45 protein-coding genes and 1 tRNA gene are annotated in these 57,671 nt (G+C 28.4%); 29 read left to right on the forward strand and 17 right to left on the reverse strand.

What is annotated here, in order from left to right; genetic code table 11:
• From mnmG to glmU, 10 genes are all read left to right on the forward strand, one after another.
• Positions 1-1,899, forward strand: a complete 1,899-nt coding sequence (gene mnmG, locus Bsayi582_RS00005) for a tRNA uridine-5-carboxymethylaminomethyl(34) synthesis enzyme MnmG (protein ID WP_500815777.1) — start codon at positions 1-3, stop codon at positions 1,897-1,899.
• Positions 1,900-2,461: 562 nt separating this feature from the next.
• On the forward strand, positions 2,462-3,283 hold the full coding sequence (gene atpB, locus Bsayi582_RS00010; protein ID WP_500815778.1) for a F0F1 ATP synthase subunit A: 822 nt from the start codon (positions 2,462-2,464) through the stop codon (positions 3,281-3,283).
• A 59-nt stretch (positions 3,284-3,342) separates the two neighbouring features.
• Positions 3,343-3,582 carry a F0F1 ATP synthase subunit C gene (gene atpE, locus Bsayi582_RS00015; RefSeq protein WP_500815779.1) on the forward strand — a complete coding sequence of 80 codons (240 nt, stop codon included), beginning with the start codon at positions 3,343-3,345 and terminating at the stop codon, positions 3,580-3,582.
• A gap of 58 nt (positions 3,583-3,640) precedes the next feature.
• Positions 3,641-4,123 carry a F0F1 ATP synthase subunit B gene (gene atpF / locus Bsayi582_RS00020; protein ID WP_500815780.1) on the forward strand — a complete coding sequence of 161 codons (483 nt, stop codon included), beginning with the start codon at positions 3,641-3,643 and terminating at the stop codon, positions 4,121-4,123.
• The gene (locus Bsayi582_RS00025; protein WP_500815781.1) at positions 4,124-4,672 is read left to right on the forward strand and encodes a F0F1 ATP synthase subunit delta; all 549 of its coding nucleotides are present in this window, start codon (positions 4,124-4,126) and stop codon (positions 4,670-4,672) included.
• A 34-nt stretch (positions 4,673-4,706) separates the two neighbouring features.
• Positions 4,707-6,245 (forward strand): F0F1 ATP synthase subunit alpha, encoded by a 1,539-nt coding sequence (atpA, locus tag Bsayi582_RS00030; protein WP_500815782.1) that lies wholly within the window; start codon positions 4,707-4,709, stop codon positions 6,243-6,245.
• Between the two features lie 46 nt (positions 6,246-6,291).
• On the forward strand, positions 6,292-7,158 hold the full coding sequence (gene atpG / locus Bsayi582_RS00035) for a F0F1 ATP synthase subunit gamma (RefSeq protein ID WP_500815783.1): 867 nt from the start codon (positions 6,292-6,294) through the stop codon (positions 7,156-7,158).
• 43 nt (positions 7,159-7,201) lie between these two features.
• On the forward strand, positions 7,202-8,590 hold the full coding sequence (gene atpD / locus Bsayi582_RS00040) for a F0F1 ATP synthase subunit beta (RefSeq protein ID WP_500816114.1): 1,389 nt from the start codon (positions 7,202-7,204) through the stop codon (positions 8,588-8,590).
• Positions 8,591-8,623: 33 nt separating this feature from the next.
• The gene (locus Bsayi582_RS00045) at positions 8,624-9,058 is read left to right on the forward strand and encodes a F0F1 ATP synthase subunit epsilon (RefSeq protein WP_500815784.1); all 435 of its coding nucleotides are present in this window, start codon (positions 8,624-8,626) and stop codon (positions 9,056-9,058) included.
• A 127-nt stretch (positions 9,059-9,185) separates the two neighbouring features.
• Positions 9,186-10,583 (forward strand): bifunctional UDP-N-acetylglucosamine diphosphorylase/glucosamine-1-phosphate N-acetyltransferase GlmU, encoded by a 1,398-nt coding sequence (gene glmU, locus Bsayi582_RS00050; RefSeq protein ID WP_500815785.1) that lies wholly within the window; start codon positions 9,186-9,188, stop codon positions 10,581-10,583.
• A gap of 196 nt (positions 10,584-10,779) precedes the next feature.
• On the opposite strand, the gene mnmE is transcribed toward glmU, so the two are convergent.
• From mnmE to rpmH, 4 genes are all read right to left on the reverse strand, one after another.
• Positions 10,780-12,189 carry a tRNA uridine-5-carboxymethylaminomethyl(34) synthesis GTPase MnmE gene (gene mnmE / locus Bsayi582_RS00055; protein WP_500815786.1) on the reverse strand — a complete coding sequence of 470 codons (1,410 nt, stop codon included), beginning with the start codon at positions 12,187-12,189 and terminating at the stop codon, positions 10,780-10,782.
• Between the two features lie 94 nt (positions 12,190-12,283).
• Positions 12,284-14,215: a membrane protein insertase YidC gene (yidC, locus tag Bsayi582_RS00060; RefSeq protein ID WP_500815787.1), complete on the reverse strand. Its 1,932-nt coding sequence runs from the start codon at positions 14,213-14,215 to the stop codon at positions 12,284-12,286.
• The gene (gene rnpA / locus Bsayi582_RS00065; RefSeq protein WP_500815788.1) at positions 14,194-14,541 is read right to left on the reverse strand and encodes a ribonuclease P protein component; all 348 of its coding nucleotides are present in this window, start codon (positions 14,539-14,541) and stop codon (positions 14,194-14,196) included. The genes yidC and rnpA overlap by 22 nt, the downstream gene beginning before the upstream one ends.
• A gap of 56 nt (positions 14,542-14,597) precedes the next feature.
• Positions 14,598-14,738 (reverse strand): 50S ribosomal protein L34, encoded by a 141-nt coding sequence (gene rpmH / locus Bsayi582_RS00070; protein ID WP_500815789.1) that lies wholly within the window; start codon positions 14,736-14,738, stop codon positions 14,598-14,600.
• Positions 14,739-15,088: 350 nt separating this feature from the next.
• Here rpmH and dnaN point away from each other — a divergent pair, with 350 nt between their 5' ends.
• The 3 genes from dnaN to Bsayi582_RS00085 all read left to right on the forward strand — a co-directional run bounded on the left by dnaN (position 15,089) and on the right by Bsayi582_RS00085 (position 19,610).
• A complete protein-coding gene (dnaN, locus tag Bsayi582_RS00075; RefSeq protein ID WP_500815790.1) occupies positions 15,089-16,192 on the forward strand; it encodes a DNA polymerase III subunit beta in 1,104 nt (367 codons plus the stop codon).
• A gap of 334 nt (positions 16,193-16,526) precedes the next feature.
• Entirely contained in the window at positions 16,527-18,941 is a 2,415-nt protein-coding gene (gene gyrB, locus Bsayi582_RS00080; RefSeq protein WP_500815791.1) for a DNA topoisomerase (ATP-hydrolyzing) subunit B, read from the forward strand.
• A gap of 258 nt (positions 18,942-19,199) precedes the next feature.
• Positions 19,200-19,610, forward strand: coding sequence for an Hsp20 family protein (locus Bsayi582_RS00085; protein WP_500815792.1), 411 nt, complete (start codon positions 19,200-19,202; stop codon positions 19,608-19,610).
• 143 nt (positions 19,611-19,753) lie between these two features.
• Here Bsayi582_RS00085 and Bsayi582_RS00090 read toward each other — a convergent pair whose 3' ends face one another.
• Entirely contained in the window at positions 19,754-20,761 is a 1,008-nt protein-coding gene (locus tag Bsayi582_RS00090) for an AI-2E family transporter (RefSeq protein WP_500815793.1), read from the reverse strand.
• A gap of 433 nt (positions 20,762-21,194) precedes the next feature.
• Here Bsayi582_RS00090 and glyQ point away from each other — a divergent pair, with 433 nt between their 5' ends.
• Both glyQ and glyS read left to right on the forward strand, forming a co-directional pair.
• Positions 21,195-22,103: a glycine--tRNA ligase subunit alpha gene (gene glyQ, locus Bsayi582_RS00095; protein ID WP_500815794.1), complete on the forward strand. Its 909-nt coding sequence runs from the start codon at positions 21,195-21,197 to the stop codon at positions 22,101-22,103.
• Positions 22,104-22,129: 26 nt separating this feature from the next.
• Entirely contained in the window at positions 22,130-24,229 is a 2,100-nt protein-coding gene (glyS, locus tag Bsayi582_RS00100) for a glycine--tRNA ligase subunit beta (protein ID WP_500815795.1), read from the forward strand.
• A 126-nt stretch (positions 24,230-24,355) separates the two neighbouring features.
• On the opposite strand, the gene Bsayi582_RS00105 is transcribed toward glyS, so the two are convergent.
• Positions 24,356-24,976, reverse strand: coding sequence for a Fe-Mn family superoxide dismutase (locus tag Bsayi582_RS00105; RefSeq protein WP_500816115.1), 621 nt, complete (start codon positions 24,974-24,976; stop codon positions 24,356-24,358).
• 687 nt (positions 24,977-25,663) lie between these two features.
• Here Bsayi582_RS00105 and Bsayi582_RS00110 point away from each other — a divergent pair.
• A complete protein-coding gene (locus tag Bsayi582_RS00110) occupies positions 25,664-27,739 on the forward strand; it encodes a M3 family metallopeptidase (protein WP_500815796.1) in 2,076 nt (691 codons plus the stop codon).
• A 495-nt stretch (positions 27,740-28,234) separates the two neighbouring features.
• Here Bsayi582_RS00110 and Bsayi582_RS00115 read toward each other — a convergent pair whose 3' ends face one another.
• Positions 28,235-29,842 carry an inorganic phosphate transporter gene (locus tag Bsayi582_RS00115; protein ID WP_500815797.1) on the reverse strand — a complete coding sequence of 536 codons (1,608 nt, stop codon included), beginning with the start codon at positions 29,840-29,842 and terminating at the stop codon, positions 28,235-28,237.
• A 395-nt stretch (positions 29,843-30,237) separates the two neighbouring features.
• Here Bsayi582_RS00115 and ubiA point away from each other — a divergent pair, with 395 nt between their 5' ends.
• The gene (ubiA, locus tag Bsayi582_RS00120; protein WP_500815798.1) at positions 30,238-31,056 is read left to right on the forward strand and encodes a 4-hydroxybenzoate octaprenyltransferase; all 819 of its coding nucleotides are present in this window, start codon (positions 30,238-30,240) and stop codon (positions 31,054-31,056) included.
• 313 nt (positions 31,057-31,369) lie between these two features.
• On the opposite strand, the gene zur is transcribed toward ubiA, so the two are convergent.
• Positions 31,370-31,822, reverse strand: coding sequence for a zinc uptake transcriptional repressor Zur (gene zur, locus Bsayi582_RS00125; protein WP_500815799.1), 453 nt, complete (start codon positions 31,820-31,822; stop codon positions 31,370-31,372).
• Positions 31,823-32,407: 585 nt separating this feature from the next.
• Here zur and dnaB point away from each other — a divergent pair.
• From dnaB to gltP, 4 genes are all read left to right on the forward strand, one after another.
• The gene (gene dnaB, locus Bsayi582_RS00130; RefSeq protein WP_500815800.1) at positions 32,408-33,790 is read left to right on the forward strand and encodes a replicative DNA helicase; all 1,383 of its coding nucleotides are present in this window, start codon (positions 32,408-32,410) and stop codon (positions 33,788-33,790) included.
• 561 nt (positions 33,791-34,351) lie between these two features.
• Positions 34,352-34,828, forward strand: coding sequence for a single-stranded DNA-binding protein (gene ssb, locus Bsayi582_RS00135; protein ID WP_500815801.1), 477 nt, complete (start codon positions 34,352-34,354; stop codon positions 34,826-34,828).
• A gap of 536 nt (positions 34,829-35,364) precedes the next feature.
• The gene (locus Bsayi582_RS00140) at positions 35,365-37,008 is read left to right on the forward strand and encodes a Na+/H+ antiporter (protein WP_500815802.1); all 1,644 of its coding nucleotides are present in this window, start codon (positions 35,365-35,367) and stop codon (positions 37,006-37,008) included.
• A gap of 690 nt (positions 37,009-37,698) precedes the next feature.
• Entirely contained in the window at positions 37,699-38,991 is a 1,293-nt protein-coding gene (gene gltP, locus Bsayi582_RS00145; RefSeq protein WP_500815803.1) for a glutamate/aspartate:proton symporter GltP, read from the forward strand.
• A gap of 382 nt (positions 38,992-39,373) precedes the next feature.
• Here gltP and Bsayi582_RS00150 read toward each other — a convergent pair whose 3' ends face one another.
• The 5 genes from Bsayi582_RS00150 to Bsayi582_RS00170 all read right to left on the reverse strand — a co-directional run bounded on the left by Bsayi582_RS00150 (position 39,374) and on the right by Bsayi582_RS00170 (position 46,118).
• On the reverse strand, positions 39,374-39,796 hold the full coding sequence (locus Bsayi582_RS00150) for a Rid family detoxifying hydrolase (RefSeq protein ID WP_500815804.1): 423 nt from the start codon (positions 39,794-39,796) through the stop codon (positions 39,374-39,376).
• 51 nt (positions 39,797-39,847) lie between these two features.
• Positions 39,848-40,876, reverse strand: a complete 1,029-nt coding sequence (argF, locus tag Bsayi582_RS00155) for an ornithine carbamoyltransferase (protein ID WP_500815805.1) — start codon at positions 40,874-40,876, stop codon at positions 39,848-39,850.
• Between the two features lie 269 nt (positions 40,877-41,145).
• Positions 41,146-44,013 (reverse strand): valine--tRNA ligase, encoded by a 2,868-nt coding sequence (locus Bsayi582_RS00160; protein ID WP_500815806.1) that lies wholly within the window; start codon positions 44,011-44,013, stop codon positions 41,146-41,148.
• A gap of 13 nt (positions 44,014-44,026) precedes the next feature.
• Positions 44,027-44,476, reverse strand: coding sequence for a DNA polymerase III subunit chi (locus tag Bsayi582_RS00165; RefSeq protein ID WP_500815807.1), 450 nt, complete (start codon positions 44,474-44,476; stop codon positions 44,027-44,029).
• A 124-nt stretch (positions 44,477-44,600) separates the two neighbouring features.
• The gene (locus tag Bsayi582_RS00170; protein ID WP_500816116.1) at positions 44,601-46,118 is read right to left on the reverse strand and encodes a leucyl aminopeptidase; all 1,518 of its coding nucleotides are present in this window, start codon (positions 46,116-46,118) and stop codon (positions 44,601-44,603) included.
• A gap of 250 nt (positions 46,119-46,368) precedes the next feature.
• Between Bsayi582_RS00170 and Bsayi582_RS00175 the strand changes: the two genes are divergently transcribed.
• Together Bsayi582_RS00175 and lptG are read left to right on the forward strand one after the other, a co-directional pair.
• A complete protein-coding gene (locus Bsayi582_RS00175; RefSeq protein WP_500815808.1) occupies positions 46,369-47,490 on the forward strand; it encodes an LptF/LptG family permease in 1,122 nt (373 codons plus the stop codon).
• A 5-nt stretch (positions 47,491-47,495) separates the two neighbouring features.
• On the forward strand, positions 47,496-48,569 hold the full coding sequence (gene lptG / locus Bsayi582_RS00180; RefSeq protein ID WP_500815809.1) for an LPS export ABC transporter permease LptG: 1,074 nt from the start codon (positions 47,496-47,498) through the stop codon (positions 48,567-48,569).
• A gap of 33 nt (positions 48,570-48,602) precedes the next feature.
• Here the strand turns inward: lptG and Bsayi582_RS00185 are convergent, their stop codons facing one another.
• Positions 48,603-49,502, reverse strand: coding sequence for a LysR family transcriptional regulator (locus Bsayi582_RS00185; RefSeq protein ID WP_500815810.1), 900 nt, complete (start codon positions 49,500-49,502; stop codon positions 48,603-48,605).
• Positions 49,503-49,912: 410 nt separating this feature from the next.
• Here Bsayi582_RS00185 and Bsayi582_RS00190 point away from each other — a divergent pair.
• From Bsayi582_RS00190 to Bsayi582_RS00205, 4 genes are all read left to right on the forward strand, one after another.
• A tRNA-Leu gene (locus Bsayi582_RS00190) sits at positions 49,913-49,995 on the forward strand.
• Between the two features lie 212 nt (positions 49,996-50,207).
• Complete coding sequence (locus tag Bsayi582_RS00195; RefSeq protein ID WP_500815811.1) at positions 50,208-50,345, forward strand: hypothetical protein; 138 nt, start codon at positions 50,208-50,210, stop codon at positions 50,343-50,345.
• A 21-nt stretch (positions 50,346-50,366) separates the two neighbouring features.
• Positions 50,367-51,011: a metal ABC transporter ATP-binding protein gene (locus Bsayi582_RS00200; RefSeq protein ID WP_500815812.1), complete on the forward strand. Its 645-nt coding sequence runs from the start codon at positions 50,367-50,369 to the stop codon at positions 51,009-51,011.
• Between the two features lie 102 nt (positions 51,012-51,113).
• A complete protein-coding gene (locus tag Bsayi582_RS00205; RefSeq protein WP_500815813.1) occupies positions 51,114-51,974 on the forward strand; it encodes a metal ABC transporter permease in 861 nt (286 codons plus the stop codon).
• A gap of 448 nt (positions 51,975-52,422) precedes the next feature.
• Here the strand turns inward: Bsayi582_RS00205 and lptB are convergent, their stop codons facing one another.
• The 3 genes from lptB to lptC are packed head-to-tail and all read right to left on the reverse strand — an operon-like array spanning position 52,423 to position 54,215.
• Positions 52,423-53,145 carry an LPS export ABC transporter ATP-binding protein gene (lptB, locus tag Bsayi582_RS00210; RefSeq protein WP_500815814.1) on the reverse strand — a complete coding sequence of 241 codons (723 nt, stop codon included), beginning with the start codon at positions 53,143-53,145 and terminating at the stop codon, positions 52,423-52,425.
• 43 nt (positions 53,146-53,188) lie between these two features.
• Positions 53,189-53,647, reverse strand: a complete 459-nt coding sequence (gene lptA / locus Bsayi582_RS00215) for a lipopolysaccharide transport periplasmic protein LptA (RefSeq protein WP_500815815.1) — start codon at positions 53,645-53,647, stop codon at positions 53,189-53,191.
• 34 nt (positions 53,648-53,681) lie between these two features.
• The gene (gene lptC / locus Bsayi582_RS00220; protein ID WP_500815816.1) at positions 53,682-54,215 is read right to left on the reverse strand and encodes an LPS export ABC transporter periplasmic protein LptC; all 534 of its coding nucleotides are present in this window, start codon (positions 54,213-54,215) and stop codon (positions 53,682-53,684) included.
• Between the two features lie 1,730 nt (positions 54,216-55,945).
• Here lptC and Bsayi582_RS00225 point away from each other — a divergent pair.
• A complete protein-coding gene (locus Bsayi582_RS00225) occupies positions 55,946-56,200 on the forward strand; it encodes a BolA family protein (RefSeq protein ID WP_500815817.1) in 255 nt (84 codons plus the stop codon).
• A 50-nt stretch (positions 56,201-56,250) separates the two neighbouring features.
• Positions 56,251-57,516 (forward strand): UDP-N-acetylglucosamine 1-carboxyvinyltransferase, encoded by a 1,266-nt coding sequence (gene murA / locus Bsayi582_RS00230; RefSeq protein ID WP_500815818.1) that lies wholly within the window; start codon positions 56,251-56,253, stop codon positions 57,514-57,516.
• Positions 57,517-57,671: the final 155 nt, after the last annotated feature.

Genomic DNA, 57,671 nt, shown 5'->3' on the forward strand with positions numbered 1-57,671 from the left:
ATGTTTTATTCTACTAGTTTTGATGTTATTGTTGTTGGAGGAGGTCATGCTGGAACAGAAGCGGCATTAGCTTCTGCAAGAATGGGGTGTAATACTTTATTGATTACTCATAATATAGATACGCTTGGACAGATGTCTTGTAACCCAGCAATTGGTGGGATAGGGAAGGGACATTTAGTGAAAGAAATTGATGCGATGGGTGGCATGATGGCGCGTGCTATCGATAAATCAGGAATTCAATTTAGAATACTTAATAGCAGTAAAGGAGCAGCTGTTAGGGCGACACGTGCTCAAGCGGATAAAATGTTATATCGTCAAGTAATACGCTATAATCTTGAACATCAGGAGTCTTTATTAGTTATTCAGGCGTCAGTAGAGGATTTAATAATTGAAAACACTAAAATTGTTGGAGTAGTTGTTCCAAAGATAGGAATAAAATTTCGTTCTTTATCTGTCGTACTAACAACAGGAACATTTCTTAATGGCAAAATACACATCGGGTTAAATAATTATAGTGGAGGACGTGCTGGAGATACAGAATCATCATCGTTATTATCAATACGATTGAAAGAATTATCTCTACGAGTTGGTCGTTTAAAAACAGGAACTTCTCCTCGTGTGCATGCTAAGGGAATAAATTTTGATTGTTTACAGGCGCAAATTAGCGATAATCCTGTTCCTGTATTTTCATTTATAGGTTCTATGAAAGAACATCCTAAACAAATTCCTTGTTACATCACACATACTAATAATCAAACTCATGATATAGTTAAATCAAATTTACATCAAAGCCCTATGTATTCAGGATTAATGAAAGGAATTGCGCCTCGTTATTGTCCGTCTATAGAAGATAAAATAATACGTTTTTCAGATCGTAATTCTCATCAGATTTTTTTAGAACCCGAGGGTTTAACAACGCCCGAGATATATCTTAATGGTATTTCTACTAGTTTACCATTTGATATACAAATACAGATGATTAAATCAATTAGAGGATTAGAAAGAGCTTATATAGTTAGGCCAGGTTATGCGATTGAGTATGATTTTTTTGATCCTCGTGATTTAAAATTGACATTGGAAAGTAAGTTCATTTCTGGTTTATTTTTTTCTGGTCAAATCAATGGTACTACTGGTTATGAAGAAGCAGCTGCTCAGGGGTTATTAGCAGGGATTAATGCAGCTAGATTTTCTCAAAATAAAGAAGGGTGGTATCCTAGAAGAGATCAGGCATATTTAGGGGTGCTTGTAGATGATTTATGTACACATGGGACTGAAGAGCCTTATCGTATGTTTACATCGCGTGCTGAATACCGATTATCTTTACGTGAAGATAATGCTGATTTAAGGTTAACTTCTATTGCGCGAAGATTTGGTTTGATAGATGATCCGAGATGGGAATTTTTTTGTCGTAAAAAAGAAGATATTGAAAAAGAACGCCAAAGATTACGTAATACTTATATCTTTCCGAATAGCACAGATATAACTCAGTTAAATGATTTACTTAAAACGCCTTTAACGCATGAGATTAATGGTGAAGAATTATTAAAAAGACCAGAAATTAATTATGAAAAATTATCTCGGTTGAGCGTTTTTGGTTTATCTACGTTGGATAGTCAGGTGTCTGATCAGATTGAAATTCAAATAAAATATGAGGGTTATATTCGTCGTCAACAAGAGGAAATAAATAGATATGTTTATAATGAGAATGTATTATTGCCGACTGATATAGATTTTAATATTATTTCTGGATTATCTAAAGAAGTAATTGAGAAACTTAATGATTGTAAACCTTGCTCTATTGGACAGGCTTCTAGAATTTCTGGTATAACTCCAGTGGCAATTTTTAATTTATTAATTTGGTTGAAAAAACAAGGTTTATTGGATCGTGGTGTGTGTTAGTTTTATTTGAATGAAATTTATATTTGCGTAAATATTATTTAATTATTGAAAATATTAATATTTTTTTAAATTTATTTAAAATTTAAAGTTGTGAATTATGTGTCTTTGCGAATGATTGTATGAATAAAATATGAAAATTGGTGTTTGTATAAAAATGAGTTTATATATAAATATAATTGAGATGAATGTGTAATTTGTATTTAGAATGGTATATTATTACTTCGATGTAATTATATTTAAATATTTAAAAGCAACGAAATTTTTTTATATTTAAGTTTTTGGTGTTGTGTAGTATTTTATTTTTTATGGTTTATCATATGTATTTATTATATTAATAATTTGTTAGTTGGATAAATTGTTTTTAAAAAAAACGAGGTGATAATTTTGTGCGTAATGTGTTTATGTTGTTGTACTAATAGTGGTTAGTATTAAAGTTTAATATGTTTACTATTTGATTATTGGTTTTGTTTTGGTTTTTAGTGTGTTTTATAAAATTTTTATTAAAATTTATATGAGTTGAAATAATAGTGCGTTGTAAGGAATATTTTTTGAAGGATGATTTATGTCAGGCATAACAGCAGGTAGTTCTCAGGAATATATTGGGCATCATTTACATCATTTACAGTTTGATTTGAGTACTTGTTCATGGATAAATTCAGAAAGTATTTCATCTTTTTGGATATTAAATGTAGATTCTATATTTTTTTCAGTATTATTAGCTGTTGTATTTTTGTTGGTTGCGGGTTGTTCAGTGCAAGTAGCAACTTGTGGAGTTCCTACTAAATTACAGGCTTTTATTGAGCTAATAATACTGTTTGTTAACAGTAATGTAAAAGATATGTTTCATGGTAAAAGTAAATTAATTGCGCCATTATCTATGACTGTTTTTGTTTGGATTTTTTTAATGAATGTTATGGATTTGTTTCCTGTGGATTTATTACCTTATATAGCTAAACATATATTAGGATTGCCTGCATTACGTGTCGTTCCGTCTGCTGATATCAATATAACGCTTTCGATGGCATTAAATATATTTGTACTTGTTGTATATTATGATATCCATATAAATGGTGTGCGCGGTTTTATTAAAGGATTAATGTGGCATCCATTTAATCATTTGACATGTGTGCCTGTGAATTTTATTCTTGAAATTATTGGTTTGTTATCCAAACCGGTGTCATTAAGTCTCAGGTTGTTTGGTAACATGTATTCTGGTGAATTGATTTTTATTTTAATATCTGGCTTATTGCCGTGGTGGGGTCAATGGGTGTTAAGTTTACCGTGGGCTATTTTTCATATTTTAATAGTTGTATTGCAAGCTTTTATTTTTATGGTTTTAACGGTTATTTATCTGTCTACAGCTCATGATTCTTATTTAAAATAAGTGCGTATATAAATAAATAGTATAAGTGTAATTTGAAATATTGTAGATAGGGAGTTATTATGGAGAATTTAAATTTTGATATGTTGTATGTATCTGCAGCAATAATGATGGGCTTGGCAGCAATTGGCGCTGCTATTGGAATTGGTATTTTAGGTAGTAAGTTTTTAGAGGGAGCTGCGCGTCAACCAGACCTTATTCCACTTCTTCGTACTCAATTTTTTATTGTTATGGGATTAGTTGATGCGATACCTATGATTACTGTGGGTTTAGGCTTGTATGTAATGTTTGCTGCGGTTTAGTATCATAATTGGTAAGAGCATATTTATGAATAATAATTAATAATTAGGATTTTATACTGTGAATTTAAATGCAACAATTTTAGGCCAGACTATTTCATTTATTTTGTTTGTTTGGTTTTGTATGAAGTATGTATGGTCTCCATTTATGTCGCTTATTGAGAAGCGTCAGAGAGAAGTTTCTGATAATTTAGCTTTTGCTAATCATGCTAAAATAGAATCTGAACGTGTTAATGCTGAAGCTTTAGTTTGTTTAGATAAAGCCAAAATTAGAGCTCAAGAGATTATAAATCACGCAAATAAGTGTAAAATACAAATTATTAATGACGCTAAATATGAAGCAGAGAGAGAGCAGAATAGGATTCTATCTCAGGCTCGAGAGCAAATTATTTATGAAAGAAAACGTGTTACCGATGAGCTAAGAAAACAGATTGGCAAGCTTATAATTGAGGGTGCAGAAAAAATTATAGAGCGTTCTGTTAATGAAATGATTGATATAGACATTGTAAATAATATTGTTAATAAATTATCGTACGAGGAGTAGATGTTGAGTATGTTTGCAATTGCTCATGAGTATGCCAAAGCTATATTTGATATAGCTTTAGTACGAAAAAATATAAGTGAATGGAAATCAGTACTTGGTTTGTTTTCTAAGATTAGTAAAAATAGTTTAATACAATCTTTATTTTTTAGACGTTTAGAATCAAAAATATTATCAGATATATTTATTGCTGTTTGCGAAGATTATCAGAAATGCCAAATTGATGTTTTTGGTAAAAATTTAATTCGTGTTATGTCGGAAAATAATCGATTATTACTATTACCCGTTGTTTTAAAAGAATTTTCTCATCTACAAGCTCAGTATGTACATTCTATAGAAATAAAAATTATTTCTGCTTGGCCTTTACAACGCAAGCAACTAAAAAAAATTATTGATATAATGACTACTCGTTTATCTGCAAAGGTAAATTTACTGTCTAATATAATAGATAAGAATATATTAGGTGGTATAATTATTTGTATTGGAGATACAATTATTGATGGGAGTATACGTGGACGTATTTTACGTTTAAATCGTATGCTGCAATATTAGTTTTTTAATTATTTAGGTATAGATAGATATAATTATGCAATTAAATTCAAATGAAATCAGTGAATTAATTAAGCAGCGTATTGCTCAATTTGATATAACATTCGAGACTCGTAATGAGGGTACTATTACTTCTGTAGGTGATGGGATTATTCAAATACATGGTTTAACAAATGTTATGCAAGGTGAAATGATAGCGTTACCATCAAATCAGTTTGCTGTAGCATTGAATTTAGAGCGTAATTCTGTAGGCGCTGTAGTTATGGGTTCATATTTAAATGTGTATGAAGGGATGGTGGTAAAGTGTACAGGAAATATATTACGAGTTCCCGTGGGATTAGAGTTATTGGGAAGAGTAGTAAATGCATTAGGCATACCTATAGATAATAAAGGATCAATACAATGTTCGCATTATCTTCCGGTAGAAGCTATAGCACCTAGTGTGATTGATCGAAAATCAATAGATGAACCAATTCAAACTGGATATAAGTCTGTTGATTCTATGGTGCCTATTGGTCGTGGACAGCGTGAATTAATTATAGGAGATCGACAAACTGGAAAATCTGCATTGGCGATAGATACTATTATTAATCAACGTGATAGTGGGGTAAAATGTATTTATGTTGCTATTGGTCAGAAAGCAACAACTGTAGCTAATGTGGTAAAAAAATTAGAAGAACATCATGCTTTAGATAATACTATTGTAGTACTTGCATCTGCTTCTGAGTCTGCTGTATTACAGTATTTAGCTCCTTATGCTGGATGTGCTATGGGTGAATATTTTAGAGATCACGGAGAAGATGCGTTGATTGTATATGATGATCTTTCTAAACAGGCAGTAGCTTATCGTCAAATTTCTTTATTGTTGAGACGTCCTCCGGGGCGAGAAGCGTATCCAGGAGATATATTTTATTTGCATTCTCGTTTGTTAGAACGAGCTTCTCGGGTTAGTTCTGATTATGTTGAACAATGTACTCATGGGAAAATAATAGGAAGGACTGGTTCTTTAACTGCAATACCTATCATTGAAACTCAGGCTGGAGATGTTTCTGCATTTATTCCAACTAATGTTATTTCTATTACTGATGGGCAAATTTTTTTAGAATCTCATTTATTTAATTCAGGAATTAGACCTGCGGTAAATCCAGGAATTTCAGTGTCACGTGTTGGAGGGTCTGCTCAAACCAATATTATGAAAGTATTATCCGGTGGAATTCGTACAGCGTTAGCTCAATATCGTGAATTAGCTGCTTTTTCACAGTTTGCTTCAGAATTGGATGAGGTTACACGTAAACAATTACGGCATGGTCAAAAGATAACTGAATTATTAAAACAAAGACAATATTCTCCTATGTCTATTTCACAACAGTCTATTATTTTGTTTGCAGCAATACATGGTTATTTAGAAGATATTGAAGTATCGAAAATAAGTGATTTTGAGTCTAAATTGATATTATATGTGAATTGTGTAGAAAAGGAGCTGATGAGAATAATTGATAGTAGTGGTGTATATGATACTAATATTGAAAATAAATTTAAAATTATTCTTGAAAATTTTAAATTAAATCAATCTTGATAGATGATGGATTTAAATCGGTTCATTGTAGCGTAGGAATATTAACATGTCTAGTTCACAAGAGATACGTTTAAAAATAGACAGTATACGTAATATACAGAAAATTGCTAAAGCTATGGAGATGATTTCTGTTTCTAAGATTCATAAAACACAAAATCGCATGTTAATAAACAAACCGTATTCGGAAACTATTCGTAAGGTAATTAGTCATATTGCTTCAGGAACATTAGAATATAAACATCCTTATTTTATAGATAGAAATATAAAATCTATAGGTTATTGGGTAGTATCAACAGATAGAGGATTAACGGGAGGGTTAAATATTAATTTATTTAGGATGTTGTTGTGCGACATCAGTAGATGGAATGATGCAGGAATATCTGTTAAAGTAGCTGTGATTGGTGCAAAAGCCGCTTCTTTTTTCAATTGTGTAAAACAAGCAAAAATAGTGAGTTGTATTTCTGGAATTGGAGATACTCCTAAAATGTTATCGTTGATCGGTTCAGTGAGAGTAATGTTGGAATTATACGGTAGTAATGAGATAGATAGATTGTATTTAGTATATAATAAATTTGTTAATACTTTGTCTCAGATTCCTCAAATTTTACAGATTTTACCAATTGTTTCTATAGATAAAACTATGTTACAAATTAAATATTGGGATTATTTGTATGAGCCTGATTCTAAAACATTATTAAATAGTTTGTTGAAACGGTACATTGAATCACAAGTTTATCAAGGGGTGTTAGAAAATTTAGTTAGCGAACAATCTGCTCGAATGGTAGCGATGAAAACTGCTTCGGATAATGGAGAGGTTTTAATTAGCGATTTAAAATTGCTTTATAATAAAGTCAGGCAAACTAAAATTACAAAAGAACTTACAGAAATTATTTCGGGAGCTTCTGTAATATAGTAGATAACATAGTAGAGTTGAAAGTATGTATGATATCATGAATATTTGTTCTGGAAAAATAATTCAGGTTATTGGAGCCGTGGTTGATGTTGCGTTTAAACGAGATTCGGTTCCTACTGTATATCATGCGCTTGAAGTATGTATTGATAATTCTAATAAAAAGTTAATATTAGAGGTAGCACAACAATTAGGTGGAGGTGTAGTACGTTGTATAGCTATGGGGAATACGGATGGATTGCGTCGAGGATTAATAGCGGTCAATTTAAAACGTTCTATTGAAGTTCCAGTAGGAAAGGAAACTTTGGGTCGCGTAATGAATGTGTTAGGTGAGCCAATTGATATGAAAGGACCTATTAAAGAGAAAGAAAGATGGTCTATTCATAGATCAGCTCCTCTTTATTCTGAACTATCTACTAGTCAGGAACTTTTAATTACTGGTATTAAAGTAATTGATTTAATGTGTCCGTTTTCTAAGGGAGGTAAAGTTGGTCTGTTTGGGGGAGCTGGTGTTGGTAAGACTGTTAATATGATGGAGCTTATTCGTAATATTGCTGTAGAACATTCTGGTTATTCAGTATTTGTTGGTGTTGGAGAACGTACTCGAGAAGGCAATGATTTTTATCATGAAATGATAAATTCTCATGTCATTGATAAAGTTGCGTTAGTGTATGGTCAAATGAATGAGCCTCCTGGAAATAGATTGCGTGTAGCGTTGACTGGTTTGACTATGGCAGAAAAATTCAGAGATGAAGGGTATGATGTGTTATTATTTATAGATAATATTTATCGTTATACTCTTGCTGGTACTGAGGTATCTGCGTTGTTAGGGCGCATTCCATCTGCGGTAGGATATCAGTCTACATTATCTGAAGAAATGGGTATGTTGCAAGAACGCATTACTTCGACAAGATTGGGGTCAATTACTTCTGTGCAAGCAGTGTATGTGCCTGCAGATGATCTAACAGATCCATCTCCTGCTACTACTTTTTCTCATTTAGATGCAACTATAGTTTTAAGTCGTCAAATTGCTGCTCTTGGTATTTATCCTGCAGTGGATCCATTAGATTCTAATAGTCAACAATTAAATCCACTTATCGTAGGACAGGAACATTACGATGTTGCTCGAGGTGTTAAATCTATTTTGCAACGTTATCAAGAACTTAAGGATATTATTGCTATTTTAGGGATGGAAGAATTATCAGAAGAAGATAAATTGATAGTGTTACGTTCACGAAAGATTCAGCGGTTTTTATCACAACCTTTTTTTGTTGCTGAAGTATTTACTGGTTTTTCTGGCGCATATGTTTCTTTAGCAGATACTATCAAAGGATTTAAAGGAATTATAGAGGGAAATTATGATCATATTCCGGAACAAGCATTTTATATGGTAGGCACCATCGAAGAAGTTATAGAAAAAAATAAAACACTTTAATTTTTTTATTTATAGAGATAAAGGCATCATAGTATGACTATATGTACTTATAACTTGACTGTTGTTTCTGTTGAAAGACAGATATTTTCTGGAATAGTACATAAAATTCAAGTAGTAGGTACCGAAGGTGAAATGGGTATTTTTTCAGGTCATGTTCCATTGCTTGCGTCAATTAAACCAGGTGTGTTACGTATAGTAAAATCGTGTGGTAACGAAGAGTATATGTATATATCTGGGGGTATAATTGAAGTTCAGAGAGATATGGTGACGATATTAGCAGATACAGCCATTCGCGCTGAAGAGTTAGATGAAAAAAAAGCTAAAGAAGCGAAACGTGAAGCTGAAGAACATATTAAGCGAGCACGACATAGCGATAACGTAGATTATATTAAAATTGCTTCAAAAATATCTAAAGCCGTTGCTCAACTTAGATTAATTGAATTAAATAAAAAAAATAAAAATTATTAATTTATACTAATGATAGTAGCGGTGACTATTACTATTAAAATAATTGTGTTTATAGAAATTTTGTTACATTTTCTTATTTTATAAAATATATAGTTTATAGATACAAGTAAGACGAGATATATAGGTTATGTCGGATATTAATATTAGTGTAATTATTCTTGCTGCTGGTAGAGGTAATAGAATGTTGTCTGATATACCAAAAGTATTGTACCAAATTGGTGGAAAACCTATGTTGCAACATATAATTGATTCTGTAACACAGTTAAATGTTAAGTCCGTATATGTAGTATGTGGTTATAAAGGAGAAATGGTAATGCAAACAATTAATACGGACTATAATAATAATGCGCTTCCTATACATTGGATATTACAGCATGATCTTCTTGGCACTGGACATGCTGTGCAGCAAGTGTTATTTTCTATTAATGATAATAATGAAGAAGTTCTTGTTTTGTACGGTGATGTGCCTCTTGTTTCTCATAAAACATTACAGCGCTTGTGTGTTATGAAATCGCAATGTGATATAGGTATGTTAACAGCTATATTACCTGATCCAAATGGATATGGACGTATTATACGAAATCATAAAGGGCATGTGATTGGTGTAATAGAACATGATGATATTAATAATGATGATCATAAAAAAATTAAAGAAATTAATACTGGTGTTTTTATTACTGTTGTCGGATTGTTAAGGTGTTGGTTAGATAGCCTTGTTGCTCATAGATTAAAAAATGAATTTTATTTAACTGATATAATTCGCACAGCTTATCGATCAGGTTGTGTTATACATACTATGTATCCGATTGATACATTTGAAATTATTGGAGTCAATAGTAAATCAGATTTGGTGTATTTGGATAGGCAATATCAACAGAAACAAGCTAAACATTTATTGTCATCAGGAGTAATAATATCCGATCCAAATAGATTTGATTTAAGGGGTACATTGGTATATGGAAAAGATGTGCGTATAGATATAAATGTAATTATTGAAGGACATGTTTCTTTGGGGAATAGGGTACAAATAGGATCAAATTGTGTATTGAAAGATGTAATCATTGAAGATGATGTAATAATTTATCCGTTTTCGATTATTGAAAATTCGAAAATAAGTAGTCAGAGTAGTATTGGACCTTTTGCTCGGTTAAGACCAGGAACTGAATTACAAGAAAAAAGTCATGTGGGGAATTTTGTAGAAATAAAAAATACTTTATTGGGGAAACAATCAAAAGTCAAGCATCTTAGTTATTTAGGTGATGCTAAAATTGGAGCTCAAGTAAATATTGGAGCTGGTGTTATTGTTTGTAATTATGATGGAGTAAAAAAAAATAATACTATTATTGATGATAATGTTTTTATTGGCGCTGATAGTCAGCTAGTCGCTCCGATTATTATTGAAAAAAACGCAATTATTGGAGCCGGAACTACAGTAACTCAAGATGTTTCGGCTGGTGAAACGGTTATCAGCAGGATACGGCAGTTTTCTATTTTAAATTGGAAGCGATCAAAGAAAAATAAATAAATATTTTTTAATCGTGTTATTTATTTAATTATTTTATGTAATTATATTGTATTGCATGAATATATTTGGTACATAAATTATATGAATGTAATATATAACATATGTTTATAACGATTATTTAATTAGAAAATTTTTTGTGAGTTCGCTCATTTATTAATTTCATTAAAAGGTACTACGAATATTGTATTGCAAGTTATTATTTACCAATACAAAATGTTGAGAATATTTTTTCTAACAAATCTTCAGAGGTAAATTTTCCAAATATTTTATTTAATTCGTTATGCGCTAATGTGAGATCTTCTGCAAAAAGTTCATTAATTCCTTTTTCTGAGAAGGATAGTAGTTGTTTTTGAGCAGATGAAAGATATAAGATAGATTTTTTTAGTGCATTTAAATGACGTCTTCGAGCGATAAAATTTCCTTGGTTTTCAGAAGGGTGATGATGAAGGTGATATTTCAGTGTTTCGGATCGTATATGATTACTGAGGTGTTTTTGTAATAAATTTATTCCATCATTAAATAAGGCTGACAAGGTAATAAGTGTACAATTTTTTTTTGTGCTAATGCCAATTGTTTCTTCAGTTAAATCAGATTTATTGCGTATTATTGTAATAGGAACTCTTTTATTCTTTTCAATTAACATTGTTTTTATGTATTGTATTAAAATGTTGTATTCTTTGTTTGTATCGTCGTTGGAGTCAATTACCCATAATATATGATCTGCATTATTTAATTCATCCCATGTACGTTTCATTCCAATTTTTTCTATTTCATTATCGCTGTTTTTTTGTAATCCAGCGGTATCAGTAACATGAAATGCTATGCCGTTCAATTGAATGCACTCATGTAATGTATCTCGCGTAGTACCTGATATTGTACTTACGATAGCTCTGTCAATACCGATTAATGCGTTAAATAAGCTAGATTTTCCAGCGTTTGGCTTTCCAGCAATTACTACTTTTATTCCTTCACGTAGTAAGACTCCGTGGCAAGCTGATTTATATATTTGTTGTATATTTTTTATAATATTTTTTAAAATTTTTTTGGTATCGTTATATGATTTAACACTAATTTCTTCTTCTGAAAAGTCAATAGATGATTCTACGTGTACACGTAAATTTGTAAGTTTTTCTGATACTACATGTATTTGATTAGAAAAAGTTCCTTGTAGAGAATTTGATGCTGATTTTGCCGCTTGATATGAAGTGGCGTCGATAATATCAGATATTGCTTCTGCTTGGATGAGATCTATTTTATCATTTAAGAATGCTCTTTGAGTAAATTCTCCTGGATGCGCTATTCTTATGTTAGAAGATGTTTTTAAAATACGTTTTAATAATAGATCTAGTATCATTTGCCCGCTATGTCCATGGATTTCTAATACGTTTTCTCCCGTGAAAGAATTTGGTTCAGGAAAAAATAGAGCTATTATTTGTTCTAATATAGAACCATCTGTATCTAAAAACGGTAAATATTCTGCTTTTCTTGGCGCAGGTATTTTCCCTAGTAATTTAGGAGCGATTGTAGGGACTGATTTTCCAGATATTCGTATAACACCGATACCTCCACGTCCTGGAGGAGTTGAAATAGCTACTATTGTATCCATTATGTAACTCGTAATTTTATTATTTTTTCAAATATATTAAAGAAAATAAGATGATATATTTTTATTTTGTCAAAAGTTATTTATATGAAATGTATTATTTATAAATTTTTTTATTATGTAGTCCTTTTCTTTCTAATCCTTGATAAATTATTTGTTGTTGAATAATAGTAATTACATTACTTGCTATATAGTATAGCACTAATCCTGATGGAAACCATAAAAAAAATATAGTAAAAATTATCAACATAACAGTCATCATTTTTTTTTGAATTGTATCAGTAACAGTGGTAGGTGACATTTTTTGTATAAAAAACATAGTCATTCCCATTACTATGGGTAGTATATAATAGGGATCTTGAGCAGATAAATCATGAATCCAAAAAGCAAACTTGGCGTGTCTTAATTCTACAGAACTTGATAGCATGTAATATAATGCTAAGAATATAGGCATTTGGATTAATAGAGGTAAACATCCTCCTAATGGATTTACTTTTTCTTCTTTATATAATTCCATAGTTTTTTGATGATATTTATATTTGTCATGTTTATATTCTTTTTGTATTGTAGATAACTTAGGTTGTAGCATGCGTATTTTTGCCATAGCAGTATATTGCGATTTAGTTAGAGGATACATAACAAAACGTATAATTAATGTTATAATAATAATAGAAATACCCCAATTATTTATGTATGCATGAATGAAATTCAATAATTTAAATAATGGTTGAGAAATGAACCATAACCATCCGTAATCAATGATTAAATCTAAATTTGAAGCTGTTGCTTTCATTTTTTCTTGAATTTTAGGACCTATCCATAAAATAGATTTTAATTCGATTTGTTTACCTATTGGTATGTCAACCCAATCAGATTGAAAACCTATGGATACGTTATCATGATTATTGTCGTGAGTAGTATAAAATGTATTGTTCCCTGGAGTAAGCGGTATCCAGGCTGTTGCAAAATATTTTTGAGATATTGCTACCCATCCATTGTAAGTATTAATTTTTAAGTCCATATTTTTTATATCTTTAAAGCTATATTTTTGATATTTTTTTTTGTCAGTAGAATATGCTGCGCCTCGATAAGAGTATAAAGGAAAGCTATTTTCGTTATTATTGTAATCAAGTGATTTGGAGCAATGTGTAGATTGTGTTAGATTACCAAATAATTGAATTTTTAATGGATAAGTGCTCATATTATTTATTGTGTAGTATACATATATAGAATAATCATTTCTATTAAAAATATAATTTTTGGTATATGTAATTCCGTCGGAGGTATGATGTATTAAGGTTAGTTGTAATTTGTTTTCATTTTTTGGTAGAACATATGTATTTTGATTAGTTTTGGTAATATATAATAATTTCTTGTTATTGAGTGGTGTGTTTAGTGTGTTTTTATTTATTAATCCGCTGTTTGTTTGATATATAAATTTTTGTGAATTACTTAATAGATGAAAGGGTTTTTTAGCATTTAAACTTTCTAAATAATTTGTCAAATATGCTTCTTCAATATCTCCTCCATAAGTGTTGATTTTTAGTAAAAATACATCTGTTTGTACTGTAATTATATGATGATTTTTGTTATAAATATATTTCGCTTCGTCATTATTTTCGGAACTAAATAGTGGATGTGTATTTTCGTATGTATGTATTTTTTGAGTATTAATGTTTTGATGGTATTCCGATTGCCATGTTTGCCACAGTATGAATGACATAATTAAAAAAGCTATCACAAAGAAATGACGTTGCGAATCCATGTTGATTATGTCCTGAATGTATAAGTATGAATAAGACTTAAAATTTTCATTATTTTTCAAAGTTAAAGGATGACATTGTAATATACGTACACATATCATCCATATGCCTTTTAGTACTCCAAATTTATGTATTGACTTAATTCCATATTGAGAACATGTGATTTGGAAACGACAATGATGGCCCAATATGGGACTAATGCTGATTTGGTATATATATATTAACCATATTATTATTTTTTTGATTAACACACATGGTGATACCATAATTTTTCAAGATTTTTTATTAATACATGATTTTTAAAGTGAGTGATTTCTTTTGAGTGAATAACGAACACAAAATCTTTAGATAATAAATTATGTTGATTTATGCGAAAGGTTTCACGCATGTGTCTTTTAACTCGATTTCGTTCATGAGCACGTTTTACGTATTTTTTTGAAATAGCCAATCCAATGCGAGGATATCCTAATTGGTTAGCTCTACTTAACAAAGTTATTCCGGCGGTTTTAACACGTTCTGGTTTTTGAAAGACAAAAATAAAATCATTTAGATTTAACAATCGTGCTCGTTTAGGTAAAAATCTTTTATTCATTTAGCTACATTAATAGTCTCTGCTGTTATTATATTTGATTATTGTACTTGATGGATTTAAATAGATCCGCTTAATCGGATACGTCCTTTTGATCTACGTCTCGATAATATTTGACGTCCTTGTTTTGTTGCCATTCTTACTCGAAATCCGTGTGTTCTATTACGTTTTAATATGGAAGGCTGAAAGGTGCGTTTCATATTTAAATTTTCTTTTATATTTGTTTAAATTAATAATAATTTTTAATATTTTGTATTGTAAATTACATTATGCAATATTTGATGCTGATTCTACAGTATAAGGTATTTAAAGTCAAAAATATTTAAGATTTAATTGTTTACTTTTTTATAAATAATGAATTTTATTGTAATAACCTTAACAAAGGATGATTAATTATCTGTATATGTTATATGATTTTAATATATTCAGGTGCATTTACATTTTTTATTTTATATTTTATGCTATCATAATGGATGTTTAAGTTTTAAGCTTTAAAAAATAATGTTTTATATAATTATTTGAAGTATTATTTTTAATAAATTTTGTTATTATGAATTTTGTAATTGATAGAAAATCTTTATATCGACCTCTACAAAAAATTATAAGCGTTATTAGTGGACGGCCAAGAATGCTTGTTTTGGGTCATATATTGTTAGAGGTTAATGATGATTATTTATTTATGACCGCTACGAATTTAGAGATAGAAATAATAATTAGGGTACGTTTAGAGTCAAAATGTTCTGTTGGATCTAGTACAATACCAGGGCGAAAATTTTTTGAGATTTGTCGTAGTTTACCTGAATCATCAAGTATTTCTATAGCTTTAAAAGATGATAGATTGATTGTTTGTTCTGGATCTAGTAGATTTTCTTTATCTACATTTTATTCGTCAGATTTTCCTAAATTAGAGAAGTGGAATAATGAGTTAAAATTAGTAATATCGGAAGCTATTTTAAAGAAAATGATTGAATTGACTCAATTTTCTATGGCTAATCAAGATGTACGTTATTATTTAAATGGGGTGTTTTTTGAAACTAAAGGACATATTGTACGTATTGTAGCGACAGATGGACATCGTCTAGCACGTTGCGAGACATCTATGGGGTCGTCATTACCTAGTCAATCCGTTATTATACCTCGTAAAGGAATCATTGAAATATTACGTTTACTAAATATTGAAGAAAGATTAATTAGTATTCAGTCAAATAATAATTTTATTCGTATAGAGGCGGATGATTATATTTTTACTTCTAAATTGATTGATGCTGTATTTCCAAATTATAGTGATATTATTTTTAAGCAACCAAAAAATGTTTTGGAGGTTTCATGTGATATTTTGAAACATGCTTTAAAGCGTGTAGCTATTCTTTCTAATGAAAGACTTCGTATTGTTAAGCTTACTTTGATCGCCAATCAATTAAAAATCACTGCACATAATTTGGAGCATGAAGCATCAGAAGAGGTTTTAGATGTTTCATATTTAGGTAAGAATATGGAAATATCTTTTAATGTAGATTATTTACTTGATGTTCTTTGTGTTATGGATAAACATGTTCTCCAATTCTTTTTTACAAATGAAGTATCTAGTGTTCAAATAGAATGCATATCTCAATGCTATAGTGCAACATATGTTGTTATGCCAATTCGAATATAACAATGATTTGTAGATTATTATATAATAATAATAATATTGACATGTATTTCATATGAAATTGTATATTAAATTTTGGATGTAGAATTAATAGTAACTCAGAATGTATAATTCATGTGTAGAATAATTATACAATTCTGAGTTGAAAATTTCATAAAAAGTGTATATTTGTTTTTTTAAAAAATAAAATATAAAAAATACTAAAATTGATTGTATTTGTATTAAATAAGTTCTAATTTAATAGAATAGTAATAATTGTATAGTTAGATATTTTTGTTAGATATACTTGTAAAAAATAAAATTTCTAATTGTTTTTATATTGTATAGGAACAAGTTAATGTTAAGCGCTTATGATTCTTCAAGTATCAAGATCTTAAAAGGATTAGATGCGGTACGAAAACGTCCTGGAATGTATATTGGAGATACTGATGATGGAACAGGATTGCATCATATGGTATTTGAAGTAGTAGATAATGCTGTTGATGAAGCTATTTCAGGATATTGTCAAGAAATTATAGTAACTGTTTATCAGGATAATTCAGTTTCTGTTCAGGATGATGGTCGAGGTATCCCTACAGGTATACATGAAGAAGAAGGGATATCTGCGGCTGAAGTTATTATGACTATGTTACATGCTGGAGGTAAATTTGATAGCAGTAATTATAAAAATTCGGGAGGATTGCATGGAGTTGGAATTTCGGTGGTAAACGCTTTATCAGAAAAATTAGAGTTAGTCATAAGAAGAGATTCTAAAATATATAAACAGGTTTATCGTCAAGGAAAACCACTGTCACATTTAAAGATAGTAGGTGAGAGTAAGGAAAGTGGAACTACGATACGTTTTTGGCCTAGTCTTACGATATTCACAAATAAGACTGAATTTAAATATGATGTTTTGGCTAGGCGTTTTAGAGAGTTATCGTTTTTAAATTCTGGAATTTCGATTGTTTTACGTGATCGTCGTAATAATAAAAAAGAAAATTTTCGTTGTTCGGGTGGATTAAAAGCTTTTGTGAAATATGTGAGTATTAATAAAACAGCAATTCATCCTAATATGTTTTATTGTATAGGAAAAAAAGGAGATATTGACATAGAAGTTGCGTTACAATGGAATAATAATTTTCAAGAGAAAATATATTCTTTTACTAATAATATTCCTCAACGAGATGGTGGTACTCATTTGTCGGGGTTAAGAACAGCTATTACACGTACAATGCATTTTTATATAGATAAAGAAGAATATAATAAAAAAACTAAAGTCATTACAACAGGAGATGATGTTAGAGAAGGACTTGTTGCTATATTATCTATTAAAATACCGGACCCAAAGTTTTCTTCGCAAACTAAAGATAAATTGATTTCTTCTGAAGCCAAAACTGCTGTCGAGTCATTAGTGTATGAAAAATTAGTGGAGTTTTTTTTAGAAAATCCAGTAGATTCTAAAAATATAGTAAATAAAATTGTAGGAGCTGCTCGTGCTAGAGAGGCAGCACGAAAAATTAGAGATTTAACACGTCGTAAAGGATTGTCGGATTTCTCGATATTACCAGGTAAGTTAGCTGATTGTCAAGAAAAAAATCCAGTTTATTCTGAATTATATTTAGTGGAAGGAGATTCTGCTGGTGGTTCCGCAAAGCAAGGTAGAAATCGTAAAAATCAAGCAATTTTACCGCTTAAAGGTAAAATATTGAATGTAGAAAAAGCACGTTTCGACAAAATGTTGAATTCCCAGGAAGTAATGACGTTGGTTACTGCTCTTGGTTGCGGGATTGGACCAAACGAGTATAACTTAGATAAATTAAGATATCATAATATCATAGTTATGACAGACGCAGATGTTGACGGAGCGCATATTCGTACTTTATTATTGACTTTTTTTTATCGTCAAATGCCAGAAATTATCGAGAGGGGGCACATATTTATTGCGCAGCCTCCTTTATATAAAGTACAGAAAGGATATCAAGAACAGTATCTTAAAGATGAAGAATCTATGAATAGATATCAAATGTCGATGGTAGTGGATAATGCACGTTTTTATATGAATCCTGATATATCTCCTTTGACAGGTAAAACATTAGAACAATTAATCTTTGAATATTATTTAATACAAAAAATAATAATTCGTATGGAACGTCGGTTTCCAAAGATATTACTTAAGGGATTAATTCATCATTCAGTTTTATCTGAAGAACAATGGTATTGTTATGAGTATGTTGAAGCATGGATGCGATCTTTAGTACAATCATTAGGCACTTTTGAGGAATATGGTGGTAATTATGATTTTGTTATTTTGAAAAATCATAAGTATAAATATTTTGAGCCAATTTTACGTATACGAACATATGGTACTGATGTAGATTATTCATTGAGTATGGATTTTATTAAAAGTTATGAATATAAAAAATTGGTATCTTTTGGAGTGAAAATGGATAGTTTACATCTTTCAAATGCTTACGTAGAATATGGAATATATCGTAAAAAAGTAAATTCTTTTGATCAGGCAATGGAATGGCTTATGCGAGAATCACGGAAAGGATTGATAGTACAGCGTTATAAAGGATTGGGAGAAATGAATCCAGATCAATTATGGGAAACTACTATGAATCCAAAAAATAGATGTATGTTACGTGTTACAATAAAAGATGCAATGGAAGCGGATCGTTTATTTACGACGCTGATGGGTGATTTGGTTGAACCGAGACGTGCTTTTATAGAAGCTAATGCATTAAAAGCAACAAATGTAGATTATTAATATATAAAAATAATTTTTTTTTAATATTATGTTTTATGTAGCAGGTTTTTACTCTTGATAAGATAGGATCGGATAGGTAAATTGTTTATATTTTTGTTTAAATAGAAAGCATCGCGTAATTATATAGTTAATCTTGTATTATGAGTGTAATACATGTTATATATAATTGTTGATTTAAAAAAATAGTAATTTTAAAGTTATTTTTTATTTACATTTGTTTATAAAATTTTAATAATTGTTTTATTAGGAGTATTATATATGCGTAATTTTGATTTTTCGCCGCTGTATGGTTCTGTCATTGGGTTTGATAGATTAGTTAATTTTTTAGAGATTGGACAAAGCAATGGGAGTTATCCTCCTTATAATGTTGAATTGGTTAGTGAGCATAAATATTGTATTTCTATTGTGGTAGCTGGTTTTACAAATAACGAGTTAGATATTACAATGCATGATAATATGTTAGTGGTGAAAGGAATACATGTTGATTCTAATCAAAACGCTAAGAATTATTTGTATCAAGGTATTACGGAGCATGATTTTGAGAGAAAATTTCAATTAGCTGAGCATATTCAAATAACAGGTGCAAATTTGGAATATGGTATTCTTTATATACATTTAGAAAGAATATTACCGGATACATTGAAACCAAGACGTATAGAAATTAAGTAATAGTAAATTATTCTTTAATTGTTATAATGATTACATAAACCAGTTTTAACTAACGTATATATGTTAAAACTGGTTTATGTATATTTTGTTTTAATTATTTAGTTAATATTTGTATTGTTATGTGTTTTTTAATAACTAAAAGGTTAAATTAATTTTTTTAAACGCAACTCTGTTTTTAAATAAGCATAAAAAATTGGTGCTGCTATTAGGCCTTCTAATCCAAATATTGATTCCAGTAAAATCATTGAAACTATTAATTCCCAAGGCTTGGCATTAATTCTATTTCCGATAATTTCGGCGTTAAGAAAATATTCTAATTTATGAATTAATACTAAATATACAAGCATTATCATTCCGATACTTAGTGATATAGATAAAGCAGCGATAGTAATGATGATATTAGAAATAATATTTCCTACAATTGGTAAAAGACCTAAAATAAAAGTAATGATTGTTAAAGTTTTTCTTAATGGTAAGGTTTGTCCAAATAATGGAAACAAAATAAAAATCATAATAGATGTTAATAATGTGTTTATTGAAGATATTTTAATTTGAGCAAAAACGATATTATGAAATGCTTGAGAAAGATTATATATGCGTTCTGATAGTTGATTAGTAAAATATGTGTGGTTAGTATATTGTGTTGTAGATTTAGTACAAGATACTAATATTCCAATTGCTAATCCTATTAATAAAGTAATGAGTCCATGTATAAAAGTATGTCCCATATTACGAATAAGAATTAAATTTGATTCAATCCAGGCAAATATTTGATCTTTTAGTTCTTCAGTAGTATTAGGTAAAAAATACGGTAAAAAGTCAGGAATTTTTTTCTTTAAATCGGAAAAAACATGATTAATTTCAATAGAAATACTAATCTTATTAATATCTTCTGTAAAAAAATTAGCACAACTTATAATTCCTATTGTTATAATAACAGTTACACTTATAATGATTAGCATCATTGCTGTCCAACGAGCGCGATTGATTCCAATAAATCGTTCAAGGTAAGAAGCGAAAGATATTATAATTTCATAAGTTAAAAATCCAGAAAAAAAACAAGGAAACAAACCTAATGGTATTACAATAGCTATACATATTAACATTATTAAGTATGAAGTTATTGTAATTGATGTTTGTTGAGAAATCATTGTTTTGTTTCCTAATGTGTATAAACGTTATTAGTATATAATTATTTTTTAATTTGATTATGTATTAAATAGATACACTAAGACTATTATAATTTAATATATAAAAAATATTATTATAACATATAGTATATATATCAAATTAATTACATGTATTAATTTATTTTAAATAGTATATTTGGGTTATATTAATGAATGCATAGACACGTGTTATAAAAGAAAATAAAAATTATATTTAATATTTATCAAATAATTATAAAAATTAAAAATATTTATATTTTTAATTTGTTTATGTATTTATTATGTATATTGATTTTTAATAAAAAATTTATTTTATGTGACAAGATTATATTTTATATTATTACGAACATAGCCGTAATCATATTAATTATTGATACTATATCATAAATATAGTAATTTAAATAAACAAAATAAAATGCATAACAATAATGTAAAAACTTTTCAAGGATTGATACGAATATTGGAGAATTATTGGGAGAATTGTGGCTGTATGATTGCTCAACCATTAGATATAGAAGTTGGTGCGGCTACTTCACATCCTATGACTTTTCTGAATGCTATTGGCCCAGAACCTGCTGCTATTTCTTATGTTCAAATATCTCGTCGACCAATGGATAGTCGTTATGGTCAAAATCCAAATAGATTGCAGCAGTATTATCAGTTTCAAGTAATTATGAAGCCGTCTCCAGAAAATATGCTGCAATTATATTTAGATTCTTTAAGAATTCTTGGATTAAATTGTATAAAGAATGATGTTCGTTTTGTTGAAGATAACTGGGAAAATCCTACGCTTGGAGCGTGGGGATTAGGTTGGGAAATTTGGTTTAATGGTATGGAAATAACACAATTTACTTATTTTCAGCAAATGGGAGGATTGGAATGTAAACCTATTACTGGAGAGATAACTTATGGTTTAGAGCGTTTGGCTTTATTTTTACAGGGTTTAGATAATGTTTATGACTTGGTATGGAGTAATGGTGTGAGCGGACGTATTACATATGGAGACTTATTTTATCAAAATGAATTAGAGCAATCAATTTATAATTGTGAATATACAGATATTGAATTTTTATTCAAAATATTTAATCAATATGAAAATGAGATCAAACATTTGATTACTATGAGACAACCTTTGCCTATCCCAGCGTATGAACAAATTTTAAAGGCAATACATATTTTTAATTTATTAGATGTTAGAAAAGTGATTTCTGTTACGGAAAGAAAGAATTATATTTTGCGTATTCGCAAGTTAACTAAAATGATTGCGGAAGCTTATTATATATCTCGAAAAAAGTTAGGTTTTCCTATGTGCGTGAAGAAGTAAGAATATTATGTTGGGATAGTTGCATAATGAATAAATATACTTTTTTAGTAGAAATTGGTACTGAATCATTACCGTCTGGAATTTTGAAAAGATTAGGAAGGGATTTTTTTTATCAGATTATGGATGGTTTAAAAAAACATCACATTTTTTATGCCAATCCTAGCTGGTTTGCATCTTCGTGTCGTTTAGCTGTCAAAGCTAAAATAAGTGTAAAAAGTGATTTTAATATTAATATTGTTCATGTGCATGAGACAAATGATAGTGACAATTTGTGTGATTTGCATGTTCAAGATACGTGTATTAATGTTATTTCTGTAGATAATACAAATATAAATGTCAAAAATAATATACAAATTAATAATTTTCAGGAAGTATCAAAATATGATGAAAATACAGTAATACATCAGAATTTAAAAGTTTTGTTATACGACGTGGTTAATTTTGCTTTAGAAAGATTACGCAATTATAAAATGATGCGCTGGGGAGACGTAGATGTGCCTTTTATTCGGCCTGTTCGTAGTGTTACTATATTATTGGATACGTATCTAATTCCAGGTCGTTTTTTTGGTATTGATACAAGTCGAATATTGTATGGTAATAGATTTATGGAACAGAATAAAATCTCTCTTGAACATGCAGATCATTATCCGGATCTTTTAAATAAAAATGGTTGGGTGATAGCTGATTATGATATACGTAAGAATATTATACATGTAGAAGTAGAAAAAGAAGCTAAAAAACTTGGAGGTATTGTAAATATTATTAAGGATGAGAATTTATTATTAGAAGAAGTTACTGCTCAAGTAGAATGGCCTGTGGTACTTTCTGGCAGGTTTGATAAAAGATTTTTAATACTGCCATGCGAAGTAATACTTCATATTATGAGATATGACCAAAAATATTTTCCAGTATTTAATTCTATTGATGGAACGTTGTTACCGTGTTTCATTTTTGTAGCACATACAGTTTCAGATAATTATGAACAGATCATTGCTGGTCATGAACGAGTAATAACGCCACGTTTGATGGATGCAGAATTTTTTTTGAGAAATGATAACAAATGTCGTTTAGAAGATTATATACCTAAATTAAATTCAGTATTATTTCATAGTAGGCTCGGAACTTTGCGGGATAAAAGTTTTCGTATCCAAATGTTATCTGGATGGATAGCTGATCAAATAGGTGAGGACATAAATCAAGCAAAGCGTGCTGGATACTTATGTAAATGTGATCTTATGAGCAATATGGTGTGTGAGTTTCCTTCTGCTCAAGGTACTATTGGTATGTATTATGCTCGTCGTGATGGTGAATCAGAGAAAATAGCTTTAGCACAAAAAGAGCATTATCAACCACGGTTTTCTGAAGATAAATTACCTACTAGTCTTATTTCTTGCGCTGTCTCTATTGCTGATAAAATAGATACTATATCGGGTATATTTGGGATTAAAGAGTTTCCCAAAGGTAATAGAGATCCATTTGCTTTAAAAAGATGTGCCATAGGAATCTTGCGTATTCTTATACATAAAAACTTGTCATTGAATTTATTTGAGTTGATACAGGAATCAGTAAAGTTGTATGGTCCAAAATTAATTAATGTAACAGTTATTAATGATGTTTATAATTTTATATGTAATCGTTTGTATTCATGGTATTCTTCAAGAGGTTATAGAACAGATATTATTAGAGCTGTTTTGCGCGTTGAAAACTCTTGTATGGTAGATGTTAATGATCGAGTGGAAGCAGTAATTACTTTTTGTCGATTACAACAAAGGGAAAGCATTAAGTTGTATTTAGTTTATAAACGCATATCAAATATTTTGTCGAAAAAACAAATTCATTACAACAGAGACGTGAAAGATTCTTTATTAAAAATGCCAGAAGAAATATATCTGGCTAAACAAGCAGCTTTAATAGAGAATAAAGTACGATCATTGTGTGTTCAGCATCGTTACTATGATGCATTAATTACTATTATTACAATATTTAATGCAGTAAGTACGTTTTTTGACAATGTCGTCATTATGGATAAAAATGTGAATATTCAAATTAATCGATTGACTTTATTGAATAAAGTTAAAAATTTATTTTTAAAAGTGGCAGATATTTCTTTGTTACATATATCGTGATATATCACATGTATTTTTAAGTGATTCATTATTTGCATTAAATCACGTAACAAATCACTTAAAAATATTAAAGCAATTAATTTTGTAGTAATAAATTATTAAGTTTTGTATATAAAAGTGAATATACTATTCTTGACTGAATCGTGAGGACACTTCATCCCAATTAATTACGTTCCAAAATGACTTAATATAATCCAAACGGCGATTTTGATACTTCAGATAATAAGCATGCTCCCATACGTCTAACCCAAGGATTGGATATCCATTTGTTCCTGAAATATCTGCGCCCATTAATGGATTGTCTTGATTAGCGGTAGAAACTATAGATAAAACGTTATGAGGTTGTTTTACTAGCCATATCCAACCAGATCCAAAACGACTAATAGCGGCTTTTTCAAAATTATCTTTAAAAGAAGAAATATTTGAAAAATTATATTCTATTGAGTCTTTGAGGGGGCCTTGAAGCGTAGTATTTTTTTTAAGGCATTTCCAAAAAATACTATGATTGATGTGACCTCCTGCATTGTTGCGTAATATAGTTTTTTTGTGATCAGGTAAATGATTTAATTTTTGTATTAATTCCATAATGGTCAAATTATAAAATTCCGGTAAATCAATTAATGCTGCATTAGCATTATCGATATATGTCTGATGGTGTTTTGTATGATGAATTTTCATGGTTTTTTCATCAAAAAAAGGTTCTAAAGCATTATAAGGATAATTTAGAGATGGCAAAGTAAAGTTCATAAATAAATTTTCTCCATGATTATATGAGTATTTAAATAATGATTTTTTTTGAAATGATTTCTTAATGAATAGATGTCTACTAAAACCTCCTTGATTAATTAAAACTACGAGTATCATATACATATATGTAATATGTATATTTCTTGGAAAGTGTAAACTTGATATATGAGAACAATTATATCATCAATTTGTAATTTTTATTTATGATAATATATGCTGTATATTTTATCATATACATGACGTAATGTGAACACACATTTAATAGCATGACTATTAATTAAATAAATCACACTGATAATATTTTAAATTGAATTTAATTATAACATAATTAATGAAACAATAGCATTTATGTTAAAAACATATAATGGTATGTTATTATTCATGTGTTATATTATATTAATTTATAATAGTGAGTGGTTTAGTTTTGTGACACAATATATTTGGAATGAATGTATAGGTTGAAGATTCAAATTCTTTTTTATTGTATAAAATAAAAGGAATGGTGTGTTTTTATTTAGTTTATATAAAGAAAGTGATGATGAAATTACTAAAATATTTTCATTATACATATTTGTTTATGGTTTGATTGTGTATATATGATTAAAGATATATTTAGTTTTATTTATATAAATAACATGATGAAAGATTATTTAAATTGATATTTAGTAATAAATAGGATTTGATTATATGTCTAATAATCCATTATTGTCTTCCTCTGTATTACCTAAATTTTCTTCTATTAAGGCTAAGCATGTTAAAGAGGCAATACGAAAGGTTTTAAATAATTGTTATAATACAGTAGATCAACTTGTATCTAAAAAAAATATGACTTGGGATACATTGTACTATCCATTGATGATTGCAGAAAATGAATTACAACGAACTTGGTCTCCAGTAACACATTTAAATGCTGTAAACCATAGCTTAGAGTTACGTAAAGTGTATGAAGAGAGTTTATTATTTATATCTGAATACAGAAATTGGGTTGATCAGCATCACGGTCTATATCAGTCTTATAAATCACTGCGTGGTAGTGATGCTTATCAAAAATTGAGTACGATACAGAAGAAAGTTTTGAACAATATTTTGCGTGATTTTAAATTATCAGGAATTCGATTATCTCCACAACAAAAAAAAGAATACATGTATATAAATTCCAGGTTGTCGCAATTAAGTTCAAATTATGCTAATAATGTGTTTGATTCGACTTTAGGATGGAGCAAGTTAATTACAGAAAAACGAGTATTATCTGGTGTACCATCTCATAATTTAGAGATTGCTCGTTTAGAGGCGCAAGCTCGTGGACTAGAGGGATGGTTGTTTACATTAAAATATACTAGTTATTCTTCAATTCTTTCATATTGTGATACCGAAGAACTTAGAGAGGAGTTATATTGGGCTTTTAATACTCGAGCATCTGATAAAGGACCTGATAATGGAAAATGGGATAATACTTTGATAATGGATGAGATTTTATCATTACGTTGTGAACTGGCACAAATATTGGGGTTTAATACTTATCTTGAAAAATCTTTAGTAAAAAACATGATACAAAGCTCAGGACAAGTATTTAATTTTCTTATAAATCTATCTAATAGGATTAGTCGGGATGAGTATCAGGAATTTTTAGAAACACAAGATTTTGCTAAAAAGAAATATTCTTGTGTGGCTTTAAAGCCGTGGGATATAGCATATTATAGAGAAAAACAAAAACAACACATTTTTTCGATTACGAGCGAAAAACTACGTTATTATTTTCCTGAAGAAGTAGTACTGAATGGAATGTTTTCGGTAGTAAATTTTATTTATGGTATTACTATTAAAGAGCGGTATGACATAGAAGTGTGGCATTCTGATGTACGGTTTTTTGATATTTTTGATGAAGAAGGTGTATGGAGAGGAGGATTTTATTTAGATATATATGTTAGAGATAATAAACATGAAGGCGCTTGGATGGATGATTTAGTAAGTATGATGTATAAAAATAATAATGCTATTAGTCAGAAACCTATTGCGTATCTAACTTGTAATTTTAATCGTCTATCGGTGGGGTATCATAAAACATTGTGTTTGCTTACTCATAATGATGTAATTACCTTATTTCATGAATTTGGGCATGTATTACATCATATAATGACATGTATTGATATTCCGGAAATATCTGGAATTAATGGAGTGCCTTGGGATGCAATAGAATTACCTAGTCAATTTATGGAAAAATTTTGTTGGGAACCTGATGTGTTGAAATTAATTTCTATGCATTACAAAACAGAGCAATCGTTACCTGATGATATAATAAATAATTTATTAAAAATGAGAACATATCATTCAGCATCATATCTTTTACGTCAAGTTATATATGGGTTATTTGATTTACGAATACACCATGAATATATTTCAGGGGTACAAGGTCAGGTATTGAAAATATTTGATGAAGTAATAAAAAAAATATCGATGCATCATTCTATAATGGATTGGGATCGTTTTCCTCATTCTTTTTTGCATATTTTTTCTAATGATTATGCCGCGGGATATTATAGTTATTTATGGGCAGATATGTTGGCGTCTAATGTTTGGTATCGTTTTCAGAAGGTAGGTATTTTTAATCCAACGATAGGAAAGTTGTTTCTTAATAATGTTTTATCTTTAGGAGGGTCTATTGATGTAGAAAAATGCCTTATACAGTTTTGTGGTCAATCAGTAGCAATAGATCCTATGTTACGGTATTATGGTATTTCTGTTACTCCTTCTATGCATTTTTAGTGAAAATTCTATATGAGTGTAGTAGCATCATGCATTATAGCAAGTTCTTCAAAATATAGTTTTATCTAATTTTTATAGATAGTTAAATTAATGAATTGTAAGCAACTTACTTTTTATTGATTATTGTAACGAGTATGATGGTTAGATAAAATTTTTTGTATTTTAAGATGTTTTATTGTCTATTATTTTTTGAGTTAATTAATTAAAAATGATTGATGTATTTTGTGAGTGTTTTGTATTTTTTTTGGTGAGGGAATTATTTTCATGGTTATAACAAATTGTTATATAGTGGTATTATATATAAATACAAAATTATTCATTAAATTAAAATGATAAATTATGTTTATTTATGGAAATACTATGTATATTTTAATTACTTGGTTTTATAAATATTATTAGAATTTAAAGAAATTAAATTTTTAGTAGAAACGATAGAATGGTATAAAAAATTATTATTAAATATTTTGTTACTATATATTTTATATTTCAATATACTTATATAGTTAGTTTTAACGCGATCCAATAAAACCCTCCACTTAATATAATAGAGACAGGAACGGTTAATGACCAAGTTATTAATATGTTTTTTATTATTTTTCCTTGTACTCCCCAGCCGGGGATTAACATAGTTCCTGTAATAGATGAAGATAATACATGAGTGGTAGATACAGGCATACCAGCATAGCTTGCTGTACCTATAGATATAGCTGTAGTTAGTTGCGCTGATAATCCTTGCGCGTAGGTCATTTCTTTTTTTCCTATTTTTTCACCAATAGTAATAGCAACTCTTTTCCATCCAATTATTGTACCTAAAGATAATGATAAAGCAACAGCCAAGATAATCCAAGTAGGAGCATATTCAATTGTATGCAGTAAATGTTCTTTTAGGTGTTTGAGGAAATTTTTATTTTTATGTGAGATCTCTGGAAATGCTATTATTTGGTCTAAAATATCTACGATATAGATAAGTAATTGTCTTATTTGAGAGCGTTGATCTACATTTAGTTGTGCGTAATTATCTAAATTTTCAAGTAATAATGAGGCATTATGAATAATAGTAAGAGTCAGTGATAAGTCATAAAAAATTTTTTTTATTTGTATTTCTGTATCTGAAGAAGATAGGTATTTGTCAGAATATGTTGTGTTATTATTGTTTATAAAAATTTGTATAGGTTCTCTTATAGAAGGTATAACAAATTTTAACTGATTTAATGCCATTGTTATAGGCATAGATGTTATTTCTGATGGTATTATAGTTTTAATGTTATTGTAATGTTGTATATAATATGTTTGAAAGTTATTAACTGCGTCTCGAGTACGAGAGATATCATGGCGACTAGCGTTCATGTTAAGCATGAAACTTGCTGGAGCTACTCCTATAAGCAGTAACATAATTAGACCAATTCCTTTTTGTCCATCGTTTGCTCCATGAGAAAAACTGACTCCAGCTGCAGATAAAATTAGAACTGTACGAGTCCATAATGATGGTTGAGGTCTTCCGTGTGATTGCGTTTGTTGTGTTGGAGTTGTGTGAATATTTCTATGTTTTTCGTTATTATTCCAATATCTACATAGTATTAACATTATTATTTTAGCTAGTGTTAAACCTATGACAGGTGATATTATGAGCGATAAAAAAATATTGACTAATTTTGGAATATTTAATCCTTGCATTATCGGGCAATGCATAGTTATTGCGTGTACAAATCCAATTCCAATTAATGCACCTATTAAAGTATGAGAACTAGATGTTGGTAATCTAAAATACCATGTTCCAAGATTCCACAAGATTGCTGCGAATAACATGGAAAAAATCATAGCTAGAATGTGATTGGAGTCAGTACTTATAAAAAAATATGTAGGAAGCAAGTGGATAATAGTATATGCGACACTTAAACCGCTTAGTATTACTCCTAAAAAATTAAATATTCCTGACATTAATACAGCGCTATGAGAACGTAGTGCGTAAGTGTAAATCACAGTAACTACTGAATTAGCAGTATCGTGAAAACCATTAATGGCTTCGTAAATGAATACAAGGATCAATGCAAGAATCAACATGATTCTGATATGTACTTCTAAGTTGGAGAGAAAATGTAACATAAAAAATACGCCATTATTAAAATAACAAAATTTATTATCTATTAGAATCGGCGTAGAGAAAAAAATTATATTTTTTTATGGTAATCATATATGTATGTGATGTATTGTATTGTTGCGTGATTATTTTTTTTAAGAAAGTATTTCATACTAATTTCCTATTATATGGCGATACTATATTTATTTAGTATAATAAATTATATATACTATATGGTATACATAATTTATTCATGCAATACAGACGAAATATATATATTTAGTATCATCGCATATACTGCATCAAGATATCAAGTTATTAGTAGTGTTATTATGTAAAGTTATAATGATTGTATTATTTACTAATTTTATGTCAAATGGGTTATTTTTTTATTGAAAAGTGTTATAAGTTAGCACAGTTAATGCGTGTTAATCAGCCTATTGGATTTTTTCTATTACTTTGGCCTACTCTATGGGGTTTATGGTTGTCAAATAGAGGTGCGCCTGATATTAATATTTTGATGGTGTTCATTGCTGGTGCGTTATGTATGCGTTCTGCTGGTTGCATAATAAATGATTATGTTGATTGTGATATTGATAGACATGTGCAACGCACTAAAATACGTCCCTTGACCTCTGGAATGGTTACAAAAAAAGAAGCACTAGCAGCTTTATTGATGCTTCTGATTGTTTCGTTGAAACTAGTATTGAGTTTTAATTTTATTACTGTGTTTTTATCTTTAGTGGCACTTATATTATCTGGGATATATCCTTATCTTAAAAGATATACTTATTTACCTCAAATAATGTTAGGAATATTGTTTAGTTGGCCTATTTTAATGGCATTTACTGCGATTGAGCATCCTATGAATAGTACTGTTTGTTTGTTATTTATAATGAATGTTATATGGACAATGGTATATGACACGCAATATGCTATGATAGATCGAGAGGACGATAGATATATTGGTATAAAATCGTCTGCTATATTATTTGGAAATATGGATAAATGTATCATAGGTATATTTCAGTTATTTATTATATTTATATTGAGTATTATTGGATGGCAAGAGCATTTTTCTGTAGTGTTTTATTTGTTTTCATTATTTGGGGTCGCTATATTATTTATATGGCAACAAATATTGATCCGCAAAGGAAAAGTAGGATGTTTGCGAGCTTTTTTAAGTAATAATTATGTAGGTATGTTAGTTTTTATAGGTATTTTTTTTAATTTTTTTTAGTTTATACATGAAAATTAATTTTGATAGAATTTGAGGAATGTTTTATATGTGAATATGATCGATGTTATATCATTAAGATTGATATCGGAATAATTAAGATAAGTAGTATCCATAAAGGATTAATATATAGTATCAATTAAATTGTCAGTAATGACTATATTATTCAGTTAAAACTGTGTTTGTTGGTAACTTAAATAATAGTTAGAGTAATTAGTATTTATTTATTATTAGTAGTCTTACAGTATTAATAATAGTATTTATTAAAATATATATACATTTTATATATAGACGGATAAGATTTAAATGTAAAGTATTATTTAATGTTAATACATTTTAAACATAGTCCATGTGCTTCAATAATATTATTAAACATAGTAAATCCTGTGATTTTAGCCATGTTTTGTAAAATTTCTTCAATATCTTTTGTTGTTTGTTCAGTAACTTGTTTACAACTGTTGCAAATAAAAAAAGCGAAATTATGTGATAATTCAAAAAAATAATGACATAACATAAAACTATTAGTAGATTCTATACGATGAATAAATCCTTGTGCTAGTAGAAAATTTAAAGCGCGATAGATAGTAGGAGGCTTTGCATGAGGCAACGAGGATTGTTGTAATAAATATAGCAAATCATAAGCGCTCATAGGACCATTACATTGGGAAATTAATTGCAATACTGCTAAACGTTGCGGGGTTAGGCGTACATGTCGTTGTCTGCATAATTTTTTGATTTGGTTTAGATGTTTTTGAACATTATTATTCATATTGTTCCTTGATTATTAAATTACATAATTTATATTGTTATTAAGATTAAATTTTTTATAACATAAATCACATACATATATATATTGTCTAATAACATTAGTCTATAAAATATTTATGTAATACGCAAAATCGGAAATATTATATTATTAATTACAGTTGGAAGTATATGACTTATACAATGAGTATGATGTTAAGAAATATTGAAGAGTAACTATATATAAATAGTCTTTTTATATATTAAATTAAGTATAGTATATGATATATGTTATTTTCTAAAAAAAGTAATTGATAAAGACATTATGTTTATTGATAATTAGTTAGTGTATTTAAATTATTGAAATAAATTGATATTTAAAAACACATTTTTTAATTTTTATTTCTAATATATTTAGATAATTGGTGCGTTTGTATTTATGAAATGAATGTATATAGTTTTTATAATTTTAATTTATTTTAACTATTTTCAGATATTATTAATTAATCTTTTTATAATAAAAGATATTAATTTTTATATTTGAAATATTTTGAATGTTTATTTTTTTAGGAAAATAGTAATTTATGTTGAAAAAAAAAATGTTGAAACAATGCATATCGATCATGTTGATAATCAGGTAAACAATATCAAAATACCACCGTATTCGTTAGAGTCTGAACAATCAGTGTTAGGTTGTTTAATGTTAGATAATACTCAGTGGGAACATGTATCAATACAAATAAATTCTAATGATTTTTTTAATTATGCGCATAAAATTATTTTTAATGAAATGCAACGTTTGTTGGAAATAAATAAACCTATTGATTTAATAACATTAGCAGAATCTTTGGAAATTCAGGGAAAATTAGAATCAATAGGAGGGTTTGCGTATTTAGCAGAATTGTCTAAAAATGTTCCTAGTGTTTCTAACATATTAGCATATGTCGACATTGTACGTGAACGATCAGTGATACGCTCAATGATTGCTATAGCGAATAAAATTGCTGATGCTGGATATAATCCTCAAGGGCGCAGTAGTGATGAATTGCTAGATTTAGCTGAATCTCTTGTTTTTCAAATCTCACATAGTAAAAGTAATAACAACAATCCTAATCCAAAAAATATTTCTAGTATTTTAGAACACACAGTTGCTCATCTTGAAAAAGTGTGTAGCGATAGACCAAAATATGGTGTGACTGGTATATCTAGTGGGTACAAAGATCTTGATAAAAAAACTGATGGTTTGCAAAAATCTGATCTTATCATTATTGCTGCACGTCCTTCTATGGGTAAAACTGCTTTTGCTATGAATTTATGTGAACATGCTGCGATGATCGAAACAAAACCGGTATTAATATTTAGTTTAGAAATGCCTGGTAATCAAATTATGCTACGCATGTTGGCTTCGTTGTCTCGAGTAGATCAGATACGTATTCGTACTGGACGACTTAATGATGAAGATCGAGAGAGAGTTTCTAGTGCTATGGAGTTACTTTTAGAGAAGCGCAATATATATATTGATGATTCTTCATATTTAACGCCTGTTGAGGTGCGTAGTCGTGCTCGTAGATTGTGCCGTGAGCATAATGGTTTAAGCTTAATTATGGTTGATTATTTACAATTAATGAGAGTCCCATCTTTATCTAATAATCGTACGTTGGAAATTTCAGAGATTTCTCGATCATTAAAAGCTTTAGCTAAAGAATTGGAGGTTCCAGTTATAGCAATTTCTCAATTAAATAGAGGCTTAGAACAACGTGTAGATAAGCATCCTATTAATTCAGATTTACGTGAATCTGGAGCAATTGAGCAAGATGCTGATCTTATTTTGTTTATTTATCGTGATGAAGTGTATCATGAAAATAGCGAGATGAAAGGTATTGCTGAGATTATTCTTGGTAAGCAGCGCAATGGCCCTATTGGTACTATACGGTTAATTTTTAATGGCCAGTGGTCTAGGTTTGATAATTATGTTAATTCTGGTCCATGTTAATGTGACATTAGTTGCATAATTTTTATTATTAATTATAGAATAAGTATTTTTAATAAAATATAAGTGTTATACGCAATTTAATATACAATTAACTAACAATAATTGTCAGGATTCTTTATTATTTTAATATATAAGACTATGTATATTATATAGTTTGTTGTGTTTTTTCAAAAAATATCTTTTCTTGTAAAGAAAATGACAAAAGATTATAATGAGTTTTTGTATATGTTTCATATATATTTAAATTTTTATTTGATTTTAATGTGTATAAATATTTAAAGATATCTAAAAATTATTTGATAATACGCTTATCTTTATAAAGAGTGCTGATCTGACGAGGATAGATTACTTTATTGTAAGTGATTTTTTTGTAAAAACAATTAAATTCCATGTTATGGTGCCAGCATAGTAGTAGCATGCATGTTATGTGATTTAATAAATTAGTGTGTATGTGTTATATCTGTTGTATGTTTGACAGAGCTTTAATTTTTAAAAAATTATATTTTTATTATCAGATGATAATAAATGATGTGAACGGTTTTTGTGATTAATGGAGGGATTGTGGCCAATAGGGGGGTGAATAAAGTTATTTTAATTGGTTATCTTGGTCAAGAACCGGAAGTGCGTTACATGTCTAGTGGTAATATGGTTGTAAATATTTCTGTAGCCACTACTGAGTCTTGGAAAAATAAACAAACTAATGAATTTAAAGAAAAAACTGAGTGGCATCGTGTAGTATTATTTGGAAAATTAGCAGAGATTGCGTCAGAATATTTGCATAAAGGGTCTCAAGTATATATTGAAGGATCGCTAAAAACTAGAAAATGGCAAGATCAACATGGACAAGATCGGTATGTTACTGAAATTGTTGTGAATATTGGAGGCGTAATGCAAATGTTGGGCAGTCGGAATGCAGGAGTAGAAGAAAGTATGTCAAATGATAAAAAGAATAAAAATATAGTAAGAAGTGATGGCGATAGTGTGACGTTAACAGATGAGTCCGATACTTCTTTTAATGAAGAAGATATTCCGTTTTAAAAAAATTGATTATATGATACTTTACATTTAGGATATATGTACATATTTGTATATGTATAATTATTTGATTTATTTTAAATGATAATTTATAAGTTATTTATATGAATTTATCATGCAATTTATATGAATTGTACTTCGTTTGATTCTATAAAATTGATTTTAAAAAAAATTCATATTGTTGTTATTAATTTTTTATGTTTTCTGTTTAGTTGATTTATTTATTTTTAGAATTTAATTAATTATTTTTATAGATAATTTTTTAAAAAGGTATATGTATTTAATATATTGTTATTATATATGTGTTGAATGTATGCAGTATAAAACCCATCTTGTTAAGATAAATACAGAAAGGTATTAGTTACTATTAAATTAATAAATATGATAATAATAAATATGATATCTTAATAATTCTCTGTTTGATTTGATAGAAATATGAATATTATGATTATATAAAGTATGCAGCGAATGGACAGTTAATGTAATGTTTATGGGTGTTGTATCTATTTTTTTTGATGATATGGTTTGAGATTTAAAGCATGGAGATTTTTTTTACTATTCTTATTTTAATTTTAGTTGTTTCTGTATCAGGAGTTGTAACGCGAGTTTTACCATTTCAAATGCCATTACCTTTGATGCAAATTGTATTAGGAGCATTATTAGCTTGGCCTAAATTTGGATTACATGTAGATTTTAATCCTGAATTATTTTTGTTGCTTTTTATTCCTCCGTTATTATTTTCTGATGGATGGAAAACTCCAATACGTGAGTTTTTACGTCATGGAGGAGAAATTGTCGCGTTAGCATTAGTTTTGGTGATTATTACTGTAGTTGGTATTGGATATTTAATTCATTGGATAATACCAGAAATGCCACTTGTAGCAGCGTTGGCATTAGCTGCTGTTTTATCTCCTACTGATGCAGTAGCACTTTCAGGAATTGTAGGAGAGGGTCGTATTCCTAAAAAGCTTATGGATATCCTTCAGGGAGAAGCTTTGATGAATGATGCGTCAGGGTTAGTATCTCTTAAGTTTGCTATTTCAGTAGCTATGGGAACCATGGTTTTTAGTATCGGTGGTGCTTCTATAGAATTTATTAAGGTATCGGTAGGTGGTTTATTAGCAGGTATGACTATGACTTGGGGATATAGTAAATCATTAAGATTCATTACTCATTGGAGCGGAGGTGATCCTGCCACTCAAACTATACTCTTATTGTTATTACCTTTTGCTGTATATTTAGTTGCTGAGCATATTGGAGTTTCTGGAATATTGTCATCAGTTGCTTCAGGTATGACTATTGGTCAGTCTGGAATTATTCGTAATGCGCCATTAGCTATGCGTTTACGAGGAAACAGTGTTTGGACGATGCTAGAATTTGTATTTAATGGCATGGTATTTATCATGCTTGGATTGCAACTGCCAGATATTTTATTTACCTCTATTTCACAAGCAGCGATGGATCCGACTATTAAGACGTGGATGTTATTTATGTATGTGGTTTTTATTTATGCTGCATTAATGATACTCAGATTTGGATGGTTATGGTTAATGAAACATATAAGTTTATATTATATGACCAAGTATCCGATGGTGTTTAGTGAATATAGTATACGAGAGATTTTAATTGCTTCTTTTGCTGGAGTACGTGGTGCTATTACATTAGCAGGAGTGCTTTCAATACCGCTTTTTTTAAGAGATGGTGCGGTTTTTCCATTTCGTTATCAACTTGTTTTTATTGCGACTGGAGTAATTTTATTTTCTTTATTATGCAGCGTTATTGTTTTACCATGGTTATTACAAGGAATTATAGTTTCTGATAAATTAGTTCAACGAAAAGAAGAGCGTATGGCACGAGCTATAGCGGCAGAAGTAGCTATTGAAAGTTTATATAAATTGGAAGAACGGTTGATGTGTAGTCAAGAAGAAAATATTGATAGTCAAATTATTAATGAAGTGAGCGCGCGTGTTGTAGGTAATTTACGCCGTCGTATTGATGGTAATAATGATTCAAATGCTATGTTAATTGAAGAATTAGAAAGAAGAATGAGATTAAATGCATTACGTGCTGAACGAGGAGAATATTATCATCTCCGTGCACAACAAAAGATTAGTAATGAAACATTAACAAAGTTATTACGCGATTTAGATTTTTTAGAAGCCTTATTGGCAGAACATGAATAATATGATGGATAACAATGAGTGTTGTGTTAGAATTGTATGAATATAAAAATGTTATTGATGATATAGTTAATTTCTTGAGCTTTATGTCAAAAAATATGCGCGAAATTAATGCTGAATAATTTAAAAAATCATGTAATAAAAATTATAATAATACAATTATATGTACTATATACTGTACGTAGTAGAATAAAGTATAATGATTAATTAAATAAAATTCAATTTAAATAGATGTTTTATTACGTAATAGTTGACTTAAATAGTAGATAACTTTATTCTTTATCAGAGAATTAGAAAAAGCTCAATATATTATATTATAGGGAATTTATAAAATATGAATGTCAACTTTGTGGTTGAATATTTTGTATATGCGTGTGTGTTAATAAATAGTTAAAGTAGTTTTTATTTTTAAAATCTATATTTTGCTGAATGCACATATAAGGTTGTATGTGTTGTTTTTTTGTTTTTTATAATAAAACATAAAAATAGTTTGTGATCGTATAATATTTTAAGTATATATATTAAATACGTTTAGATTAAATAATTTGATTATTTTTATTGATTAGTTTATTAATTGTTGTATGTTTTATATTTTTTCCCAGTTTTTAGGGATTATTGTTTCAGTCAGTCTAGTATAATTATTTGAGTGGATCGATTAAATTTAACAAATAACTATTTAAATAAGGGGTAACTATGATAGTTAAAAAGTTTAAAATTACCCTTGCTTGGAAAATTTTTATTGCTTTAAACTTGGGTATTATTTTAGGAATTGCATTACATGATCAAATAGAATTAAAAGATTGGATGATTACAACATTTCTTTCTCCAGCAGGAGAAATTTTTATTCGTATGATAAAAATGATTGTAGTTCCTATTGTAATGGCTACATTAGTGGTTGGAATTGCTGGTATTGGAGATGCTAGAAAACTTGGAAGTATTGGTTTGAAAACTATTATTTATTTTGAAGTTATTACGACTATTGCTATAGTACTCGGTGTGGCTTTTGCTAATTTATTTCATCCTGGTTATGGTATTGATATGTCTGTGTTATCTAGAACAGATATTTCTATGTATGAGCAAACTACATCTGAAATACAGTCGAATTTAGTAAATACTATGTTATCGTTAATTCCTTCTAATATTATTAATTCTATGGCTAAGGGGGATATGTTACCAGTTATTTTCTTTTCAGTAATATTTGGACTTGGATTGGCTACATTGCCAGATAAAACCAAGGTTCCGTTGTTAGATATATTTAATTCTATAGCAGATACTATGTTTGAAGTCACACATATAGTTATGCGTTATGCCCCTATTGGAGTGTTTGCTTTAATTTCAGTTACAGTTGCAACTTTTGGATTCAGTTCTTTATTACCTCTTACTAAACTCGTGTTGTTGGTTTATGGTGCTATTGTTTTTTTTGCATTAGTAGTATTAGGCATAGTCGCGCGTTTATGTAACCTTAGAATTTTAAAATTAATTTATATTTTAAAAGAGGAGCTTATTTTATCTTTTTCTACTGCTAGCTCAGAAACTGTATTACCACGTATTATTGAAAAAATGGAAGCTTATGGAGCTCCATCGACTATTACTGGATTTGTGGTACCTACTGGTTATTCATTTAATTTAGATGGTTCAACTTTATATCAAAGTATTGCTGCTATTTTTATTGCACAGTTATATGGAATTGAGTTATCTTTAAGTCAAGAAATTATATTGGTATTGACTTTAATGATTACTTCGAAAGGAATAGCTGGAGTCCCTGGAGTATCTTTTGTAGTATTGTTAGCTACGTTAGGTAGTGTAGGTATTCCATTGGAAGGTTTAGCATTTATAGCAGGAGTAGACCGTATATTAGATATGGGACGTACAGCATTAAATGTAATAGGTAATGCTTTAGCAGTGTTAGTGATTGCTAAATGGGAAAATCAGTATGATACAAAACAAGCGTTTATATATGAATCAGAGATGTTATCTAATAAATAAAAAATTTTTGTGGATAATCAAGTAAATGTATGTATGTTGTGTAATTTTTATAAAAGGTTATATCATTATGTATTCAATTTAAATTGTTGTTGTTATTGTTAAAGAATAGATATCATGATCATGATGTGTTAGCGTGTTTTAATAGTTTAGTTTTTTTTGAATGTGTAGTTTTTAATTTTTGTATATTTTACTTATTTGAATGTAGGAATCAGTAATAGAGAAGATATAGAATATAGTTTGAATATTATGTATTTAAATAAAAGATGTATTTATTTTTAATGATAATCGTCTTTCAAGAGAAAGATAGAATTAAATTATCTTTAATAAGATAGTATTGTTTAATTATTGTTACTATACGTTTTACTTTACAATATTGTTTTTGTTATTGATGTATTACAAAACGACTTGCAATGGCTTCAATTTCTATCTTGGAATTTTGTGGTAATTTGGAAACTTCTACGCAAGAACGAGCTGGTAAATTTGTATATTTATGATCATAGGACGAATATTTATCGAAGAATTTCTTATAACTAATATTTATTTTGGATAAGTCATGTATATTGATGATAAATAATGTGATTTTAACAATGTTATTGATATTTAAATTAGCGGCTTCTATGATGCTTTTTATATTTTGTAATGCTTGATGAGTTTGACCCTGGATATCTTCAGGCATGGTGTTTGTATCTGGGCATACAGGAATTTGACCAGATACAAACACCATATTCCCTGTGTCTATTGCTTGTGTATAAGGACCAAGAGGAACGGGGGCTTTTTGTGTGTTAATAACATGTAGCATATTCATATTTCATTTCATCCTAGTTAGTTATGGTTGTTAAAATTTTAATATTATTCATCATGTATGGCAATGATTAAGATCAGGTAGTAAGGTTGCTAACATAAGAGCCTTAATGGTGTGTAGACGATTTTCAGCTTGATCAAATACTATACTATGATTAGTAGATTCAAATACTTCGTTTGTTACTTCTAAACCATTAGTTAAATTATATTTGTTTGCTATTTTTTTACTAATAGTAGTATCTGTGTTGTGTAATGCTGGCAAGCAATGTAAAAATTTTACATTTGGATTACCAGTGTTTTGGATCATGTTGTGGTTTACTTGATAGGGAGATAATGAAGAGATACGTTTTTCCCATACTTTTTCGTTTTCTCCCATAGATACCCATACATCAGTATATAAAAAATCTACATTTTTTATTCCATCAGATATATTTTCAGTGAGTATGATGTTTCCATTATTATATTTTGCAAGTTTTTGGCAAACGTTGAATAGATCTTGTGTTGGCCAGAATTCTTTAGGTGATATTAATCTTAAATCAAATCCCATGATTGCCGCGGCTTCTAATAAAGAATTACCGATATTATTTTTTGCATCTCCAATGTAAGCTAGTTTAATTTGCTGAAATTTTTTATGTGGCATGTGTTCTTGCATAGTCATGAGATCAGCAAGTAGTTGTGTTGGATGAAATTTTATGGTGAGTCCATTCCATACTGGTACTCCAGAATATTGTGCAAATATAGTAACGATATCTTGATTGTATCCGCGATATTGAATGCCATGATACATACGTCCTAATATTTTGGCGGTATCTTTAATAGATTCTTTATGTCCAATCTGACTGATATCTGGAGTTAAACAGGTTACGTGGGCTCCTTGATCAAATGCTGCTACTTCAAAGGCGCATCTTGTTCGAGTGGAATGATTTTCAAAGATTAATACAATATTTTTTCTGTTTAATTTCTGTATTTCAGTTTGTTTATTTTTTTGATGTTTCAAATGGCTGGATAATTGCAACAAATATTGAATTTCATCTATGGTGAAATCCATTAACCGTAAAAAAGATCGTTGATATAATTTGTTCATGTAATTTTTTCCTAAAAATTTATTTATGAAAGTAATTATTTTTCATATAAATAAATCAATATGTAATTGAAAATAAATTTTTATGATAAAATAAAACTTTTATAAAGTATGTGGAATTGGTTTTGTTAAAATATGACGCAAAAGTCATTTGTATTGATATACGACTTAGTTAGTTAAAATTATATTAAGTTTGATTTAATATATAAACATATAAATAAAAGAACTTCATTTTATCGATTATTTGATTTCTCATTTTATCATACAAATAATTATAGCATTTTTATTGTAGCGTATTGTTTAAGTAATTTATTTTGGATTTGTTCGTAATGATTTAATAATTTTTGTTTGTTTGTAATAATAGTTTGTGGCGCGTGATTGATGAAGTCAATGTTGTCTAGTAGTTTTTTTATTGTTTTAATATTATGATATATTGACTCGAGTTTTTTGTTTAGTCGATTTATTTCTATATTTTTATCGAATGTTTCCGGTACGCGTATTAATAGTTCTGCTGACTCTAAGGGTACGTTAATGGATTTTGGATACATTTTATTTTTTGAAATAAAATTTATACTTTCCAATTGAACGATATTAGTTAAAATATCATAATTTTCTGCAATGCGTTTTTTAACTATTGAAGAATTTGTTCGAAACACTATTTGTAAGGGGATATTGTGTGCTATATGCATATTTGCACGAGTAGCACGTATCGCTGTGATAACGCATTGGATCCATTCCACATCTATTATTGATTCTGTGTCAATTGTGTTATTTGCATCCCATTTTGGAAATGGTTGTAACATGATGGTTTTTCCGTTGTTTTTAGTAATTATTTTGACTTCTTGCCAAATTTTTTCTGTAATAAAAGGAATGAGCGGATGTGCTAAGCGTAATAATGCTTCAAGTAATGTAATTAATGTATAACGTGCGCTGATGAGGCGTATTTCTTGTTGAACATGTTCTGTATAAAGTATTGGTTTAATCAGTTCAATATACCAATTGCAGAATTGATGCCAAATAAAATCATGTACAATGTTTGCTACTTCATCAAAACGATAAATTTTCAACTTTTTATGAAAATTTTGTACTGTTTGATTAAATTTTGTAATTATCCAACGATCTATCAGAGAAAATGATTTATTTTTTGTAGATATGCCACAATCTTTATTTTTAGTATGCATTAGGACAAATCGACTAGCGTTCCATAATTTGTTACAAAAACTTCGATAACCTGTTAATCGGTTCATATCCCAGTGTATATCGCGGCCAGATGATGCTAATGCTATCAAGGTAAATCTTACAGCATCAGCTCCATGAGGTTTAATTCCATTAGGGAATTGTTTTTTGGTATATTTTTTAATTTGATTTTCTAGTTGTGGTTGTAACATATTATTTGTACGTTTTTTTAATAAATTTTCTATCGAGATTCCATCTATCATATCTATCGGATCAATTATGTTGCCTTTAGATTTAGACATTTTTTTTCCAAATTCATCACGTACAAGACCAGTGATATATGCGGTTTTAAAGGGAATTTGAGCTACTTGATGATTATTTTTAATGAAATGCATGGTTAGCATGATCATTCGTGCAATCCAAAAAAATATAATATCGAATCCACTTATTATGATGTTAGTTGGATGAAAAATATTTAGTAATTCGGTATGTTTAGGCCAACCTAAACTAGAAAATGTCCATAGACTTGAAGAAAACCATGTATCTAATACATCATTATCTTTATATAATATTATGTTACTATCTAATTTATTTTGTATTCTTATATCTTTTTCGCAATGTCCTACGTATATGTGATTGTTATTGTCGTACCATGCTGGGATTCTATGTCCCCACCATATTTGACGGGAAATGCACCAATCTTGTATATTTTCCATCCAACTAAAATACATATTAGTATATTTTTTTGGAACAAAATTAATAATATCTTTTTTTACTACATTTATTGCTTGTTGCGATAATTTTTTGGTACGTATATACCATTGGTTAGTTAACATTGGTTCGATTATGGTTCCAGTGCGATCACTATATGGAGTAATTGATTTATGAGGTTTAATATCATGTAATAAATTGAGTTTATTACATTCAGAAATTATTTTTTTTCGTGCATTATAAGTATCAAGACCATGGAATATTTGAGGAATATTATAATTGAATTGATTGTAAGGTTTTCCATGACTGTCAAATATTTCAGGTTTTTTAAGAATTTTTCCGTCAAGCGAAAAAATATTTATCATAGGTAGATTATGTCTTTGTCCTATAGCGTAATCATTAAAATCATGCGCAGGAGTGATTTTAACGCAACCGGTGCCTTTGAGCATATTGATATGTTTGTCGAAAATAATGGGAATGCGTCTATTGGTTATTGGAGTGATAACGTATTGTCCAATTAATTTTTTATAACGAGAATCTTCTGGATGTACTGCAACTGCGGTATCTCCTAATATAGTTTCTGGTCGTGTTGTTGCGATGATTAAATGGTTTGGATTGTTCAAAATATTAGAATTGTGGTCTAATTGATAATATATATACCACATGGAACCTGTTGTTTGTTGATTTATAACTTCTAAATCAGAAATTGCGGTTTGTAATTTAACATCCCAATTTACTAATCGTTTTCCTCTATAAATTAATTTTTCTTGATATAAACGGATAAAAGCTTCTTTCACTGCATAGGACATTTCTGTATCCATAGTGAAACGTTTTCGTTTCCAATCTACTGAGTTTCCTAGTCGTTTCATTTGGTAAGTAATAGATTTTTCAGATTGTTCTTTCCATGCCCAAATTTTATTTATTAACTCATCACGTGTATAATCATGTTTAGTTTTACCTGTGTCGTTATATATTTTATGTTCTACTAGTATTTGTGTAGCAATTCCAGCATGATCTATACCCATTTGCCATAAAGTATTTTTTCCACGCATTCTTTGATAACGAATTAAAACGTCCATAATAATTTGTTGAAATGCGTGTCCGAGATGTAATTGTCCTGTAATATTAGGAGGAGGCATCATAATACAGTAGTTTTCCTGAGAAGCATTTTCATGGGCGGCAAAATAATTTTCTTTTTCCCAAAATTTGTAAATTGGCTCTTCTATATGCTTAGGATTATATATTTTTTCCATAACGTTATTTTAATTATATAGTTGATGCGTTGACGATGTGTAGTTGGAATCCATTTTTTTTGTAGGATCGGTATCTATTTCTTGCCCATTGTTTTAAATCATCAGTTACAGGTATGAAATCTATTATTTCATTGAAATTGGAAAAGAAATTTACACCTTTTTTCATAAGGTTGATTAAAAGATCTCTTGGTTTATTGTCATAGCAACATTGGCTCCAATATATGGTAATTGGGGTATTGTGGATATTTTGTTTGAACAAACTATGAGGGAGAAATGTGTTTTGATCAAATATCCACAATATTTTATCTATTTTTTCAGCTTGATATTTGTTTTCGCAGGTTATTAATATACTTTTGTTAGATCTCCATTGCGTATTTGTTAGTTTACATACAAGTTGTTCAATATAGTTAAGTTCATTTTTTTGAAATTCTTGAGATAATAAATAAAAAGTGACGTATTTCATATATTAATTATTTTTAATAGTTTTTACAGTTTGATTTGTGTTTTTATTTGGATAAATTTAATATAAGTTATTTTTGATTATATATGTTTTGTTGGAATTAATTAGTTGCTAATGTTAATATACTTTATTTAAGTTTATAAGATGATAATTTATTAAGTAAGAATTGTGATAAAAGCGCCACAGGACGTCCTGTGGCGCTTTTATCACAATAATTAGATGTCCATGCTGTCCCAGCAATATCTAAATGTGCCCAGTTATATTTACAAGCAAATCGTTGAAGAAAACAACCAGCTGTAATAGTTCCGCCTGCTCTTCCTCCAGAATTTGTCATATCTGCGCATGTAGATTTTAATTGTTTTTGAAATACGTTATCTAATGGTAATTGCCATACATGATCCTGGGATTGTTTTGCTGCTATAATTAAATCGTTAGCTAAAGATTGATTGTTAGATATTAAACCACTAAAATGATGTCCTAAGGCAATAACACAGGCTCCAGTTAGTGTAGCTATATCAATAACAACGTCAGGTTTATAGCGTTCTACGTATGTTAAAGCATCGCATAAAACTAGACGTCCTTCTGCATCAGTGTTTAATACTTCTACTGTTTGCCCTGATAGAGTGGTTAAAATATCACCTGGACGAAAGGAAGTGCTGCTTATCATGTTTTCAGCAATGGCAAGTATTCCGATAATATTTAATGGCAAATTGAGTTCTATGGCTATACACATAACTGCATATACTACGGCAGCTCCGCACATATCGTATTTCATTTCATCCATTTTATTTGATTCTTTGATAGAAATTCCACCAGAATCGAAAGTTAAACCTTTTCCTATAAATACGATGGGTGAGACGTTAGATCCATTAGGGTGTCCTGTATATTGTATAATAGGCATTTTTGGAGAATAACGGGACCCGCATCCTACTGATAAATAGGCGTTCATACCTAATTTTTTCATTTCTAGAGCATCGACCACATTTATTATGACATTATCACAATTAGATAATTTGTTAACTTTATCGACAAGATAATCAGGTGTACAAAAATTGGGAGGCATATTTCCTAAATTTTTTGCGATATTTATTCCACGAACTATAGATAGTCCGTCTTTAATAGATTTTTTGTAATATGTTAATTCATTTATATTAGGTATATATAATATTACTTCGTGTAATAGTTGGTTTGGTTGTATTTTATTGCTTTTAAATTTATCAAAAACATATAATTCTTTATTAATTATTTCTATTGTTTGGCGTATTTTCCAATAATTATTATATCCTGGTATATTTAATTCACTTAAAAATAATAACATTTTTTTTATACTAGGAGTAGTTTTACATAATTTTGCTATCTTACGAATTAGTTTTCTATAATGGTATTCATTGAACTCAGATTCTTTACCGCAACCAATTAACAAAATTTGGTTATTAGGTAAGTTAGGTATATCATGTAATAGTAGTGTGTGTTTTATTGTTCCATGTAATATTCCACGATGTAATAATGAACAAATATATCCTCCACTTATTTTATCGACTTTTTTTGTTGATGGAAATAAACGCGATTCTTCAAATATGCCAGTAACAATACAGCTATCAGGATAGAGTTTTAATTGGTTGTCAGTAGTAATATTAAATTTTATCATAACTTTTCCTGTGTATAAATATGACAAACATTATATTTAAACTAAAACTAGTTTACTACGTTTACAGTGCATATACTATCCATAATAGTGAAATATTTTACACTTTATGTGTATGTAGACTTTATATTTAGTGATAAATTTTGTTCTGTTATAAATAAGTTAAGTATGTATTAGGATTTGTAGTGTTATAATTGTTACTATTACGATACTGATTTTTTATGTAAAAACAAGCTTTTTAGGTAAAAAAATGATATTAATTAAATATATTTTAAAGGAAATATTTAGAAATCAGTTAGTAATTTTAACATTATTATTTTTGGTTTGTTTTTGTCAAAAGCTGATTAAAATGTTAAATTTGATTACAGATGCCAATGTTTCAATATATTTAGTTTTTTTGTGTATTGGATTAAATATACCAGAAGAAGGAAAATTGCTTATTCCTTTTAGTGCATTTGTTAGTGTGTTAATAACTTTTTATAGATTGCATGTTTATAATGAAATTATAGCTATATATTCTTGTGCTGTAGATAAATGTATTTTCATTAAGATTATATTTTTTTTTAGTGGCATTATTGCGGTTTTTGCTATAATTAATATGGCATGGTTATCTCCTTATTGCGTGAGAAGCCAAAGTAAATTATTGTACAAAATTAAAGAAAACGTTAGTTTAACTATTTTATCAGAAAAGAAATTTCAATTATTATCTGCTAAATATTTAACTTTGTTTGTAGATAGCGTGCAGGGAAATAAATTAAGATATGTTTTTTTAGTGAAGACGCATCAAGATAAAGATAGTAGCATGTTGACAGTTGTTATTGCAGATAAAGGCAGTATTCATCATCAATCTGATGGATCTCAATATGTTATTTTAGAAAAAGGTATATTTTATAGAATTCATAATAAATGTGAATTATGTAAGGATTTTTTTATTACTAACTTTTATCAGTATAAAATGTTAATTGATCGTGTTTTTAAAGTCCCATTCAAAAAAAATAGACCTGTTGATCATATGTCTATGTATCAATTGTTTTGTTCTATTAAACCAGAGGCACGTATAGAATTGCATTGGCGTTTAACTTTGTTAATATCTATTTTCATTATGCCAGTGATTACAGTATTATTAGTTATTACTATTTCATATAATTATTTACCAAATTTTTTATTGATATTTTTTTTATACGTTATCTTTTTTGTTTTACATATTTTAATTCGTTTTCATATTTTTTCAGACAAAATAAATCCTATAATATGGATGTGGATTGTGAATGGAATCTATTTGTTGATAGCTTTATTATTGAATTTTCGTGATAGTATTTATATGAAGCATTTTTTTTTGAAAGTATTTCGTCGTAATTACATAAAAATGTGATATGTATGTACGATATTTTGAATAGATACATGAGAAGAATGATTGTATCAAGTACAGTAATAGTGTTTGTAGCATTGGTTTCTTTATCTGGCATAATTAGATTAGTTGATGAATTACGCAAAATAGGAGGGGAAGATTATTTTGTTTTTAAGATTTGTATGTATATCATTTTAAGTTTGCCAAAAGATTTTGAGTTATTTTTTTCTATAGCTACTTTATTAGGCGGTCTTTTAGGTTTGAGTATTCTTGAAGTGCATAATGAATTTATAGCGATGCAAGTATTTGGATTTAGTAGATTGCAAATTGTTTTATCAGTTATAAAAGCTGTTATTCCTATATTATTGTGTGGTGTAATTTCTAATGAGTGGGTGGTTCCTAATAGCGAAAAAATGATGTGTACGTATAGAAATCAGGTAAAACATGATACTTCTGTATTTCCTATAAAAAGTAAAAGTGTGTGGTTTGTAAATAATAATGATTTTGTTTATGTTGATAATATAGTGGCTTATGATGAGTTATTAGGAGTAAATTTGTATGTTTTTAATAAAGAAAAAAAATTAAAAAAAATATTTTATATAGAACGTGCAATATTTATTGATAAATTTTGGCGTTTTATTAATGTAAATGAATTGGATATTTCAGAAGAAATGCGCGTTACTAGTAAAAAAATACCATATTTTGAATGGTATTCAATGTTGACGCCATATAAATTGTCAATGATCATTACTCATCCAAATGCTTTATCTATTTCTAAGTTATATCATTGTATTAAATATTTTAATAAAATTGGTCAAAATTCTAAATATTATCAGATGATTTTTTGGAATAAAGTATTATCCCCTATTTCTGGATTAACCATGATTATAACGGCCTTGTCATGTACTTTTGGTCCATTATATCAAAAAAAAATAGGTGTTAGATTGTTCATTGGAAGTATAATGGGTTTTTTGTTTTATATTTTAGATCAAGTGTTTGGAATATTGGGTGTCGTATATAACATGCATCCGATAGCTGTATCAATATTACCTAGTCTAATATTTTTAGTAGTTAACGCAGTGATTATATGGAGATATTGGTAATATATTAAATTGAAAAAATTTAATGGTATCTGACTATTTTATATTAGCTACAAATATGTCTTTAGTAAATTCTCGTAACCATTTATGAGCGGGAGAATGATTGAGTTTGGAGTGCCATGCTTGAATAACATTTTTTTTTCCTAGGTTAAAGTTAGCGTTGAAATTTGTTATCGGCATATTTAATTTATGCATTATTTTTAACACAAATTCTGGGATTATTGCTAACGCATCTGAATGAATCACAGCATTTACGGTAGTAAAGTATTCTGGAGTAATACCAATTATATGACGTTCTGTCCAAAAATATTTGTTACATTCATCAGAATTTGTTAAATACTCATGTTTGGTTTTAATAAATTGGTATTTTAAGAGATTATCTATATTTTTATTTTTAGATAAAATGGGGTGATGATTTCTACATATCAAATAACACTTGGATGCATAGATGGTTCTAATGGTGATTTCAGGATTAAGAGCGCGTATTTCTCCGATATATAAGTCTATGGTGTGATTACGTAAAAAATCATCGTCGTAATCTGAATCATTGACTAGGTTAATAAAAATGTTAGGAGCTTTTTTTTGAGTTTCTTGGAACAGGATAGTATTAAGTATTAAAAATATAGTATTATTTGATGCGATAGTAAATGATATGGCAGTAATTTTAGGTTCAAATATTATATTAGTATTAAATACTGATTCAATACGATTAACTAGTTCTTTGATATTTTCTTTCAGAGATATTGCTTTGGGTGTGGGGATAAGCTTTGTACCACTACGAACTAAAATTTGATCATTAAATAGAGTACGTATTTTGTTTAAAGATTTGCTAATAGCTGGAGCGGTAACGTTTAATTTTTTTGCCGCTAGGTTTACGCTGTTATCTTCTAGTAGTGCATTGAGAACTATTAATAAATTAAAATCAAAGTTATTCATATAATAAAAATTTCATATAATATTTATTTTATCAAGTATTATAATGTATAAATGTACAAGAGTAAAATATATTAACGTAATCACTCATAACATTCTTATTGATAATTGATGTATTGGGTATTAATATACGTACTATGTATATTAAAAATTGGAAATGTAATACAATGTTTAGTTGATGCAGATAAAAATTTTTGATAAAATTTGCTGTTGTAAGTTATTTTAGATTATATGCGAGATATGGATGTGTGTATGAATTTTTATAAACAATTTTAGCAATTTATTGATATGTTTTTATATTTTGATTAGAAGTATATTATTTTTATTAAAAATAGGTTATAAAATAATTATTATAAAAAGACGATTGTGTATGTAATTTATTAAATAAGTTTGCATATTTATTTGTTTTTTTTGCCGAAGTGGCGAAATTGGTAGACGCAATTGACTCAAAATCAATCACCTTAATGGTATGCCGGTTCGAACCCGGCCTTCGGTAAATGTTTTATGCAACGTAACGATAATTATATGAATAAATTGGTTTATAAATTTTTTGAATTTGAGAAATAAATTATGTTTTGTTGCGAAATTTTTGTTGGTTTATAGTTGTTGAGTTTTAGTTTTAGTTTTATTTTTTTTAGTGTATTTTTTTTGTTTTTATTAAAAATGTTATGTTATAACGTAACTAAATTATTAAGGGAAAGATTTGATATGTTTTTTTGTTATAAACAACGTTTATCTATTGGTATGAGATTACTTATTACTTCAGGTTTTGTTCGTGTATTTATAGCATTAGTAATTTTGTTGTGTTTGTGGATTGCTGTTGCATGGGCTTCTTTTTTATTTTAATCACAAAAAAATTACAACATTATGATGACATTATTTAATTTAACAGCAGGTTATTACGGATGCAATGTTAGTCCATCTGTAAGTGGTCGTATTAAATATGGTAGTATGATAGCTATTATAGGGCCCAATGGAATAGGAAAATCTACTTTATTAAAAACATTGGCGGGTTTATTACCTCCAATATCTGGTCGATTAGAATTTGGAGAAAAAGGTAGACCTATTATGGGTTATTTACCTCAAGATAAAACAGTCGATCGTAATTTTCCGTTGACTGTATTCGATGTAGTTTCTATGGGATGTTGGCCAAGAGTAAATTTGTTAAAGAGACTTAATCGATGTCACAGAGCAGCAATTTGGCGTGCTTTAGAACAAGTAAAATTATTGAATTTGTTGAATCAATATATAGGAAATTTATCAGGTGGGCAATTTCAACGCATGTTATTTGCTAGAATATTAGTACAGCGGGCGTCTTTAATTTTGTTGGATGAACCATTTCAAGGTGTTGATATTAATACTTGTAAAATAATGATTCGTTCTGTAAATAAACTTTGTAGAAATGGATGCACTGTAATTATTGTATCGCATAATCAGGAATTAGTAACTGAATATTTTCCCATTACATTGTTGTTAACCCATTCTTGTAGTGTTTGGCATACTTCTATATAAAATAAATGAGCTTAATTTAGTATTGATTGGTTTGTTGTAAAATTAAATATATATTATTAATTTTTATAAATGTTGTTTTTTATTTTAGTTAAGGAAAAGTTTATGATTATTAATATATTATTTGATCCTTTTATTAATCATGTATATATGCGTAGGGCTATAGTGGCTTGTTGCATATTATCTATGAGTACGACACCAATTGGTGTTTTTTTAATGTTGAAACGTATGAGTTTGGTAGGAGATGCATTATCTCATGCTATATTGCCAGGAATAGCGGTAGGGTATTTTTTTTCAGGTATGTCATTTATTGTAATGAGTATCGGAGGATTTATTTCTGGTTTGATTGTTGCGATATTATCTTGTTGGATTAGCGAGAAGACGTTGTTACAGAAAGATGCAAGTTTTTCTGGATTTTATCTTGGATCTTTAGCATTAGGGGTTATATTAATATCATTACATGGCCCTAATATAGATTTATTAGATTTATTATTTGGATCTGTTTTATCTGTAAGTTTTTTTAATTTGACATGTATTGGTGTAATCGGCACAATAACTTTGATTATTATTTCATTACTTTATAGAGCTTTAGTTATAGAAATGTTTGATTCAGGTTTTTTGAGAGGAAGTAATATTGCATCATCGAGAATTATTCAGATCATTTTTTTATCAATAGTAATGTTAAATTTAATAGCGAGTTTCCAAGTGACTGGTACTTTAATGTCTATCGGATTGATGATGCTGCCTGGATTGTCAGCCAGGTGTTGGGTTAAGAGTTTAATGAATATGTTATTGCTATCGGTATTTATTGCTTTATTATGTTCATGGGTAGGATTACTTGGGGCATTTTATATGTCTTTACCAGCGGGTCCTACTGTAGTGTTATGTGGTAGTATATTTTTTTTGATTTCAGTATTATTTGGAAGAAATAAAGGCATTTTATTTTTTGCGTGTTATAAAAGATAAATTTGTATATCATTTTAATATATTTTATTGTTTAGATATACATATGTATATCTATGTTTATAGATAGTGGTTTTATGTTGTAAAATTTTTATAATTTCTAATATTCAAACTTATTACTATGATTGTAAATAGTAATTGATGGTGTTTATTTATATATATTTATATATTAGATGAAATGTATAAGTGGATTATATTAATTTATTGAATATATTTAATTAAATTGATTAATGTTTATTTATCTTAAAAAATTTGATGTTTTCATGATATTAAAAATTAAATTTGATGTTGTTTTGTAGTGATTATGATTTATTAAAATTAATTTTTTATTTTAAATTATTGTTTGATTATAGTTTTAGTGTACTGGATTATTAAAGTAGTAATGTTTGATTTTTTTGTTGCTATTTTGTACAAAAAAGAAGTTGGTGACGATATGGGAATAAATAATTTATTATTTGAATAGATTTCCTAAATATACTTGTTGTACGTGTTTATTATTCAATATTTCTTTAGGAGATCCATGAGCAATGGATTCTCCTCGATTCACAACATATGATCGTTCACATATACGTAATGTTTCTCTTACATTATGATCGGTTATTAGGATTCCAAGTTTATGATGTTTGAGTTCTTTAATAATGTTTTGTATATCTATTATTGAAATTGGATCTACTCCAGAAAAAGGTTCGTCAAGTAGTATAAATTTAGGATTAGCAGCTAATGCTCGCGCGATTTCTACGCGTTTTCGTTCTCCTCCAGATAATGTGCGGCCAATATTATTTTGTAAATGGCGAATATGAAATTTATCCATTAATTCTATAATTAATTTATTGCGTTTTATTGTACTAAGATTATGTTGAGTTTGTAATATAGCCATTAAATTTTCAAATACAGTTAATCGACGAAAAATGGAGCTTTCTTGAGGTAAGTATCCTATGCCTAATCGAGCTCTAAGATGAGTTGGTAGCATGCTAATGTCTTTGTTATCAATGAAAATACCGCCAGAGTTATGTTGAATAATTCCTAATATCATATAAAACGTTGTAGTTTTTCCTGATCCGTTTGGACCTAATAATCCAACAATTTCTCCAGGAGAAATATATAAATTTATGTTTTTAACTACATATTTTCCTTTATAAATTTTAGATAAATTTTTTATAGCAAGTACACTCATTAAGTCATGATTCTGTGTTAGTTTTTTTGTATTGAATTTTATTTTAAACTGATTTTGCTGATAAAGTTGTAATAACTTGTTTTCCTTGAGTAGAAATAGCTTTGATTTGTTTCTTCTTTATTGAATATGTAATATTGTCACTTTGTATGGTATTTCCTGATTGTTCTATGTAAGCATTTCCAATCAGGTTAATAGTATCATTGTTAACATTGTAATATATCAGTAATGATTGAGCAAATATTGTATTTATATTCTTTGTTTCTTGTTTTTGAGTGAAGGTGGCAGGATTGCCATATGCTTTTATTATGGATGGAACATGTTTATCTTTTGTATGAAAAATTAATATTTTATCTGCATGAAGATCAATATTTTGATATTTGAGGGTCACTTGACCGGTAAAAATTATTGTACTAGTTAATATATTAATTGATTGATATGTAGAATAAATTTGAATTGTTTTTGATTTTTCATCTGCTAGGGCGAGAGAATATATGAGTAGCATAAATGTATTGATATAATTAAATATTATTTTGTATTTATCGTGCATGTTTAATTTTATAATAAGTTTGTATATTATCTGTTAATTTTATTGTTTGTGTGCGTAAATTAGCATTCATTTTCGTGCCAATAGAATAAAAATTATGACCATGTATGATTACTTTTGCATTTGAAATAATATCTTGAGTTATTAAGTTAATTGTTGCTTGATTTGTAGTAATGGATTGAACATATGTATCGTTTATTAAGTTATTAATATAAGCGTGTTCGTATAAATGTAATGTTTTTTTATGATTTAGTTTAGCTTTATTTGCTGTAATTTTCCATATTGGAATGTTTTTTGAATTGAAAACAGTAACTTGTGGATACATCAACCAAGTAATTTTTTGATTTGAATGATGTTGAATACAGTGAGCTGTTAATTTGAATTGAATTTTTCCTGTCGTATCATATATGTTAATTGTTGTATTGTTACTTTGGTAAGTATGTGTTGTATTATTAGTTAATGGATTTAATGATTTATTAAGTGTGTGTAATTCTTTCCTTATGATAATAGGCAAAGATATGAACATCAATATCAATAAAATAAGAAAAAAAAATAAAAAATATATTTTTTACTATTTTATTGATACACATTAAAAATGTGGATATATAGAACATTATTTTATGATTTTATATTTAATAATTATAATTTAATATTTTATTTTTATTGGTAAATGATTCTAAATATTATTTAGAATCATTTTAATATTACTATTATAATAGTTATTAATTGTATTATTTAATTTTTTATTTTAAATAATTTTTTGACATATGTAAGATTTGTAAAACTATAATCATTCTTTATATCAATATTTATGATATTTTTTATAAAATTTACATAATAACTTGTGTGTTTTATTCATAGTGATATGAATGTATAAGTATATGACACGAGATATTATCACATATGGATTTATGAAAATAGTGATTGATTATAATATGAATTTATATATATGGTAGTGTATCCGTTTGTAGGGAATATGATAAGTAATAGTATAAATGATTTGTCAAAAAATTTGAGGCGCAATTTGTTTGTAAGTAAAAATGCAGATAGTGTGTTTATTTATTAATAATTAATGTTTATTACAGAGAAATAATTTAAAAAGAATTGTGATTCGAACATTTTTTTCGTATTCGCAAAAGTATTATTTTTAATTGAATTAATACGAAAGTTTAGTTTGATAGTAATTAATGATTTAATGTTTCTTTGTTTGGATATTTAATAGTTATTTTATAATGAGTTAATCGATTTATTTAATAAATAGTACAAAGTATAATTGTAATGTATGTAAATATTAGTGTAATTATATAAATAAATTTAATGTAATTAAATTGATTTTAACGATTAAGAATTATTTTTTTTGATTTGGGTAAGTATTGTTTTGATAAAATTAGAAATATATGAATATGTATATATTAAAATATTTAGAAAAGTTTGTATTATGAGAAATAATAAGCATTATTAAAAAAACCGTTAAGTGTAACAAAATTACTGATATGATTAATAGCGTATTTAAAGATAGATTTAAATATTTTGATGATCAAAAAAAAATAGTGTGTGTTTTTAATGATTGAGTAATGTATGTGAGATATTAAAAAATTGGATAATTAATATTGAAAAATTCTAGTTTAGTATGAATAACTAACTAATTTTATATTTGTTCAAGGATATTTAATTCGTTAAATTAATATAATGATTTTTATTATAAATATAGATAAGGATTTATTTAATTATTTAAATCTAATGTATATGGCAGAATATGTGGGGTCTATGGTTAAACTTTGAATAATTAATTGATTTAATAATATAAGAATAATCTTCTTTTGAAGAATGAGAATTTGGTGTAACTAAATATTATAAAATATATTTTTTAAAAATATCGTTTGTTTATCTTTTTGAGCTAAAGGAATATAGGTGTTATTTACTTTTGTATTCAAACGATATAATATTATCTAATATTGTTAGTATGATAACAATATAATTTATGGGCCTTTTAAAAGGGAAAATGATTTTTATTATGAATATTATTTAATTTTTTTTGTTTCTATTTTTAAAGAAATGGGATTGTAATAATGGTTATGTAATTAATTTTAGTGTGTTAAATATATATATTTCTAATTTAAAATAATGTAAAACTTATGTAATGTATTTGGTGCAAAATTTATAGTGTGGGTGTTTTCGATCGAAGAATGTGAAAAATATATTTTTTGTATTATATAAATGGTGTGATTATTTGATAAATAGTAGGTTTTAACATATATGCACGTGAATGAAGTTCGAAATATATTATTGAAAAATTTATCATTGGAAGAAGTATATGTTTCTTGTTATGAAAATAGTTATCAAATTATAGCTGTGAGTCGTGTTTTTTGTGATATGAGCGAACTTAAGAGACATAAAATTATATACGCGCCTCTTATGCAACATATATTGAACAATAAAATTCATTCTATATCTATTAAGGCATTTAGCCCTGAGGAATGGAGTATAAAGCGTAAACTATATAATGTGTGATTTTCATCTTGAATTAATATGATATTGATATAACAATTTGCATATAGATTATGACGATAGATAGATTTTATATTCGCGGTCCTACTCCTTTAAGTGGCGAAGTGGTTATATCAGGTGCTAAAAATTCTGCATTACCTATTTTGTTTGCCACGTTGTTAACTGCAGAACCAATAGAGATCTATAATGTACCTAAATTGAAAGATATTGATGTTGCTATTGAGTTATTAAAACAACTTGGCGCAAAAATAGAGTATTGTGATATGGTGTTTGCAGATACTAGTAGCGTGAATACATATTGTGCTCCTTATGATTTAGTTAAAGCTATGAGGGCTTCAATTTGGGCGCTAGGACCATTGGTAGCGCGATTTGGGAAAGGAAAAATTTGGTTGCCTGGTGGTTGTTCGATTGGAGAACGAGCAGTGGATTTACATGTGAATGGTTTAAAAAAATTGGGAGCAACAATTGTTTTAGAAGAAGAATATGTTACAGCTTCTGTGAGCGGACGATTACATGGGGCGCATATTATTATGGATAAAGTTAGTGTTGGCGCTACAGTGACTATTATGAGCGCTGCTTCTTTGGCAGAAGGAATTACTATAATTGACAATGCCGCTCGTGAACCAGAAATTGTTGATACTGCTAATTTTCTTATGATGTTAGGAACGAATATTAGCGGAGCCGGAAGTAATAGAATTACTATTGAAGGCACTCAGAAACTAAAAGGAGGAAAGTATTGTATTATTCCAGATCGTATTGAAACTGGAACTTTTTTAGTTGCTGCTGCTATTTCGCGTAAAAATGTAGTATGTTTAGGGTCTCGACCAGATACTTTGGGATTTGTTTTAAAAAAATTACGTGAATCTGGAGCTGACATTAACACTGGTAAAGATTGGATTAGTTTAAATATGCACGGAAGGAGACCAAAAGCTATTACTGTATGTACTCAGCCGTATCCAGGATTTCCCACCGACATGCAAGCGCAGTTTACTTTACTAAATGTATTATCTGAAGGAACAGGAAAAATTGTGGAGACTATATTTGAAAATAGGTTTATGCACGTACCAGAACTTATTCGTATGGGAGCTCGTATTAAAATGACAAATAATTATATTATTTGTCATGGTGTTAATTCGTTGATTGGAACTCAAGTAATGGCATCAGATTTAAGGGCTTCTGCAAGTTTAGTGCTGGCTGGTTGTATTGCTGAAGGATTAACAATAATCGATTGCATATATCATATTGATCGTGGATATTGTCATTTTGAAAAAAAATTAAAAAATATGGGAGCTCATATTAAACGAGTAACCAATAAATAATTTGATTGCATAAAATATTTGATAATTTTTTTTAATTTTAATTAAGTTTTGTAATTTTTATATAAAGATAATTTTGTGTTAGTTTTTATTTAATAATTTGAGTGTGTATCCCTTGTAGATGTATTTTATATGATGTTATTAATAATATTGATGGT

This window comes from Candidatus Blochmannia sayi (nom. nud.) (assembly GCF_059935855.1).

Bases quoted from the DNA above. Each gene is read 5' to 3' on its own strand.
- rpmH (WP_500815789.1), bottom strand. From the start codon at position 14,738: ATGAAACGCACCTTTCAGCCTTCCATATTAAAACGTAATAGAACACAC.
- Bsayi582_RS00045 (WP_500815784.1), top strand. From the start codon at position 8,624: ATGACTATATGTACTTATAACTTGACTGTTGTTTCTGTTGAAAGACAG.
- lptA (WP_500815815.1), bottom strand. From the start codon at position 53,647: ATGCTACTCATATATTCTCTCGCCCTAGCAGATGAAAAATCAAAAACA.
- dnaB (WP_500815800.1), top strand. From the start codon at position 32,408: ATGCATATCGATCATGTTGATAATCAGGTAAACAATATCAAAATACCA.
- glyQ (WP_500815794.1), top strand. From the start codon at position 21,195: ATGCATAACAATAATGTAAAAACTTTTCAAGGATTGATACGAATATTG.
- Bsayi582_RS00105 (WP_500816115.1), bottom strand. From the start codon at position 24,976: ATGAACTTTACTTTGCCATCTCTAAATTATCCTTATAATGCTTTAGAA.
- Bsayi582_RS00085 (WP_500815792.1), top strand. From the start codon at position 19,200: ATGCGTAATTTTGATTTTTCGCCGCTGTATGGTTCTGTCATTGGGTTT.
- argF (WP_500815805.1), bottom strand. From the start codon at position 40,876: ATGAACAAATTATATCAACGATCTTTTTTACGGTTAATGGATTTCACC.
- Bsayi582_RS00200 (WP_500815812.1), top strand. From the start codon at position 50,367: ATGATGACATTATTTAATTTAACAGCAGGTTATTACGGATGCAATGTT.
- atpA (WP_500815782.1), top strand. From the start codon at position 4,707: ATGCAATTAAATTCAAATGAAATCAGTGAATTAATTAAGCAGCGTATT.
- Bsayi582_RS00115 (WP_500815797.1), bottom strand. From the start codon at position 29,842: ATGTTACATTTTCTCTCCAACTTAGAAGTACATATCAGAATCATGTTG.
- glmU (WP_500815785.1), top strand. From the start codon at position 9,186: ATGTCGGATATTAATATTAGTGTAATTATTCTTGCTGCTGGTAGAGGT.
- Bsayi582_RS00110 (WP_500815796.1), top strand. From the start codon at position 25,664: ATGTCTAATAATCCATTATTGTCTTCCTCTGTATTACCTAAATTTTCT.
- mnmE (WP_500815786.1), bottom strand. From the start codon at position 12,189: ATGGATACAATAGTAGCTATTTCAACTCCTCCAGGACGTGGAGGTATC.
- Bsayi582_RS00185 (WP_500815810.1), bottom strand. From the start codon at position 49,502: ATGAATAACTTTGATTTTAATTTATTAATAGTTCTCAATGCACTACTA.
- Bsayi582_RS00205 (WP_500815813.1), top strand. From the start codon at position 51,114: ATGATTATTAATATATTATTTGATCCTTTTATTAATCATGTATATATG.
- yidC (WP_500815787.1), bottom strand. From the start codon at position 14,215: ATGGTATCACCATGTGTGTTAATCAAAAAAATAATAATATGGTTAATA.
- atpE (WP_500815779.1), top strand. From the start codon at position 3,343: ATGGAGAATTTAAATTTTGATATGTTGTATGTATCTGCAGCAATAATG.
- ubiA (WP_500815798.1), top strand. From the start codon at position 30,238: ATGCGTGTTAATCAGCCTATTGGATTTTTTCTATTACTTTGGCCTACT.
- lptB (WP_500815814.1), bottom strand. From the start codon at position 53,145: ATGAGTGTACTTGCTATAAAAAATTTATCTAAAATTTATAAAGGAAAA.
- Bsayi582_RS00195 (WP_500815811.1), top strand. From the start codon at position 50,208: ATGTTTTTTTGTTATAAACAACGTTTATCTATTGGTATGAGATTACTT.
- mnmG (WP_500815777.1), top strand. From the start codon at position 1: ATGTTTTATTCTACTAGTTTTGATGTTATTGTTGTTGGAGGAGGTCAT.
- gyrB (WP_500815791.1), top strand. From the start codon at position 16,527: ATGTTAAGCGCTTATGATTCTTCAAGTATCAAGATCTTAAAAGGATTA.
- dnaN (WP_500815790.1), top strand. From the start codon at position 15,089: ATGAATTTTGTAATTGATAGAAAATCTTTATATCGACCTCTACAAAAA.
- Bsayi582_RS00025 (WP_500815781.1), top strand. From the start codon at position 4,124: ATGTTGAGTATGTTTGCAATTGCTCATGAGTATGCCAAAGCTATATTT.
- atpG (WP_500815783.1), top strand. From the start codon at position 6,292: ATGTCTAGTTCACAAGAGATACGTTTAAAAATAGACAGTATACGTAAT.
- Bsayi582_RS00150 (WP_500815804.1), bottom strand. From the start codon at position 39,796: ATGAATATGCTACATGTTATTAACACACAAAAAGCCCCCGTTCCTCTT.
- Bsayi582_RS00140 (WP_500815802.1), top strand. From the start codon at position 35,365: ATGGAGATTTTTTTTACTATTCTTATTTTAATTTTAGTTGTTTCTGTA.
- lptG (WP_500815809.1), top strand. From the start codon at position 47,496: ATGTACGATATTTTGAATAGATACATGAGAAGAATGATTGTATCAAGT.
- Bsayi582_RS00160 (WP_500815806.1), bottom strand. From the start codon at position 44,013: ATGGAAAAAATATATAATCCTAAGCATATAGAAGAGCCAATTTACAAA.
- gltP (WP_500815803.1), top strand. From the start codon at position 37,699: ATGATAGTTAAAAAGTTTAAAATTACCCTTGCTTGGAAAATTTTTATT.
- Bsayi582_RS00165 (WP_500815807.1), bottom strand. From the start codon at position 44,476: ATGAAATACGTCACTTTTTATTTATTATCTCAAGAATTTCAAAAAAAT.
- Bsayi582_RS00225 (WP_500815817.1), top strand. From the start codon at position 55,946: ATGCACGTGAATGAAGTTCGAAATATATTATTGAAAAATTTATCATTG.
- zur (WP_500815799.1), bottom strand. From the start codon at position 31,822: ATGAATAATAATGTTCAAAAACATCTAAACCAAATCAAAAAATTATGC.
- Bsayi582_RS00175 (WP_500815808.1), top strand. From the start codon at position 46,369: ATGATATTAATTAAATATATTTTAAAGGAAATATTTAGAAATCAGTTA.
- atpB (WP_500815778.1), top strand. From the start codon at position 2,462: ATGTCAGGCATAACAGCAGGTAGTTCTCAGGAATATATTGGGCATCAT.
- rnpA (WP_500815788.1), bottom strand. From the start codon at position 14,541: ATGAATAAAAGATTTTTACCTAAACGAGCACGATTGTTAAATCTAAAT.
- glyS (WP_500815795.1), top strand. From the start codon at position 22,130: ATGAATAAATATACTTTTTTAGTAGAAATTGGTACTGAATCATTACCG.
- murA (WP_500815818.1), top strand. From the start codon at position 56,251: ATGACGATAGATAGATTTTATATTCGCGGTCCTACTCCTTTAAGTGGC.
- Bsayi582_RS00090 (WP_500815793.1), bottom strand. From the start codon at position 20,761: ATGATTTCTCAACAAACATCAATTACAATAACTTCATACTTAATAATG.
- lptC (WP_500815816.1), bottom strand. From the start codon at position 54,215: ATGTTCATATCTTTGCCTATTATCATAAGGAAAGAATTACACACACTT.